This is a genomic window from Paenibacillus sp. PvP094 (assembly GCF_040546835.1).
In the GTDB taxonomy this organism is placed as follows: Bacteria; Bacillota; Bacilli; order Paenibacillales; family Paenibacillaceae; genus Paenibacillus; species Paenibacillus illinoisensis.
Genome location: NZ_JBEPOM010000001.1, coordinates 1,499,460 through 1,557,130 on the forward strand (window position 1 = coordinate 1,499,460; position 57,671 = coordinate 1,557,130).

General features: G+C 48.5%; 46 protein-coding genes and 2 pseudogenes (1 of these 48 only partly in view). 18 read left to right on the forward strand and 30 right to left on the reverse strand.

What is annotated here, in order from left to right:
• Positions 1 to 46: 46 nt before the first annotated feature.
• From ABIC22_RS06960 to ABIC22_RS06990, 7 genes are all read right to left on the reverse strand, one after another.
• Positions 47 to 490: a chemotaxis protein CheW gene (locus ABIC22_RS06960; RefSeq protein WP_354479639.1), complete on the reverse strand. Its 444-nt coding sequence runs from the start codon at positions 488 to 490 to the stop codon at positions 47 to 49.
• A 530-nt stretch (positions 491 to 1,020) separates the two neighbouring features.
• A complete protein-coding gene (locus ABIC22_RS06965; protein ID WP_127539215.1) occupies positions 1,021 to 1,968 on the reverse strand; it encodes an aminopeptidase in 948 nt (315 codons plus the stop codon).
• A 116-nt stretch (positions 1,969 to 2,084) separates the two neighbouring features.
• Positions 2,085 to 4,049: an alpha/beta fold hydrolase gene (locus ABIC22_RS06970; RefSeq protein ID WP_354479643.1), complete on the reverse strand. Its 1,965-nt coding sequence runs from the start codon at positions 4,047 to 4,049 to the stop codon at positions 2,085 to 2,087.
• A 59-nt stretch (positions 4,050 to 4,108) separates the two neighbouring features.
• Entirely contained in the window at positions 4,109 to 4,729 is a 621-nt protein-coding gene (locus ABIC22_RS06975; RefSeq protein ID WP_354479646.1) for a TetR/AcrR family transcriptional regulator, read from the reverse strand.
• A gap of 407 nt (positions 4,730 to 5,136) precedes the next feature.
• The gene (locus ABIC22_RS06980) at positions 5,137 to 6,438 is read right to left on the reverse strand and encodes an extracellular solute-binding protein (protein ID WP_154896601.1); all 1,302 of its coding nucleotides are present in this window, start codon (positions 6,436 to 6,438) and stop codon (positions 5,137 to 5,139) included.
• A gap of 581 nt (positions 6,439 to 7,019) precedes the next feature.
• Positions 7,020 to 7,856: a carbohydrate ABC transporter permease gene (locus ABIC22_RS06985; protein ID WP_095291844.1), complete on the reverse strand. Its 837-nt coding sequence runs from the start codon at positions 7,854 to 7,856 to the stop codon at positions 7,020 to 7,022.
• Positions 7,857 to 8,738 carry a carbohydrate ABC transporter permease gene (locus ABIC22_RS06990; RefSeq protein ID WP_095361509.1) on the reverse strand — a complete coding sequence of 294 codons (882 nt, stop codon included), beginning with the start codon at positions 8,736 to 8,738 and terminating at the stop codon, positions 7,857 to 7,859.
• Between the two features lie 143 nt (positions 8,739 to 8,881).
• On the opposite strand from ABIC22_RS06990, the gene ABIC22_RS06995 reads away from it, so the two are divergent.
• The 3 genes from ABIC22_RS06995 to ABIC22_RS07005 are packed head-to-tail and all read left to right on the forward strand — an operon-like array spanning position 8,882 to position 12,826.
• The gene (locus ABIC22_RS06995; RefSeq protein WP_354479651.1) at positions 8,882 to 10,711 is read left to right on the forward strand and encodes a cache domain-containing sensor histidine kinase; all 1,830 of its coding nucleotides are present in this window, start codon (positions 8,882 to 8,884) and stop codon (positions 10,709 to 10,711) included.
• A 5-nt stretch (positions 10,712 to 10,716) separates the two neighbouring features.
• The gene (locus tag ABIC22_RS07000; protein ID WP_354479654.1) at positions 10,717 to 12,351 is read left to right on the forward strand and encodes a response regulator; all 1,635 of its coding nucleotides are present in this window, start codon (positions 10,717 to 10,719) and stop codon (positions 12,349 to 12,351) included.
• A gap of 4 nt (positions 12,352 to 12,355) precedes the next feature.
• Positions 12,356 to 12,826, forward strand: coding sequence for an AAA family ATPase (locus ABIC22_RS07005; RefSeq protein ID WP_354479656.1), 471 nt, complete (start codon positions 12,356 to 12,358; stop codon positions 12,824 to 12,826).
• A gap of 23 nt (positions 12,827 to 12,849) precedes the next feature.
• Here the strand turns inward: ABIC22_RS07005 and ABIC22_RS07010 are convergent, their stop codons facing one another.
• Positions 12,850 to 13,797 carry an arsenic resistance protein gene (locus tag ABIC22_RS07010; RefSeq protein ID WP_354485883.1) on the reverse strand — a complete coding sequence of 316 codons (948 nt, stop codon included), beginning with the start codon at positions 13,795 to 13,797 and terminating at the stop codon, positions 12,850 to 12,852.
• Between the two features lie 225 nt (positions 13,798 to 14,022).
• Here ABIC22_RS07010 and ABIC22_RS07015 point away from each other — a divergent pair, with 225 nt between their 5' ends.
• On the forward strand, positions 14,023 to 14,781 hold the full coding sequence (locus ABIC22_RS07015) for a tryptophan-rich sensory protein (protein WP_354479659.1): 759 nt from the start codon (positions 14,023 to 14,025) through the stop codon (positions 14,779 to 14,781).
• A gap of 89 nt (positions 14,782 to 14,870) precedes the next feature.
• Here ABIC22_RS07015 and ABIC22_RS07020 read toward each other — a convergent pair.
• The 5 genes from ABIC22_RS07020 to ABIC22_RS07040 form a co-directional block, all read right to left on the reverse strand.
• Positions 14,871 to 16,033, reverse strand: a protein-coding gene (locus ABIC22_RS07020) for an IS3 family transposase (RefSeq protein WP_483312531.1) whose coding sequence is annotated in 2 segments (ribosomal slippage) — positions 14,871 to 15,769 and positions 15,769 to 16,033 — 1,164 coding nt in all. Because the reading frame shifts where the segments join, the coding sequence is not laid out codon by codon here.
• 147 nt (positions 16,034 to 16,180) lie between these two features.
• Positions 16,181 to 16,555, reverse strand: a complete 375-nt coding sequence (locus ABIC22_RS07025) for a RidA family protein (RefSeq protein WP_095291831.1) — start codon at positions 16,553 to 16,555, stop codon at positions 16,181 to 16,183.
• A 72-nt stretch (positions 16,556 to 16,627) separates the two neighbouring features.
• The gene (locus ABIC22_RS07030) at positions 16,628 to 17,308 is read right to left on the reverse strand and encodes an oxidoreductase (protein ID WP_354479662.1); all 681 of its coding nucleotides are present in this window, start codon (positions 17,306 to 17,308) and stop codon (positions 16,628 to 16,630) included.
• Between the two features lie 25 nt (positions 17,309 to 17,333).
• Positions 17,334 to 18,494, reverse strand: coding sequence for an MFS transporter (locus ABIC22_RS07035; protein ID WP_354485885.1), 1,161 nt, complete (start codon positions 18,492 to 18,494; stop codon positions 17,334 to 17,336).
• Between the two features lie 205 nt (positions 18,495 to 18,699).
• Positions 18,700 to 20,115 carry an ATP-binding protein gene (locus ABIC22_RS07040; protein WP_127539204.1) on the reverse strand — a complete coding sequence of 472 codons (1,416 nt, stop codon included), beginning with the start codon at positions 20,113 to 20,115 and terminating at the stop codon, positions 18,700 to 18,702.
• 232 nt (positions 20,116 to 20,347) lie between these two features.
• On the opposite strand from ABIC22_RS07040, the gene ABIC22_RS07045 reads away from it, so the two are divergent.
• Positions 20,348 to 21,001 carry a phosphatase PAP2 family protein gene (locus tag ABIC22_RS07045; protein WP_127539203.1) on the forward strand — a complete coding sequence of 218 codons (654 nt, stop codon included), beginning with the start codon at positions 20,348 to 20,350 and terminating at the stop codon, positions 20,999 to 21,001.
• Here ABIC22_RS07045 and ABIC22_RS07050 read toward each other — a convergent pair.
• From ABIC22_RS07050 to ABIC22_RS07075, 6 genes are all read right to left on the reverse strand, one after another.
• Positions 20,994 to 22,517 carry an HD domain-containing phosphohydrolase gene (locus ABIC22_RS07050; RefSeq protein WP_154896593.1) on the reverse strand — a complete coding sequence of 508 codons (1,524 nt, stop codon included), beginning with the start codon at positions 22,515 to 22,517 and terminating at the stop codon, positions 20,994 to 20,996. The two genes, ABIC22_RS07045 and ABIC22_RS07050, sit on opposite strands and share 8 nt — an antisense overlap.
• Before the next feature lie 231 nt (positions 22,518 to 22,748).
• The gene (locus ABIC22_RS07055; protein ID WP_354479667.1) at positions 22,749 to 23,732 is read right to left on the reverse strand and encodes an anti-sigma factor domain-containing protein; all 984 of its coding nucleotides are present in this window, start codon (positions 23,730 to 23,732) and stop codon (positions 22,749 to 22,751) included.
• On the reverse strand, positions 23,729 to 24,325 hold the full coding sequence (locus ABIC22_RS07060; RefSeq protein ID WP_127539201.1) for an RNA polymerase sigma factor: 597 nt from the start codon (positions 24,323 to 24,325) through the stop codon (positions 23,729 to 23,731). The genes ABIC22_RS07055 and ABIC22_RS07060 overlap by 4 nt, the downstream gene beginning before the upstream one ends.
• 521 nt (positions 24,326 to 24,846) lie before the next feature.
• Positions 24,847 to 25,164 (reverse strand): hypothetical protein, encoded by a 318-nt coding sequence (locus ABIC22_RS07065; RefSeq protein ID WP_246058503.1) that lies wholly within the window; start codon positions 25,162 to 25,164, stop codon positions 24,847 to 24,849.
• Between the two features lie 233 nt (positions 25,165 to 25,397).
• Positions 25,398 to 25,502, reverse strand: a complete 105-nt coding sequence (locus tag ABIC22_RS07070) for a YjcZ family sporulation protein (RefSeq protein WP_212677023.1) — start codon at positions 25,500 to 25,502, stop codon at positions 25,398 to 25,400.
• A gap of 50 nt (positions 25,503 to 25,552) precedes the next feature.
• The gene (locus tag ABIC22_RS07075; protein ID WP_192262833.1) at positions 25,553 to 25,657 is read right to left on the reverse strand and encodes a sporulation protein YjcZ; all 105 of its coding nucleotides are present in this window, start codon (positions 25,655 to 25,657) and stop codon (positions 25,553 to 25,555) included.
• 391 nt (positions 25,658 to 26,048) lie between these two features.
• Here ABIC22_RS07075 and ABIC22_RS07080 point away from each other — a divergent pair, with 391 nt between their 5' ends.
• Positions 26,049 to 26,450, forward strand: a complete 402-nt coding sequence (locus ABIC22_RS07080) for a helix-turn-helix domain-containing protein (protein ID WP_354479672.1) — start codon at positions 26,049 to 26,051, stop codon at positions 26,448 to 26,450.
• Positions 26,451 to 26,497: 47 nt separating this feature from the next.
• Complete coding sequence (locus ABIC22_RS07085) at positions 26,498 to 27,604, forward strand: PsbP-related protein (RefSeq protein ID WP_127539199.1); 1,107 nt, start codon at positions 26,498 to 26,500, stop codon at positions 27,602 to 27,604.
• Positions 27,605 to 27,690: 86 nt separating this feature from the next.
• Here the strand turns inward: ABIC22_RS07085 and ABIC22_RS07090 are convergent, their stop codons facing one another.
• On the reverse strand, positions 27,691 to 28,017 hold the full coding sequence (locus ABIC22_RS07090; RefSeq protein WP_095291795.1) for an MTH1187 family thiamine-binding protein: 327 nt from the start codon (positions 28,015 to 28,017) through the stop codon (positions 27,691 to 27,693).
• A 753-nt stretch (positions 28,018 to 28,770) separates the two neighbouring features.
• Between ABIC22_RS07090 and ABIC22_RS07095 the strand changes: the two genes are divergently transcribed.
• The 4 genes from ABIC22_RS07095 (at position 28,771) to ABIC22_RS07110 (ending at position 34,684) form a co-directional block, all read left to right on the forward strand.
• Entirely contained in the window at positions 28,771 to 31,104 is a 2,334-nt protein-coding gene (locus ABIC22_RS07095; RefSeq protein ID WP_127539198.1) for a ribonucleoside-diphosphate reductase subunit alpha, read from the forward strand.
• 371 nt (positions 31,105 to 31,475) lie between these two features.
• Positions 31,476 to 32,507 (forward strand): ribonucleotide-diphosphate reductase subunit beta, encoded by a 1,032-nt coding sequence (locus ABIC22_RS07100; RefSeq protein ID WP_095361526.1) that lies wholly within the window; start codon positions 31,476 to 31,478, stop codon positions 32,505 to 32,507.
• A gap of 153 nt (positions 32,508 to 32,660) precedes the next feature.
• Positions 32,661 to 33,632: an SMI1/KNR4 family protein gene (locus ABIC22_RS07105; RefSeq protein WP_354479676.1), complete on the forward strand. Its 972-nt coding sequence runs from the start codon at positions 32,661 to 32,663 to the stop codon at positions 33,630 to 33,632.
• Positions 33,633 to 33,649: 17 nt separating this feature from the next.
• A complete protein-coding gene (locus ABIC22_RS07110) occupies positions 33,650 to 34,684 on the forward strand; it encodes an aminoglycoside phosphotransferase family protein (protein WP_354479679.1) in 1,035 nt (344 codons plus the stop codon).
• Between the two features lie 117 nt (positions 34,685 to 34,801).
• Here the strand turns inward: ABIC22_RS07110 and ABIC22_RS07115 are convergent.
• A pseudogene (locus ABIC22_RS07115) lies at positions 34,802 to 36,615 on the reverse strand (S9 family peptidase).
• 136 nt (positions 36,616 to 36,751) lie between these two features.
• Positions 36,752 to 37,171 (reverse strand): metallothiol transferase FosB, encoded by a 420-nt coding sequence (gene fosB / locus ABIC22_RS07120; RefSeq protein WP_127539194.1) that lies wholly within the window; start codon positions 37,169 to 37,171, stop codon positions 36,752 to 36,754.
• A 155-nt stretch (positions 37,172 to 37,326) separates the two neighbouring features.
• On the opposite strand from fosB, the gene ABIC22_RS07125 reads away from it, so the two are divergent.
• The 4 genes and pseudogenes from ABIC22_RS07125 to ABIC22_RS07140 all read left to right on the forward strand — a co-directional run bounded on the left by ABIC22_RS07125 (position 37,327) and on the right by ABIC22_RS07140 (position 43,141).
• Positions 37,327 to 38,226 carry an SDR family oxidoreductase gene (locus ABIC22_RS07125; protein ID WP_154896586.1) on the forward strand — a complete coding sequence of 300 codons (900 nt, stop codon included), beginning with the start codon at positions 37,327 to 37,329 and terminating at the stop codon, positions 38,224 to 38,226.
• A 192-nt stretch (positions 38,227 to 38,418) separates the two neighbouring features.
• Positions 38,419 to 40,030 (forward strand): annotated as a pseudogene (locus ABIC22_RS07130) (gamma-glutamyltransferase family protein).
• A 424-nt stretch (positions 40,031 to 40,454) separates the two neighbouring features.
• The gene (locus tag ABIC22_RS07135) at positions 40,455 to 41,462 is read left to right on the forward strand and encodes a BMP family lipoprotein (RefSeq protein ID WP_354479684.1); all 1,008 of its coding nucleotides are present in this window, start codon (positions 40,455 to 40,457) and stop codon (positions 41,460 to 41,462) included.
• 26 nt (positions 41,463 to 41,488) lie between these two features.
• A complete protein-coding gene (locus ABIC22_RS07140; protein ID WP_354479686.1) occupies positions 41,489 to 43,141 on the forward strand; it encodes a methyl-accepting chemotaxis protein in 1,653 nt (550 codons plus the stop codon).
• Positions 43,142 to 43,286: 145 nt separating this feature from the next.
• Here ABIC22_RS07140 and ABIC22_RS07145 read toward each other — a convergent pair whose 3' ends face one another.
• The 5 genes from ABIC22_RS07145 to ABIC22_RS07165 all read right to left on the reverse strand — a co-directional run bounded on the left by ABIC22_RS07145 (position 43,287) and on the right by ABIC22_RS07165 (position 48,249).
• Complete coding sequence (locus ABIC22_RS07145) at positions 43,287 to 44,960, reverse strand: NAD(P)H-hydrate dehydratase (RefSeq protein WP_354479689.1); 1,674 nt, start codon at positions 44,958 to 44,960, stop codon at positions 43,287 to 43,289.
• A gap of 80 nt (positions 44,961 to 45,040) precedes the next feature.
• Positions 45,041 to 45,673 (reverse strand): NAD(P)-dependent oxidoreductase, encoded by a 633-nt coding sequence (locus ABIC22_RS07150; RefSeq protein WP_095361535.1) that lies wholly within the window; start codon positions 45,671 to 45,673, stop codon positions 45,041 to 45,043.
• A gap of 287 nt (positions 45,674 to 45,960) precedes the next feature.
• On the reverse strand, positions 45,961 to 47,244 hold the full coding sequence (locus ABIC22_RS07155) for an MFS transporter (RefSeq protein ID WP_354479692.1): 1,284 nt from the start codon (positions 47,242 to 47,244) through the stop codon (positions 45,961 to 45,963).
• Positions 47,225 to 47,602 (reverse strand): ribbon-helix-helix domain-containing protein, encoded by a 378-nt coding sequence (locus ABIC22_RS07160; protein ID WP_354479695.1) that lies wholly within the window; start codon positions 47,600 to 47,602, stop codon positions 47,225 to 47,227. The genes ABIC22_RS07155 and ABIC22_RS07160 overlap by 20 nt, the downstream gene beginning before the upstream one ends.
• Before the next feature lie 233 nt (positions 47,603 to 47,835).
• Positions 47,836 to 48,249, reverse strand: a complete 414-nt coding sequence (locus tag ABIC22_RS07165; RefSeq protein WP_354479698.1) for a GNAT family N-acetyltransferase — start codon at positions 48,247 to 48,249, stop codon at positions 47,836 to 47,838.
• Positions 48,250 to 48,360: 111 nt separating this feature from the next.
• Here ABIC22_RS07165 and ABIC22_RS07170 point away from each other — a divergent pair, with 111 nt between their 5' ends.
• Complete coding sequence (locus ABIC22_RS07170; protein ID WP_354479701.1) at positions 48,361 to 49,248, forward strand: hypothetical protein; 888 nt, start codon at positions 48,361 to 48,363, stop codon at positions 49,246 to 49,248.
• Between the two features lie 168 nt (positions 49,249 to 49,416).
• Here the strand turns inward: ABIC22_RS07170 and ABIC22_RS07175 are convergent, their stop codons facing one another.
• Complete coding sequence (locus ABIC22_RS07175) at positions 49,417 to 52,128, reverse strand: S-layer homology domain-containing protein (protein WP_354485887.1); 2,712 nt, start codon at positions 52,126 to 52,128, stop codon at positions 49,417 to 49,419.
• 358 nt (positions 52,129 to 52,486) lie between these two features.
• Between ABIC22_RS07175 and ABIC22_RS07180 the strand changes: the two genes are divergently transcribed.
• Positions 52,487 to 54,796 (forward strand): helix-turn-helix domain-containing protein, encoded by a 2,310-nt coding sequence (locus tag ABIC22_RS07180; RefSeq protein ID WP_354479704.1) that lies wholly within the window; start codon positions 52,487 to 52,489, stop codon positions 54,794 to 54,796.
• A 168-nt stretch (positions 54,797 to 54,964) separates the two neighbouring features.
• Positions 54,965 to 56,497: an extracellular solute-binding protein gene (locus ABIC22_RS07185; RefSeq protein ID WP_354479707.1), complete on the forward strand. Its 1,533-nt coding sequence runs from the start codon at positions 54,965 to 54,967 to the stop codon at positions 56,495 to 56,497.
• A gap of 134 nt (positions 56,498 to 56,631) precedes the next feature.
• On the opposite strand, the gene ABIC22_RS07190 is transcribed toward ABIC22_RS07185, so the two are convergent.
• The gene (locus tag ABIC22_RS07190; protein WP_095291770.1) at positions 56,632 to 56,871 is read right to left on the reverse strand and encodes a YezD family protein; all 240 of its coding nucleotides are present in this window, start codon (positions 56,869 to 56,871) and stop codon (positions 56,632 to 56,634) included.
• Between the two features lie 222 nt (positions 56,872 to 57,093).
• Positions 57,094 to 57,671 carry the 3' portion of a sulfate ABC transporter permease subunit CysW gene (gene cysW / locus ABIC22_RS07195; RefSeq protein WP_354485889.1) on the reverse strand. Its footprint extends 298 nt past the window's final position, so the window shows 578 of its 876 coding nt (coding positions 299-876); its start codon lies beyond the right edge, outside the window; its stop codon occupies positions 57,094 to 57,096.

The following is a 57,671-nucleotide window of genomic DNA, read 5'->3' on the forward strand; positions in this document are numbered from 1 at the left end:
GGATTTTGTGCAGGTACTCACCTGCTAGTCAATGACAACAAACGATTTATTCACCTAAACTTGTCAGCATGCCCAACAATACTTCCAGGTTCAAAATTCCCGCTGTATGATCCGGGGCATGTCCAATCTCTTTGAATACACCTGTCATGAAACGCTTATGCTCTTCTGCAGGTTCTTCAAACCGATCGTAGGTCACCACAGAATCCACCGTGTCCACAATTAGAGGCACATATCCTCCTTTATATGGCACGACAATAATACGCGTAGAAGCATCGTCTTCTTTATCCGGCATGCCCAGCAGAACCCGCAGACTAACGACGGAAACCACCTTGCCGTGCAGAGAGCCAAAGCCTCTGATCTCCGGACTGCCGAACGGAACCGTTGTCACGGGAATCATTCTGATAATCTCATGTACTTCCTCAATGCGAAGCGCGAAAAACTGATCTCCAACTGTAAAATTAATGTATTGAACTTGAGCTTCCTCATTCATAGTTGTCCCCATACCCTCTCACTTTTAAAGGTTACTTGGTGTATCGGCTATTTTCCACGAAATATTTAGAGCTTCACTGATTTTGGCGGCTCTCGCCTATTTCTTTGCTCTTTAAACCATCAAGCCCCTGCTTGCCATGAAAAATAGTGCCCAGTCAGTCGTTTTAATACGGAAGATAAATAAGATCGATATAAAGTAAACTAACGAATGTAAACTACATCAAAAAGACCAGAGATTGGCTATATGCCAAATCTCTGGTCTTTTTTGCACGTGACACTGTGGATAACTATCCATATTGGCTGAAGAGAGTGAAATTCACGCCAAAATGATCAAGTTATACCCTATATGTGGATAAGTTGTGCACATATTGCACACAGTTTGTGGATAAATGAGCATAAGTATGTGGATATACAACAATTTGATGTGGACATGTTGTGTACTTGTTTGTAAATCTCACGTAAAACCTTAAACATCTACTTCATTTATCCCTCATTGTGGACACACTGTGGATTGCAGCTGTCTTTATCTGATTAATTAACCAGTTCGCCTCGTCTCATAATCAACTTGTCATCAATATAGACATCAGGCTTCTGCACTACTGCATCGATATGCACTCCTGCCGCAATCGTCCCTCCGAATGTGTTGTTACTGCCAAAGGCAACGTGGATCGTTCCATACACCTTCTCATCTTCCAGAACGACTCCCGTAATTCGCGCCTTATTGTTGGTGCCAATACCAAATTCGCCGAGATAACGGCCATCCCCTTCGCCCAGCATCGTCAGCAGCTGTTGTCCATCCGGACCCTCCGCCGAAACCAGCCGGCCTTCTTCTACCTTCAAAGTCATCGGTTCACGGACTGCTCCAATTCCCGCAACAGATCCATCTACGACAATGCTGCCTTCACCTATTCCTTCAACCGGTGCAATGTAGGCCTCCCCTGAAGGCAAATTGCCCGATTCACCTGGGTTCAAATACATCCCTGTGCTGGGTACTCCGCTTCGATCCTTGATGGAGAAGGACAGACTATGCCCTTCCTTTTCAATCCGGACCTGGCTGCCCTCAGTTAATAAAGCCGTAACCTTCTCGGTCAGTGCCTTCACCTGTGGATATTCGGCTGTAATGGCACCATTCATGAACATATCCTCTGTCATGCCTGGCATGGTGGCGACACGTGTACCTGATGCAGCGGCCTGTTTCCGGGCCTGTGTATGGGTTAAGGAGTATCTTGTTACGCATACGGCTACATCGGCTTGGATCATAGCTTGTGCAATTGGTGCTGGCGGTTCTTCCCCAGATCTGCTGCGTTCCGCCATAATCATCAGCACGGATTCCGCTCCAAGTGCTTTCCCCGCTTCATAAATGGATTCTGCAAGTTCCCTTTTGGCATCGTCTGCCACAACCACGAGATTCTCTCCCTCACGCAGTCCCAAGCATTCGATTAATACATTTTTACTGATCTCCACACGCTGCTGATTCATTTCACTAATCTCTCCTGTCATTGGTAAAACCCTTTATAGTTCTAGACGCTTGAATGAAGCCTTTGGCAATCTGTAGGGGAATCCTGCACATTCCCACCTCGTACTGAAAGTTGAAATCAATGTTTCGGATCCGCCCATTTGACGAGAATTGCTGCCGTTTCCTGGTATTGAAAGACCGGAAAGTAGTGTCCATAAGGGACGTCGATTCGTTTACACTGTGGATTCAACTCCTCAGGGTAGTGATAGTCCGTATCTTCGCCAGCCCATACCACCAATGTACTATTGGCAATGTCTGCCCGATTCCACGTGCTTCCCCCAGAAGTGAAGGTGCTGCCTTTTATTTTGCCGGAGTAAATCCATCGTAGCAAGTCGGCATGTGCTCCCGCTATTCGGGGGGACTGCAGACTGGACCTGATTCTTCCTGCCAGTGCAGATACCGTAATGCTTCCTTCAGCTTGAGTGCTGTTTGGATTTAACATGTGCCGCCAGCTTTTTTCCGACCTTCGGCTGAGGAGGGTACGCATCATTCCTCTGGGCAAACGGGAGATCCACCGCAGCATGTTTGGATTCGTATTGTGAGCGACAGGCTGAAGCAAACCAAGACGGATATCCATTCGTCCGCTGCGCTGCATCGCCGCAGATGCAATCGCCGCACCTATGGAATGGCCTACCAGCTTCATCGGACCTTCAAACTTGCCAATGGCCGTAACCAGTTCATCCACCTGGCCGTCAAAGGCCTCCTCCCCTTGATGTACAGCCGAACGTCCGAACCCTGCCAGGTCGACAAGCCAAACCGGATTTCCAGTCAGCTGATGGAGCTCTTCTCCCAAAGGAAGCATTTCATCTGCACAATTCAGCATTCCATGCACGATCAGCCACGGCTCACCTTCGCCCTCCCAGCCAAGCGCTGCCAGGTTCCCTATCCGGGTTCGAGTCCAACCGGAAGAGAGATTTTCGTAAGGTTGAAGGCTCAGGCGATAATCCAGATCCGCCGTAACCGATGGAAGCTGCTCCCGGATATCGGGCCATGTTTGACCCATGCGTTTAAATAAATCTTCCGTCTCTTCCACATGCCATATTCTCTCTGTAATAAAGGAAACCGATTCTGCAGGGACACCGCTGATCCGTGCCCCTCCTGATCTCATTGCGAATTGCATCCAGGAAAAGGGCACAGCCCATTTGGGCTTCGGCACGTCCAGCTGCTTCGCAAGAAGATGAAGAAGTTCCTTCATATTGGGACTGGTTTCCTTGCGTGCCAGAAGCGGATAGGTCCCGCCTGTTGGGACTGCCTCTTTGGCCAGGAAGACCAGAGTCCGACCAACCACATCATTCTCCACTAACGGTAACCAATAAGACGAACCTCCGGGTACAACCGGCATAAGTCTTTTTTGCATCGCCTGGATAAGCAGCCCGATACCGCCTGTTTGCTCAGTCTCACCTGTGGGGCGCGGTCCAACGACTGTGCTTGGGTTAACAACAGAAAGTGGATATTGATTTGTTACAGCATGCTCACGGAGGTACAGATCGGCGTGGAACTTCATTTCTTCATATGCACTTTCATTCGGGGCCACCTTGCCAGTGGGGATGTCTTCACCTTTCTCATTACGAAGACCATAGGGACTCATGAATCCAACGATGTGAATGAAATGCCTCAGACCTCTTATCTGCTGAATCTCTTCAGCCAGCCCGGCAACCTCTCGTGCTCCATTCATGAATATCTGTTCCGCTACTTTGCGCCCCAGGGTGACATCCATCGTTCCTCCAGCATGAATAATGACGTCTGCTTCCAGCACGCGCCTACGATCCGCTGCAGTAAGACCGAGTCCCTCCACCGCCAAGTCTCCTTGTACAAACGTAATTCTGCTGAAATCCGATATTCCGTATGAAGTCAGGCCTTGTCTGGCTTTGGATTCTGAACGGACAAGCAGCAGCAATTGCAGATTTTCATCGACCAGCTGCTTCACTGCCTCCTTGCCAATAAATCCGGTGCTGCCTGTCATAAAAATAAGGGATGCAGCCATTGAGTCCTTATGGGTAAGCATCTGGTCAGTTGTTTTTAAGTATGTAGAATTCACGTTCATTTTCTCTCCTCCTAATTAGAACCACGTAGTACTAATTAAATCCAAAAAAAGAGCTTCGCTTAACGAAGCATCTGACAAAATGTACGTACGGATTGTTCTATAATCCCGGTATCCCGCGCCGTCTCAGCCAGAACCAGAGATCCTTCCAGTGCGGCGACAAACAGCGAAGAAACCGCCCCTGCATCCATGCCTTCACGGAATTCTCCACTGTCCACCCCCTGCTGAAACAGCTTCTCGATCATGGGCTGCAATTCCCGGAAGAATCGGGAGATACTGGCCTTCACGTCGGGGGCACTAGCGGGTGTCTGCATATAGAGCGTTATAAAAGGACAGCTGCCTTCGAAATTGCGCCCTTCAATGCCTGCCGATAACGCGGCTATAAACGAGTTAACGCGCTCTTCGACGCTTCTTTCCCGCTGACTGAGCAATATATAGACTTGTGACTCATACTGGGCGATCCAGTATTGTACCACTGCCTGAAGCAGTTCCTCCTTATTTTTAAAATGATAATAAATATTGGACTTGGACACCCCGCTCGCCCGCACAACTTCATCCATGCTGACATAGCTGTATCCCTGACGCAAAAATAACTGCGCTGCCACTTCGACCGCCTTGGTCCGGTTGACCGGATTGGCATTTCTCGGTTTGGCAGAACCTGAGCTTGATGTTTGATTTATCATATTTAGAACTATATAGTACTAAATACTTCATTGCAAGTTTTCTTTTTTTAGAATAGGACACGAGCCATGACTTATACACAGCTCTCATCCATATGTAGACACTTATGCACAAAGGATATCCACATATAGTATCAAGTACTAGGCTAAAGTTTTAGCTTACCTATTTATATTCATTGTTGTTATCCACAATCGAAATACAGATAGCCATTTTATCCTTTCCGGATGGTTCTCAAAATAAAAAAATAGGCCAACCAGAACGATATTCTGGCTGACCTATTGAATGAGTCATGGTAGTGGATTGTCGAACGGAATTAGATGGCCTGTGGATATTGTTTTCTGTGGATAACATTTAGTGATACTGGTCCATCTCCTATCTCCACTTACGTATAAACGTCATTCTGAAATTTTTACTTTTTCAGACTGTCCCAGTTTTGCTGCAAGGCATCAAGCAATCCGGCTTTATCCGATTTGCCTGCCACATATGCCTGGATGGTGCTGCCGTACTCCTGTGGAACACCTTCCGGGAAGCGGTTGAAGTTCCAGCTTAACGTTTTGTTTTCCTGACTGTACTTCATGATCTCTGTCGCCAGATCGCCCAAATCCTCTTCCGAGGCCTGAATGGAGCTAAACGCCGGGATAAATTTGAACTCTTTGGTCATGTACTGTTTCCCGATATCCGATGTTACGAGCCATTCCAGGAATTCCTTCGCTTCTGGCTTCACTTGCGAGTTTTTGTTTACAACCCAATAGTTAGGTACGCCGACAAACAATTTATCATTCGGTTCATTCGTAATTGGCATCGGCAGAATACCGAGATTCAGGTCGGGGTTGATTCCATCAATCTGCACTTGAGTCCAGTTCCCTTGCTGCATCATCGCTGCTTCTCCGCTTGCAAACAGGGTTACCTGTGTATTGTAGTCGGTAGTAAGCGGGTTTTTGTTGCTGTATTTCAGCGTTAAATCGAGCAGGTTCATCCAGTCTGTGAACACTTGGTTGCCCGGAATTTTCTCTGTACCTTCATTTAGGCCTTGAATGAATTTTACCGGATCTGCCTGATTCGCAAATGCAACGTTTACGTTATGATTGCCAAGCACCCACCACTCCTGATATCCGTTCGAAAACGGTGTAATGCCAGCTGCCTGAAGTTTCTGAGCTGCCTGATCCAACTGTTCCAGCGTTGTTGGAATTTCAGTAATGCCTGCCTTTTCAAAAAGGTCTTTGTTATAAATGAATCCGTAGCCTTCGAGTGCCAGCGGCTGTCCATAGAGCTTACCGTCTTTGGTCATTGGCTCTTTGGCCACTTCAAGCACATCCTTAGCCCAAGCTTCACCCGACAGGTCTTCCAGATATTCAAGCCAAGTGTCCAGTTCGCGGTATCCGCCAACGTTGAAAATGTCCGGCTGTTCGCCTGCGGCAAATTTGGCTTTCAGTGCTGCACCGTAGTCACTGCCGCCACCAACTGTCTGAATGTCCAGCTTGATGCCCGGATGCGAGGATTCATACTCTGCCTTAAGGCGGTTAAGCGCTTCCGCAATTTCGACTTTAAATTGAAAGATTTTGATGGTTTTGTCCCCTGCAGCAGCCTCTCCTCCGCCCGTTTGAGCATCCGTATTGACCGGACTGCCGCTCTTGTCCCCGTTGCCACAACCTGCGAGCATTACCGAAAAAGCAATCAGCATGAGCAACGTCAACTTTGTCATTCTTTTCATACATACACTCTCCCTATAGTAGTTTCTGTTTACCAACTTGTTGGTTTGATTCAGCCACATGGGCGCAGGCAGCGTCTAACGAACTGAGCGCATGCTATCTGTCTTTGTTTCTTCAGGTTTGCAGTTTAACGAATTATAGAGACGTTATTTCGGAGATTTTTGGGTTCTGATGCTTGTTGATACCTAAATAACGTTACTGGGGTTCGTTAATCTTTGCATGCCCTGATTACTCACCTTTTAAGATGCGCTAGGTTCTTAAGAACTTGATTCTAGTGTAATCCCTCATTTCTGCCAAAATGAAGCTCCCCTCTTGCCCTTGCTTACCTCTTGGCCTTACTTATTCTAGCTCTACATCTTTTAGCTTTTGGCCTTTTCCTCCAGGAGTCCCGGTCCGAGCTATCCGGGCGCCTTCTCCCCTTCACACCTCCATGCGAGGTGGAGCGGAGGGAGCATGATGCGATGGAGAAGCGAAGCGTTCGCCTTTGATACCCGGTGGCTTCCTTGTCTCAATTCATCCTGGCCACCGGGGAGCAACAGCGATCGAAGGCGCAACATGATCCCGGAGCGACCTACTCTCGCACCTACCCCTTAACTGATCCAGCGGTAATGCCCTGAATAATGTACTTCTGCATCAGCAAGAAGAAGATAATGATTGGCATGATGCCCAGCACCAAGGCAGGCAGTGCCAGATCCCATTGCTTCGTATATTGACCGAACAGCGCAAAGGTCGCAATCGGGATCGTACGCAGGTTGGAACTCTGCAAGATCAGGGATGGCAGCAGATAGTCATTCCAGATCCAGAGGGTGTTTAGGATAATGACCGTGACATACATCGGCTTCATGAGCGGGAAGACAATTCGGAAGAATACCCCGTATACGGAGCTGCCATCCACCCGAGCCGCTTCTTCAATCTCAACCGGGACCGATTTAACGAACCCATGGAACAGGAACACCGACATGGGTGCACCAAATCCGAGATAACAGATAATTAATCCGCCCAGACTGTCGATCAGGCCAAGATTACTGGTTACCGTAACGAGTGGAATCATGATAGACTGGAACGGAATCACCATGGCGGCAATGAACATGCCGAATAAAATCCGGTTGAAGCGGGTATCACTTCGAACCATCCGGTAGGCAGCCATGGAGCTGATCAATACAAGCAGCAGGTTGCTGACCACTGTAACGATAAGCGAGTTCATCAGTGCCGAAGGGAATTTGATTTTCTCCCAGGCGTTTGCATAGTTCCCCCATTGGAAGACTTCCGGCCATGCTGCCGAATTGGTAAGCAGGTCACCAAATGTTTTGACCGAATTGACAAACAGGAAATAGAACGGAACTAGGAACAGAAGTCCAATCAGTACCATGATGATCTCGGTTATGATCGTACTGAAGCGGTAGTTTTTCGTCGTTTCCATCTATGCCTCTACCTCCTTGCTCTTCGTCAGACGGACCTGAATCATCGTAATGATCGCAACGATCACGAAGAAAATGAGTGCTTTTGCCGTACCAATGCCGTAACGGTTGTTCACGAATGCCTCGTTGTAAATGTTGAGTGCAACGGACTCCGTTGATCCAAACGGTCCACCTTTGGTCAGTGACAGATTGAGATCAAACATTTTGAATGACCAGGAGATCGCCAGGAACAGACAGATCGTTACCCCAGGCATAATGAGCGGTAGAATGATGCTCCGCAGTACCTGCCAGCGGCTTGCTCCATCAATTTCAGCGGCTTCCAGCAGATCCGGCGACACATTGGTCAGGGACGAGATGTAGATGACCATCAGATACCCTGCGGTCTGCCAGACAAATACAATGACGATTCCCCAGAAGGCGGTCGGCTCGTCTCCCAGCCAAGGGAGGTTGAAGAAGGACCAGCCGGTCACGTCGCCAACTGCTGAAAACCCTTTCACAAATATGAACTGCCAGATAAAGCCGAGCAATAGTCCACCAATCACGTTAGGCATAAAAAAGATTGTGCGCAGAATGTTTCTCGTCTTAAGCGGTTTGGTCAGGAAGTACGCCAGGAAAAAACCGATGATATTGGTTAATACAACACCGACCACCGTAAAACGTACCGTGAACCAGAACGCTGTTTGGAACTTGGGATCATTCGCAAAAATATGAAGAAAGTTGTCGAACCCTACCCAATTGATATTCTCTGACACCCCGTTCCAATCTGTAAAGGAGTAATACATTCCCAGCAGGAAAGGGACCACGATGATGAGAATAAAGAACACGATGGAGGGACCCACGAACACCAGCTGCTGTAACAGCTGCGAAGATTTGCGATGCTTCATATCGTTCTCCCCTTCTATAGATGGATGGAATTGGTCTCTTTTTCTATTAAACCCCAATATTCCGGTTGGAAACACTGACCCTCGTGAACAGTTGGGTGTAAAATATTGTCCTCTCTTATCCTGCAACCAGAAGGGGTGTCCCAATGTCAAAATACTACAGCATTCGCACCAAATTAATCGCTTTCATGCTCATAGCCACCACACTTCCCCTGCTGGCTTCCATCAGCATGACATTCATCCAGACCAAAACAGCCCTGCGCGAGCAGGCCGTTGCCGAGAACAAACGTCTCATCTATCAGGCATCCACCAACCTCAACAACTATGTGGATAATGTGGCACGAGCATCACTTGCCGTATACAGTGACCCTAATTTCCTACGTAATCTGGCAAAAATACCTGGCGATTATCGCGCAGTAGCAGAGGTGTATACAACGCTGCAGACCATTCGCTCAGCTGTACCGGATGTGTTCCAGCTCTATTTGCACTCGTTTGCAGCCAATCAATCTACCTTAATTATGAGCCCTTTTCCAAAGCGGGAGGAACGCAAACAGGCCTATTCCGATACCCTCCATGGAAAAACAGGTGGTGAGAGCCCGGATATATGGGTAGAATCAGCACATATGAGTCATACTTACGGCTTCAAGGCAGCTTCCGCCGATGATCCTGCACGAACAGTAATTACATTACATCGTGTAATCAAGGATGTTCCGTCAACCGAGCGCCTGGGGGTGCTCGCCATAGACTTGAACATGGATACCATAGCGGCCATCTGCAGCAGGCTGTACGATCCGGAGAAGGAACAAATCTATGTCGTGGATGGTCAGAATCAGATCATATACCAAGGTCGTTCTGAGATCAGTGGAACAGATCAATTAAGGCAGGAAGCATCCAGGGAGCTTGATGCAGCACGGACCGGAACGGGAACAAGCAGCACCGCTGCAGGACATTTTGAACAAGAGCATTCCATGTATGTCTATCAACAAATGGGCAGCACCTTTGCCGACTGGACGATCATCAAACAAATTCCGAATGAGACGCTATATGCCAGGGCTACCACACTGACATGGAATAATGCCATGATTGCCATTGCTGCGCTTCTGCTCGTTATCGTGGCTACCTTGTTTATCTCGATCCGCATAACCGGACCACTCAAGCAATTAATGCGATATATGAATCAGATTCAGGCAGGACGTCTGCATGTAGACATTCGGCTTAAGAGCCAGGATGAGATTGGAGTACTTGCGCGTCATTTCCGGGATATGATGGATACGGTAAATAACCTGATTTTGCGAGAATACCGACTGGAGATTGCCAACAAAACCAACCAGCTCAAAGCATTACAGGCGCAGATCCATCCACATTTTCTATACAATACATTGCAATCCATAGGCACACTTGCCCTCCAGCATCAAGGGCAGCGGGTGTACGTGCTCCTATCTTCCCTCTCCAAAATGCTGCGTTACAGCATGCGGGACCAAACTCGTGTCACCTTGCGAGAGGAAGCCGAGCATGCAAGGTTGTATCTGGAGCTTCAACAGGAGCGGTTTGGCGACCGCCTTGAGGTACAGCTTGATTTTGCCGAAGATACGTTACGCACCGAACTGCCGAGAATGACCCTGCAGCCATTGATTGAAAATTATTTCAAGCATGGGGCGGATGTCCAGCCAGGTAAAGGATTCATTCGAATAAGCAGTCGCAGGACATCTGACCACTGGATTGAAATTCAACTGGAGAATAACGGACCTCCCATACCAGAGGAGAAGTTGTCCGAGATTCAGGGATGGCTGAGTCTGATTCACACCTCTTCCGGACTTGCCGCTCAGGATTCCGACCCATCGGAATCCATCGGCCTACGGAATGTGATGCGCAGGCTCCAACTGAACTCTCCGCCGGAGCATACGGCTATGCTGGAGATCAGCAACCTGGAACCAAACGGTGTCATAATTAAGCTCAACATTTACGCGGGGGAGTGAACAACATGAAAGCACTTATTGTTGATGATGAAAAGCACGTCCGCGACGCAATCAGACTGCTTGGGCATTGGGATGACCTGGGGATAGATACCCTCCTTGAAGCCGCAGACGGTCATGAAGCCGCAGCAGCGATCTCTTCCCACCAACCGGAGATTGTTCTTAGTGACATGCGCATGCCCGGTCAGGATGGCATGGCCCTGCTGGAATGGATATCGGTTCACGCTCCGCAGAGCAAGGTACTGGTTATCAGTGGGTATGACGATTTTGAGCTTGTCCGGCATGCGATTCGCTACGGGGGCATGGATTATCTGCTCAAGCCCGTAGAAGCGGATGAGTTGAATGCCTCCCTATCCAAGGCCGTGAGTGCTTGGCAGGAAGAAGAATCCGCCCGTTTGCAGGCAGCACGCCAGTCCATTGTGGTCAACCGCATGCGTCCCCATTATCATGACAGGCTGCTGACAGAACTTGTCGCCGGACGCGGCAATGGGCATGCTCAGATTCAGCGGCTGCGGGATGAGCTGAATCTCCCGGTTAAGGCTGGAAATTGCAATATTGCTGTCACCAGCCTGTCCCATCTGGATGCAGAATGTCTGGCCAAATACCGCAGCCATCCCGATCTGCTTGTATTCTCCGTTCTGAATATTTGCGCCGAGATGTTATCCACACCTGAGGAAGGCGTAGCATTCCGCCACTTGGATCAGCCTGATGAGATCGTATTATTGCACTGGGGAAGTTGTACCGCTCTTGGCCCCTTGCTTGAGAAGATAAACGCTGGATTGCAGCAAACCATCCAGCGCCGGCTTCACTTTGGTGTCTCCGCGTGCGAATCCTATCCTTCCGGTATTGCGGCTGCCTATCAGGAAGCCAGCCTCCGGTTATGGAGGCGTAATACGCTCCAGAACGGTCAAAGATTCCACGATTCTCTAGAGACTTCCTCAGGGAATACTAAAGGGTTACGTTTAAATGCTTATGAAGAATCCATGCGACTTGCCTCGATTAGTGGGCGTGCTTCCAGTGTAGCCCATGCTGTGGCAGAGTGGATCGAGCCCATAACGCAGCTTCAGATCATCTCCGCCGAACAGGTTCATCAGTGGATGGAAGAAATGGAATGGATCCTTGGGCGGTGGCTTGATGATGCGGCAGACTCTCCGCCAGCAAGCGATGAGGATGCAGTAGAGGAACAGTCTATCCCCTTTGCAGAATTACCACTGGACTCCGAAGGGCTGCTGTCCTTGCCTCTGCTTCGGTCTCTGCTGGAACAGCGACTGCTGGCAGCGGGGAAAGCTCTTACTTTTCACCCTAATACCCATTCTGATCCGATGACCGATATTGCGCGCTACACTGATGCCCATTATCAAGAGGATCTGTCCCTGCAGCAGATCGCTGCACGGTTCTATCTCAGCCGAGAGTATATATCTCGCAAATTCAAACAGCAGTTCGGTTTGAACTGGTCCGAATATCTGGGGAAACTGCGAATCAACAATGCCAAACTGCTCCTGCAGAATCCTTCACTACGAATCGTTAAAATTTCGGAAATGGTTGGATACCAGGACGAGAAGTACTTCAGCAAAGTGTTTAAAAAAATGGAGGGCATCTCACCTGGTGAATACCGTAAAACCTTAACGGAGGCGAATTCCTAGCCATATGAGAAGAGTAATTTTGATTACAGGAATGTCGGGTACCGGTAAGTCAACAGCCTTGGCCGAACTGGCCCGGAAAGGACATCGTGTAGTGGATACCGATTACGGGGAGTGGAGCGAGAACGCAGACGGCACCGGTTGGTTATGGAACGAAGAACGGATCATGGCACTTCTTACGGGGCATACCGAAGGAGCTCTGTTTATTTCGGGTACAGTCTCCAATCAGGGGAAGTTTTATCCCATGTTTGATGCAATTGTCTTATTAAGTGCAACACTTGATGTTATTTTGGAACGAGTATCTTCCCGTCACAACAATCCTTACGGAAAGACTCAGGCTGAACGGGAAGAGATTATTCATTATGTGCATACGGTAGAGCCGCTGCTGCGTGCCGGATCGACGTTTGAGATCGACACCCGCAAATCCATTGAGGAAGTGGCTCGCGAACTTGAAGAGATAGCCACCTCTCCATATTAACGAAGGATATCCTGAATCATACCTCATTTATCTCTTATGAAAAATGAAGGCACCAAACGGATGTAGATTAACTCTCCCGCTAATTCGACAATGGTTTGGGTTACGATGGCTGCAGCAGCTATTGTAGCCCATTCTTCCGGGAGTGCAAGCGCCAGCGGCAGCACGACGAGTGAATTCCGGGTCGCCGAGCTGAAGATCAGCGCACGTCCGGCACCGATGTCCAATCGGAACAGAATTGCCACCAAGCGGGACAGAAATGGCATCAATATCAAAAAAGACACATAAACAGGTATGGCATTCACGACAATAGCAAAGTCTGAGTACACCTTGCCAATCTGCGAGGCAACCACCACAATTAACGCCAGTGCCATCATCGGAACTGGCAGCCAGGCTGCTGTATCCATCAGCTTTTCCCCAGCCGCTCTCCCCTTTGACCACACTTGAGTAAGGATTGCCAGGATTAATGGTATAACAATGAGAACCAGGAATGCTTCTGCAAACGGCCCCACTTTCATCAGCTGGGCTGCCTCTTCCCCGGTCAGTATCCACAAATACAAAGGCAGCAATACCATTTGCACCACGAACAAGATTGGCGTTACAGCCAGCATAAGCTTTTCATTCCCGCGTCCTAGCTGGGTAAAAACAATGACATAATCGATGCATGGGGTTAGCAGCACCAGGTACACGCCGATGAGAACCGCAGGCGATTGCGGGAATATCCACGTTAGCAGCGATACGATCACAGGTACAACGACAAAATTGGCCGTTAGAACAGCACCGATAAACCTGAGATTGGATAACGATTGTTTCAACTGCAAAAAAGGAATCTGTGTAAACATACTGTATAGCAAAATGGCCAGCACGGGTGAAACAGTGTCATGCAAAGCCGATCCCCATTCAGCGTTTCCCAGGCCAATGGCTGCACCAATAAGCAGTGCAACGATATAGAACCAGGTTTGTTGCTTCTCCATGGTCTCTCTTGTAAGCACACTTCATCCTCCTTATTTGGGGCATATTCTTCTTTCATTACGCGTACATTGGACAGAGCATGGATCATGGCGCAGTAGATATGGGTCATCCCATCATGCATCCGGTGAATTTTTTGCGGCCTTATTAGAATGTGGAAGAATTGGGTATATTCATTGTAGACTGACCCGCGGTTCATTTATTCTTTTGTAAACCAAGGAGGATGTACAATGTCTCGTAACAATCCGTACAAATGGTTAAATGCGATTGGCTTTATCGCAGTTATCGTTGTGAATTACCTGTCCAATTCTCTACCCATCGGCGGGAGGACCAACAAGGAAGTATCCGATATGTATCCCGTGCTGCTTACACCTTCAGGGTACGCCTTCTCCATCTGGGGATTGATCTATCTGCTGCTTGCCGGCTTCGTAGTTTATCAGTTTCTTCCTTCGTCGTGGAAAAGGGATTCCATCACCCGTCTAGGTTACTGGTTTCTGGCAAGCTGCGTCTTTAACGTAGCTTGGATCTTCGCTTTTCAAAATCTTCAGACAGGCCTCGCCCTGCTTATTATTGTATTGCTTCTGCTGTGCCTGATCATGCTGTATCTCAAAACGCGTGCCATCACCCTCCCGACAACGGCGGAGATTTGGCTGGTTAAGCTGCCGTTCAGCATCTATCTCGGATGGGTCAGCGTGGCGACCATTATTAACGCGGCTGTTCTACTATACAAAATCGGCTGGGATGGTTTCGGTATCAGCGAACCTACCTGGACAATTATTATGCTAATTGTAGGTCTTGTGCTGGCTGTATTCGTGAGCTTCCCTTATCGGGACAGCATCTACCCGCTTGTGTTTACCTGGGCATATATTGCCATCGCACTTAAGCAGAAAGACGTTTCCTCCGTTTATTATACGGCAATTATCCTTGCAATCGTGCTTGCGATCTATGCCGTATATCTCTTCTTCGCCCGTAACCAAGACCGTGATTAAGCGGAAAGAGTCCATTGTAAATGTCGTTGAAAAAAGCCGATTCCGGTGGTCATAACCCTGTCAAGTAGACAGTACAAAAAAGACAAGATTTAAGCTGCGGCCGTTTCCCGGTATTCTACCGGGGAACGGTCGTTTAGTTTTTTCTGAAACCGGTTTTGGTTGTAAAACAGTATGTATTCACTCACTTGCTGCTCAACCTCTGCTTTGTTTGCCGCCTTATTCAAGTATATTTTCTCGGTCTTTAAATGAGAGAAAAAAGACTCAATGCAAGCATTATCTAAGCAATTTCCACGCCTGGAATGACTGCCTAGTATGCCGAGCTGGTTCAGTTTACGGTTAAAGGGCTTCGACGTATATTGAAATCCTTGATCCGAGTGTAGGATTATGCCACTCAGATCCACGTGCTCACGGAGTCTATCCAGCGTTTCATGAACCAAAGCAAGGTCATTTCGTTCAGAAAGATGCCATGCAACAATTTCGTTATTGTATAAATCCTGAATAACAGAAAGATACACAAAGTGTTCTCCAGCTCGAATATAGGTAATGTCCGTAACCAGCTTCGTTCGTGGCGTATCCGCACGAAATTGGCGATCCAGCCGATTCGGGTTCACCACAGAGGCTTGTTTTCCAAAGAATCGACGTTTTTTTCGAATGACCGAACAGATGCCTAATTGTTTCATTAATCGGTACACCTTTTTATGGTTGACTCGGAGGCCTTCCCGGCGTAAAGCTACGGTCATTCGAAGATAACCAAAGTAGGGATGCACGCGATGGATGGCAAGCAAATGGGATTCTAGTTCATGTTCCTTGTGTCTACGCTCGTTTGCCGCTGCTATGCTTTTTCTCCACTTGTAATAACCCGAGCGGGAAACCGCAGCTAACTTCAAGAGCCAAGCCAGACCATGGCGTGCTCGTAGGTCCTCAATGATTTGAAATCTGGCCGCTTTACTCGTCACTCCTTGTGTAGATTTGGATACTGCTTTTTTAAGTATTCAATCTCCGCCCGCAAGTACGCCATCTCTTCTTCCATACTGGAAAACTTGGTTCTAGGGCGTCCCCGTTTGGACGTAACAGGCTCCAGACTCATTCCCTGTTTTGCTTTTGCTGCCCACACTTGTACCTGAGATTTATTTTGAATATCTAAACGTGTCGCTACTTCACGTATACTCATATGTTCTTCGTTGACCAGCCGGACTGCCTCCAATTTCAAATCCAAAGAGTACCGTCGGAATGTTTGTCCTTTTTTAGCCATGAAAAAATCCCCTTCGTTTACATGATTAAATTCATCTTAACAGATGTCTTTTTTCTCATGTCTACTAAAAGGGGATAATACCACCGGTCAACTCATTCGGAATCGGCTTTTTATGTATTCAGACACTCAGAAAAGGGTGCTCCCGTTCTATTTCAGGGCGATAACTTCGATCTCCACAAGCGCATCCTTCGGCAAACGAGCTACTTCAACCGCACTGCGTGCCGGGTAAGGCTGTTCGAAAAATGTGCTGTATACTTCATTCACAGGAACAAAATCATTCATGTCTTTCAGGAATACCGTCGTTTTTACGACTTTATCCATGCTTGTGCCTGCCGCTTCCAATATTGCTTTTACGTTACTTAAGGACAAGCGGGTCTGTTCCTGAACATCTGCGCCGAACTCTCCCGTTTGGGGATTCAGGCCAAGCTGACCGGATGTGTAGACGAAATCACCTGCAGCAACAGCCTGGCTGTATGGACCGATAGCACCTGGAGCCTGATCTGTAGAAATTGGTTTTTTCATGGGCTGGTTCTCCTTCATGTTCTCAAGTTTTGAAGCTTATTATACCATGATCCTCTCCTGCCAAGAAACATCTCAGGAATTCTCTGTTCCAAGTGCATGAATCACTTCATTGGAGTAGACATGGTTGCCTTTGGCCCTGACAAGCGCAATATTAATCATAGCCCTGGCGATGGTTGAAGCATGTATTGCACGGTACTTGGCAGCTTTCCCCTTCATCCAGCGATCCATGAACGTCATCAGGCGGGCGGCAAGCTGTTCTCCAACACGCTTTTCTCCGCGGTCACCCAAAATCAGAGAGGGTCTAAAGATATGCAAAGAGCGGAAACCAACCGAGGATAGAGCTTCCTCCATCTCCCCTTTGGTTCGACTGTAAAACACTCCCGAGCCCGCATTCGCCCCCATGGAGGAAATCACCAGCATCTGGGACACCCCTTGCTCATTCGCAAGTTTGGCTGCCTCTATCGGATAGTGAAGATCGACCTTGCGGAAATTTTCCTGACTGCCTGCTTTTTTGATCGTCGTGCCCAGACAGCAGTATAAGTCATCCATGGGGTAAAACAAATTCTTGGCGTCTCCCAGTTGATCCCAATCCACCACGTACTGTTCAAGCTTGGGATGATCGAGGTCCAGTCGCTTCCTGACCAAAATACGAACTAATCCATATTCGGGTTGCTGAAGCAAACTATGGACGAGCAGGCTGCCCACCAGACCCGTGGCCCCGATTACAAGGGCCTTTCGCCCGCTAATTTCCATACTCATCCCTCCATTTCATCTGTGATTACGATCTCAGAAGTACCCGGCGTCCCAGCGTAAAAGCAAGAATCAGCATGGTAACACCAATACCTACCTGAAACCCATAGGTAGCCATCCAGGTTAGCGTCTCCGGCCACTCTTCCATTTTCTCATACAACCAACCGCCAATCAGCGGTCCGAGGAACGACGTTACGCCCGTTAAGGCTGAGTAAACAGCGACGAACATCGGTCTCTCACTTTTCGGTGTATCTCCGATCGTAAAGTTGAAGGCCAGCTGGTTAAATCCTCCGACACCGATACCTAGAAAGATATGAGACAAAAAGAGCGCGATCAAAACAGGCATAAACGACATCAAACCCCAGGACAGACAAGAGAGTGCGATGATTGGCAATGTCCAAAACAATAAGGTTTTGTTGCTGAATCGTGCGTTCAGATTACCCCAAATATAGAATCCGGCCATCATGACGATGGTCTGTACCACCGTAATGAGAGAAACCATCTGATAATTAATGTTAAGCAAGTCAAGCATTACATATGAATACAGCGGAACGATCAGAGTCTGAATCCATAACCAAACCGCCAGAAATAGGGCAGCCTTCAGAAAAGACCGATCCTGAAACGGCTTCTTCAGCATCCGCCAGAAAACCGTCTCGGTCGAACGTTCAAAGGGGACATCCGGATAAAAGAAATAGATAACGATATTCGCTATCGCACAGATCCATACTGGAATAAACAGAATCAGGAAGCCCATCTCGCCCGGAAAACGGTCCAAAACGATACCTCCCACAAACAAGCATACGCTTCCAAGTGCATTCAGGATCGTATTCCGAATGCCGAAATAACGTCCCCTCACTTTGGCATGTACGATGTCCCCAATGAGAGAGGTCCAGATCATGCCCCCGATGGTATTGGATATGAACGCAACCGTGTACATTCCAATATAAACGCCTACCCACCACTCTTTCGGGAAGAGAAATGGAATTAATCCAGTGGCGCTCCACAAGATGCGATGTACTCCAACGAATAACAGCAGCATGCGTTTCCGGCTGCGAATACGCTGCATCCAGAAGGCTGCTCCAATCTGGGCGATATTCACAAACGTGGTTATGGCGAGTACAAAACCGATGTGTCTTGACCCGGCCCCAAGGTACAGCAGAAATCCCGTTAAGAATGGTCCACCCAGCAATGTTTGCAATATAATTGCCGGTACACCCTCCCATGTTGCGATCGATAAGTTGATACGTTGTGTCGAACCCTTGCGACGTTTGCCTGCAAACGAGGGAGGGTTAACCTTGACCATCTTCTGTATGGGGATACACTCCTTAGACCGGGCTGTGACTACCGGTCGATGCTAGTTATCACCACAAATTCTACTCCCAGCAAGATGGTTGTCAACTCATTTTTTCATGGCTTAAGGGAAGGTAAAGCCGGAAGGTACTTCCCTCGCCTTCAACACTTTCAAGCCGAATTGATCCGTCCAGCAAACGCGCCAAATCCCGGCTGATGGACAGGCCAAGTCCTGTGCCGCCAAATTTACGGCTGATCGATCCATCGGCTTGTTGGAAAGCTTCGAAAATGGAGTGGTGCTTATCTGCAGGAATGCCGATTCCCGTGTCTTTGACCGAGAAAACCAGCCATTTCCCCGAACGTTCAGGCTCGTCCACTTGTTCGGTGCTTACCGTCAATTGTACGGCTCCCTTATGCGTAAATTTGATGGCATTGGACATCAGATTACGCAGAATTTGCTGCACACGCTGTGGGTCAGACCACATGGTCTCCGGTACGTCAGGCGATTTCTCCATCAGCAGCTGAATTCCTTTTTTCTCAGCCACCAACTGGAAGTGACTCATTACATCTTCAACGAGCTGCGACACACTAAAATCCTCATAAACGATATCAAGCCGCCCAGCCTCGACTTTTGACAAATCCAGAATATCGTTAATCAACGTAAGCAGTTCTTGGCCGGAATGGTCTATCATCGCTGCAAACCGAGCAATATCCTCCTGGTCCATCGTATCGCTGTTTTCACTAATCATCTGGGCAAAGTTAATCACACTGTTGAGCGGTGTTCGCAGCTCATGCGACATGTTGGCGAGAAATTCGGACTTGTACTGCGAAGCCAGCATCAACTGCTTGGCTCGCTCTTCCAGTACAATTTTGGCCCTCTGCAGCTCTTCCTTCTGCTCAGACAATAAGCGGTTGGTACTTTGGATCAGCAGAATCCGATTCTGTTCATTCTGGAAGTCCCGCAGGATAAAAGCAAAAATAAGACTAAGTAAAATACCGGTAGGAAGCGTGTAGGGCATAATATGGGAGAAAAAATACGTTGGAGGAACGACGCCAAGCAGGGCAATATTGATGCTGTTGACGACATTGACGATCACAATAACCAGCACACCCTTGATAATGAGTCTGTAGTCACTGCGTCTCATCCATATATTTAACCCAGCACATACCACACCAAGGATGGTCATGATACCCAGCGCCGCGAGCGTAGCTTCATTAATACCAAAGGTCAATCGGGTCAAGCCGATCCCGACACCAATAATAATTAAACTATAGGACTGCCTGAAAGTCAGAACAGCAATGATTAATGGAACAAACCGGAGGTCAAAAATCACTTCATCGGTTAACTGAAAGCCAAATACCGTACTAATCCAACCTGCGAAAATAAGAACCAGTACAGAGCTCCATTGTTTAAATCTGGAGGATGCACGTATCACAATGTATTTATAGAACACACTAGCCAGATAGGCTATGGTGATGAGCATCCCCATATTTAATACGAACATCTTAGAAAATTGCATTCACTCACTCCTGTTGTCCCGATTTTGTTCGTAGACACACCATTGTCCGTATGTACTTCTATCATATCATGCCCATACAGCCTTCGACATTCTTGGAACATCAAAAAAATACACAAAAATACACAAATCCGGATTCAATTTGTGCTCGAAACATAGTAGAATATAGTGTTGTTTAATTTATCGCTGTGATCCACTTCCTTGACGGATTTGGATTGAAAGGAGAAACGTTGTAGTGCAAACGTTAAAAAGCAAATCCTACTGGCTGTCATTAAGCTTGATGCTTTCTCTGGCTGTCATGGGACTGTTATATGATGTTCTTAACAACCCTGAGCGCGGATTCGCCGTGCTCAACTCACCGATCGATCGGCTCATTCCTTTCGTACCCGGAATGTCCCTTCCTTATTTGGGCTGGTACCCATTTGTGTTCGGTGTATTGGCATACCTCTGTGCCAAAGACAGACTTACCTATTATCGCGTACTGCTGTCCATGAACATCTGTGTCTGGATCTGTTATCTGATTTATTTCAACTTTCAGACCAGTGTTCCTAGACCAGAAATTACAGGTACAGGTCTAGGCGCATCCGTCCTGGGATGGCTCTATAGCCAGGATCGCCCTTATAATTGCTTTCCAAGCATTCATGCACTACATTCCTATCTCGTTATGCGAGCGGTTCTCTCGGTACAGAGCATTCGCCGTTATGTCAAATGGCTGGTAGCCGCTGGCGCAACGCTGATTGTGCTGTCCACCCTGCTGATTAAGCAGCATGTGATCTATGATGCTCTGGGTGCAATCGTCCTTGGTGAGTGCATCTTCACCATTATTACCGGACTGTCCTTACACCGGCGGCGCCGGAAAGGGTCAAAGTGGACCGAGGGGATCAACTGACCCCTCGCTCCGACGAACCGTGGAGATGCTCTTTCCTTCTCCACTCTTCTATAAACAAGCCTGCAAAATAAGGGTCCCATTGGGTCCCTTTTCCTTCTTCCAGGATAGATAGCGCTTTCTCATGACTCATGCCGTTTCGATATGGACGATCCGAGGTCATGGCATCAAAGGCATCCGCAACGGCAATAATCCGCCCGAAGAGTGGAATTTCGAGGCCCGCTTTGCCATCCGGATACCCTTTTCCATCGTAACGTTCATGATGAGACCGCACACCCGGCAAAAAATCAGCCATTGCATCCATCGGTTCGATCTGTAATAAAATGCTCTCGCCCAGTACCGGGTGGGTCTGAATGATTGCGAATTCTTCCTCACTCAGTTTCCCGTCCTTAAGCAAAACCTCATCTGGCACTCCGATTTTACCAATATCATGAAGAAGCGCGGATTTGTACAGCAAATCGGCTTGCTCCTCACTCATACCACTCAGTTTGCCGATCATGAGTGAATACTCGGCCACCCGCATGGAATGTCCGGCCGTATACTTATCCCTCGCATCAAGTGCAGCAGCCAGCGTGGAAAAATAGCTCTGCAGCAGCTGCCGATTACGTTCCTGCCTCATCTCCAGCCGATTAATCATCATATTAAACCCGGAAATAAGAGCCGAAAATTCATCTGCATACAGGTCAGGCGCTCTTCTGCCCAGATCCCCTTCCTGAATTCGGTTCATCTCTTTTGTTAATTCTGCAACTGGATCACGGACATCCCGGATCAGCAGCCAGCTGCCTACCAAGGCAAAGCCAGCCCCCAGCACAACAACGATGATCCCCCACAGGATATACTCTTTCGCAAACTCCTGATCCATATACTGAAGCCTGATAAATGTAGCCAGGAAAAACAGAAATAGCGGAAATAATCCAATGAGGGCCGTGCTCAGCTGAAATTTCCGCTGAATGGATACGAGTACACGTCCTCCCAATGACGGCTCGGTGCCATATTGCTGTTTACCTCGCCGGCGGGCCTCCATCAGAAGCGGTCTAATCGCCCGAACCGTCAGGAAATATTCAATTAACGCATGCATGATGGCAATCAAAATGGCACAAGCCGCTGCCACGGCAACATAGTTTGTCGGAAAGTCCAACCAACCCACTGTAAGCATCCATAGAGTTAACCCTGCAGCTGGCAATGAAAATCCCAGCAGATGGGGCCCCATGACCCTGTAGATGGTCCGCCCCGGAAAACGGTGTATCACCTCATACATTCGGCTCAATTCTGCCCGCTCGTAACGCTCCTGAGCAAAAAACTGCCTGATTGGTCTAAGCTGAATTCGTAAAGCTATACCTTCTGCAACGAACATAAACAGAAGGGAAATAAACACAATCATAATCAAATATACAAGCTCAGTAGTTGGTATTTGCAAGGTAGAGACCATCACCACAGTACCAACAACAAATACGGCTGCGAGTGAGCCTACCAGATAATTGCGCACCAGACGAAAGATAAATGAACGGTATATCTCCACCCAAACCCCTCACTCTCTATGTGCAACCAGTTCTCCCGATTAATGTAAGGGGAGATTCAGGGTATTGCCTTTATTTTTTATCGGTCAAGCCGCGTCAAAAAATTAATGATCTTCACAATCATTCATCTCTGGCATATTACACTATGTGCATATCTCCATTTGTAGTCATGCTCCAAGCTAAAAAAAGACTGTTTCCCGCAGGAAACAGCCTCGTATCATCACTTATTCTACTTATCCTTCAATCTTGGCAGCCAGAATCATCGTCCCCCGAGGCTGGTCACCCATCGCATCCGGTTCCAGAGTAATGGCAACTGTGTCATAGTCATTGACTGAATCCAATGTGTAGTACACCGCACCCGTGCCATCATGGCTAAGGAACGTTCCGGCATTCTGAGGTGTATCCCCCTTGATCAGCCATACCTGGAATGCTTCGTTCCCTTCCAGATCAGGTAAATTCTCTGCCTGCACAACCAGATGTGTACCCTTATCGTCAATGACGATGGTCGCCAGTCCATTCGCCACGATGTCCTGTGCTGCAGGGCTAAGCTTCACGGCTTCGCCCATGCGCACGGAGCGCGATGGCTCCTGCACAGCCGCAAGCTGCTGCTGCAGCTCTTCATTCTGCGCCTTTGCCTGTGCGAGCTGCTCCTGTGCAGCTGATGAGCCGGCCGCTTGCTGCTTGAGTGCATCGATTCGGCTCTGCAGCTGCGCAGCGTAGATGCCGAGCACCAGCGCCGCCGCAGCAAGGCCGGCGCTGGCTACACGCCAGGCGCGGCTGCTGCGTGCACGCGCGCGCCCTTGCTGCTGCCACGGCTGTGCCTGTGCAGCCTCTTCTGCCCGGGCTGCAGGCACCGCCGTGTTCGGCGGCATGCCCTGCCCGGGCTGCGCCGCATCTGCGTGCTGCGGCGCCGGGGTTGCCTGAAGCACCTCGGGTGCTTCAGGCTCCGCAGGAGCAGCCGCCGGCTTCGCCTCGGCGCTCTCCTGCGCGCTGCCGAGCACGTTGCCCAGCACACGTGCCCGCATACCCGGCGGCGGCGCAACTGGTTCCGCCGCGAGTGGCAGGGAGCCGGTGACTTCCTGCAATTCCTTCACTTCCTGGCGGCATGCTTCGCATGTAGCCATATGTGCCTCAAATGCTTCCACTTCCTCGGCTTCCAGTCCGCCCAGCACATACATCGGTGCCAGATCAGACCACTCTTCATGTCGCTCTATCATGGATGTATGCCCTCCCTTCCCGCGTCTGGCTGCAATTCAGCATCGGCTAGCAGCTTCTGAAGCTGCTTCATTGCTAGCCTGACCCGGCTCTTGACCGTACCCAGCGGTATCCCGTATCGGCTGGATACTTCCTGCTGCGTTAATCCCCCGTAATATATGGATTCAATAACCTGCTGCTGATCGCTATTCAATTGAGATAAGGCTTCCCTGATTCGGGTCCCTTCCCACTTCCGTTCCACTTCTTGTTCCGTATTGGTTTGTTCGTCGGCATACGCTGCCAGAGATTCGTTCTCTACCGCCGTTGTGGCGGCACCTTTCGATTTGCGCCTCAGCATATCCACTGCAATGTTTCGCGTTATGGCAAACATCCATGTAGTTAGCTTCCCCTGGGAGGCCTCGTATCGTTCTGCGTTATTCCAGACTCGCAGGAACAGTTCCTGTACAGTTTCTTCTGCCGTCATTGGATCACCTACGATCCGGTAAGCAAACGAATACACTGCCCGCTCATAGCGGTCATATAAAAGCTCCAGTGCAGATGCATCCCTCTCTGCGATCTGTTGCATTAACCTGCTGTCCTCCATTGATTCAGTCATGCGAGGGCCCCTTTCTTGATCTCCCTCAACATTATAACCTACGAAAAAACATTTGAAGAGGATTACCTTATGGAAGAAAAAATCTGAAAACCTTTCATGAATTTTCCTCGCAATACACTTCACCCTTCCTTTATCTTGCAAAAAATTACAGACTGTGGTATACTCTTAAAGTTGGTATTAAACCTCAACTGATTTTCTATCTTCTTTTAACCCCGGAATATTTTCTTCATGCTGCGACCGCAGCGAATATGTACAACCAACCTATGGAGATTGAAGAACCTGAATCACAATAACCCGGTATAACAGAGTTTCACAAGATTTTCCCATTCACACTGGCGCGGTCATCGGAGCCGCAAGGACAAAAGAGAGGTAGGGCTTTTGTTGTTTTGGAAGTCACTTATTCTTGAGAAGATTGAAAACATACACAAACCAAGCACCCGGAATTGGGTTCCGGGTGCTTTTCCATGTCTGATTACATATTTTTAAATTTAATTATCCGAGCTTTGTCGACAAGTTCTTACTTAGATGAACATGGTTTTGGAGATAATGACGAGCAGGATGAACAGCACCAGAATGGTACCCATGGATCCCCAGCTTCCCCCACCGTGACCATAAGAAGTTCCACAGCCTTTGCTGTAACCATAACCGTGCACCATTGGAGCCTGGTTCGCATGGTGTCCGTACCCGTATCCATATCCGTATCCAAGCGGCATTGTTCCGCAGCCGTAACCGTACATTTCGTGACCTGTGTATGGGTAACCCTGCATGTGTTCATGACCTCCCATATGTCCGTATACGTGTCCCTGTCCGTTCGGTGAATTCGGTTTAACTTCGCTCATTGTTCATTCCTCCTTAGCATTTGCCTACACCCCTAAGCTATGTATTTTGCCTACGGCTGGACCGGGCTATGGCCCTCATTAGGATAAAATGGGCACTTTTCGCCTTGGACTGGCGTGGATATTTACTTGTGTTTTTTAATCTGATTTCTGTATGCTTCTTCTATCCCAGCCACCCGTCCAGCTTGTCCACAGCCTAAAAAAACCCTGCCGGGTAACCGGCAGAGTTCGCTATATTACACCCAGAAAGATTTAGTGATGATGACGAGGAGAATGAACAGAACCAAGATGGCTCCAGTCGATGTCCAGCCGCCGTATCCTACGCCTCCGACTTCGCTCATGGAGAACCCCCCTTTACCAGAGAATTCGTGTTTGGGGCTAATAAATGCTATTATACCCAGAAAGATTTAGTGATGATGACCAACAGGATGAAGAGAACCAAAATGGCACCAGTCGATGTCCATGCTCCGCCGTATCCACCTACAACTCCACTCATGTAAAACCCTCCTTTGATTTGAGGTACAGTTCACTATATGCAGAAGTCCTTTCCCAGACCGGGCTCTAGACAAAAATGGGCTGGTGTCCACGACCGTATAAGCATCCTAATTTATTTAACAACTACTTAGATACGGATTCCTGTTCTCTATATTGCATATTTCAACAACCAATAGTTCTTTGGATAGATGCACATGTTTGAACTTAATTATTTATATAGTGGAGCTAACTACATAACTCCATTTAAAATTGATGCACAAATATTACCATAATGGTATTATTTATAGGTTGATCTGTTGATTAATTGTTCCAAAATTACCTTTTTGGTAATTTTATATTCTCTTTTATTTAGTAATGTTATTATTTTACTATTCAAGTGGAAAGGAGTCTTTATGCCTACTTTGGGTGAGCGCATTAAATATCTAAGAGAAATGAAGGGGTATTCACAGAAGGAATTGTCAGAAAAAACTGATCTCACCATAGTCCAATTGTCCCGGTATGAAACCAATCACAGAAAACCTGATCCTGAAGCTTTATGTCGTTTAGTAAAGACTTTGGACACCAGTGCAGATTATCTTATCGGTCTAAGTCCCGAGTCGTCATTAGCACCCCCGATTAGGAATCTAGATCAAGAATTCACTTCATATCTGGATCATCCTGTACATGGGACCTTCTTAAAGAGTTTTCTTAATGCACCTGATCAGCTTAAAAACGAAACCCTGCAATTTTTCAACTTTATTATGAGTAACTACGAGAACTCAACTCTGGAGCACCGTAAACACACGATGACTTAAGAAAAAATCTCATCCGATGAGAAGCACATTAGGGGATATTAGAGATCATGAAAAAACTTATTACGATTCTGGCATTAACTGCATTGCTTAGTGCTTGCGGTAATTCAGAAACAACCAAAACAGCAGACACACCAACTACAGAAACAACAAGTGCAACGGAAACTGTCTCAGCCGAGGCTAAGACTACCAAATACACTACATACAGTGGGGAAAGCTTCTCATTTTCTTATCCAGATCACTGGAAAAGCGTAGATACAAGTCAAATGAATGCAGCAGTCAAAGCTGCATTTTCAGACCAGTCAACATCATCACAATTTGCAGATAACATTAATTTCACCATCGAATCCAGCCCATCGGGTTCAATTAACCCTGAAGAGTTCGCCAATAATGTTGTAGACTATTACACACAAAATGGTGAATCCATTGGCATTTCCAATTATAAGAAGGTTAGTTATACCAATAAACCCTACAAGGAATATAACGCAGGTGTTTTGGAAGGGAACTATACACACACTTCCGGCACCGATATAGTTCTCGTCCAGTACATGATCCCGACTAATAGTGAACTCTACACCATGACGATAACCTCTTCCAAAGATTCTTATAATCAGGATACCGTTAACGAAATCATTAATTCCCTAAGTATCTCTGCTCCTTTGGAACAGACTGCTGGGAGCACGGTTGCTGAAAGCACAGCTGCAAATTTCTTCAATGATCTAACACCTTTTATCACAGATAACACAGCTGTATTAGATCAGGCTTCTTACGATTTCATTGCCGGCAATAGCGACTTGTTCCCTGCAAGTACAGCGGATCTTCGCAAAAAGGCAAAAGGTCTTGTTGACTCCAAAGTTACAACCAGACATCTGAATAAAAACGTGGCTAACTATTATGAGGATTTCGTCAGTGTCAGCGGACAAGTCATTCAGGTTGAAGAGGATAACTCTCTCGGATCAACTTTTTCCATTGTTCTTGTTATGGATGATAACGGTAACTATGTTACAGCACTATACCCAGCAACAACTGGAGATTTACTTGATGGAGATTACGCTACCGTAATCGGTGCACCTATTGCCAACTACTCATTCCAAAATGTCGGAGGCGGTTTTACCAATTCCACGTTGATTGGAGCTTCACTGGTAATCGCTGAATAATTCCTTGCACAAATAAGAACTCAACCTAGAAGGTTGAGTTCTTTCCGTTCAAAAAGTATCAAGTCACTCTAATCCCATCCTAACCCCTAATTCGGACGTACCTCACGGGATGCCAGCTTGTCCTGAACAGATTGCAGCTTCTGTATGCTGGAGGCATCCGGTTTATCCCGCCGATCGTCAATCTTGACGGATGTAGAGACCCGTTGGGCCCCCGATAGAAACGGAGCTTCATGCAGAGCCGCTATGGCTGTGAAGACCTCGTTCAGCGGTCCTTCGATAATAGTGCTCATTGAAGTCAGCTGATATGTAATGCCACGCTGGTTTTCCAATACGGCCTGCATATCGGCCACATAACTGCTTAGACTGGTCGTTCCTGTTCCAATTGGAATTACGGTCACTTCTGCTATTGCCATCCTGCCCCGCCTCCCTTTTTGCTTCGTAGATTACCGTTGTCGCTATATTTAGCGCAATTTTGACTATTTTTATTTTAACAGTTGAAGGCATCACAATTCAAACTGACGTGAAGACGTCATTCCATTTGGACAAAAATTTTTTTTGAATAATCTTCAAATCTTCCAGTCCTTTTCCTTTGCGGATTCATGCCGTAAATGGTATACTCGGAATTACGTTTTAGTGTGCTGAACCTGTTTACAAACACAAGATGTTGGGTTAGAGTAGGATAACAGCAACAAAATGTAGTGACAAAGCGTTTCCCCACTTTTGAAAGTCATCTTCTGCAATCTCGCGAAAAACAGGATGGAATCACCTTCAAAGGCACGTCCCTGTAGGTGAAAATCGATTTCTCGAAACAGAACTGACGCCGAGGTTAACGGGGCTGTTTGGACTGCACCCGGTTGCCTCTATGACAGTCGCAACTAGATATGGACATAACCTTACATAATAGCACCTTGCGGTCGACATACCATTTGCGACTGTCAGGAAGCCAGTGCATTCATGGGCATTTTCAGGCCGTCAGGCGGGGAGTGCTTTTTATATGATCATGTTCTGAAGCTGCTCCTATGTTACGGGGTCTTTGCATGCGCAAACTGTCACCACCGCAGTCCACCCTGATGTATCTATTTTTTCTCACCGTAAGAAGACACTCAATTCTTTATATAAGAATTTCTCCAATTTATCTCTTAATCATGCGAAAGCGAGGAATATTCATGCCACAAGTTGTGATCAAGCCGAACAACCGCCAGCTTGCCTTTGACGATATGCGTATCTCGGTATATGCCGACCGTATCCTGGAAGGACTGGACATGCTGGACAAGGAACGTTTGGTACGCGGGGTTAACAGCAAACTTCGTCGTGACGAAGTAACCGGAGACGAGATCAGTAACGCTTTTATGATGAGCGCACTGGAACTGGTAACCAAAGAGGAGCCGAACTGGAAATTCGCTGCGGCACGCTCGCTGCTTACTTCCCTTTACAAAAAAGCGGCTACCAACCGTAGATATAAATCTTATCCGGACGAGCCTTACGGTGCATTCCATCCTCTCCTTGTAGACCTTGTGAAAAAAGGCATCTACCGTGAAGAACTACTGGAATGCTACACCAAAGAACAAATTGATGAACTGGCGGAATGTATTGATTACCGCAACGATTTGCTCTTTGACTACATTGGCTTGCTTACACTGGCAGAACGCTATCTCGCACACGACTTTGACGGCAAAGTAATGGAGCTGCCTCAAGAGCGCTACATGGTTATCGCCATGTACCTGATGCACCAGGAGCCTGCAGAGAACCGCATGCATCTGGTTAAGGAAGCTTATTGGGCGATGAGCAACATGTATATGACGGCTGCCACGCCGACCATGTCCAATGCAGGTAAAAAGGTGGCCGGACAACTCTCCAGCTGCTTCATCGATACAGTGGATGACTCCCTTGAAGGCATCTTCGATTCCAATACGGATGTAGCTAGACTTAGCAAAATGGGCGGCGGTATCGGTGTTTACCTCGGTAAAGTCAGAGCCCGTGGTTCGGACATCCGTGGTCACAAAAACACAAGCTCCGGCGTAATCCCATGGATTCGCCAATTGAATAATACAGCAGTTAGCGTAGATCAGCTGGGAACACGCAAAGGGGCAATTGCCGTTTACCTGGACGTCTTCCATAAAGACATTCTGGCGTTCCTGGATCTGAAGCTGAACAACGGTGACGAGCGGATGCGTGCGCATGACGTATTCCACGGCGTATGTCTGCCTGACCTGTTCATGGAACGTGTAGCCAGCCGCGGTGAGTGGAGCCTGTTCTGCCCACATGAAACGAAAAAGATCATGGGCTGGAAAGACGAAAACGGCCGTGCACTCGGCTTGGAAGATTTCTATGACGAATCCTTCGGCGAAGGAACATTCCGCGAAAAGTATGAAGAAGCGGTAAACCACCCACTGTTGTCCCGTATTACGGTACAAGCCATCGATATTATGAAACGTGTCATGAAATCACAGCTCGAAACAGGTACTCCTTATATGTTCTATCGCGATACGGTTAACCGTTCCAACCCGAACAGTGCCCATGGCATGGTATACTCTTCCAACCTCTGTACCGAAATCATGCAGAACCAATCTGCAACGGTAGTAGAAAAAGAAGAGCTTGTAACCAAGGATGGTCAAACACGCATCGTGATTTCCAAAGTGCCTGGCGACTTCGTGGTCTGCAACCTGAACTCCATTCACTTGGCACGTGCCGTGCCTCATAACGTACTGGAGCGTCTGGTACCGATTCAGGTTCGCATGCTGGATAACGTCATTGACATTAACAACATTGAAGTACTGCAAGCCCAATATACTAACAGCCAATACCGTGCCGTAGGTTTGGGTACATTCGGACTTCACCACCTGCTTGCTCTTGAGGGCATCCGTTGGGAATCCGATGAGGCTGTAACCTACAACGATAACCTGTACGAAAAAATCAACTACCTGCTCGTCAAAGCCAGCATGGAACTGTCCAAGGAAAAAGGACACTATCCGAAATTCAAAGGTTCCGACTGGGAGAGCGGCAAATACTTCGAGCAGCGTGATTACACAACGGGTGAGCGCGTAGGCGAATTCGTAACGACCGAACAATGGAAAGAGCTGCAGGCTGAAGTTCAGCAAAACGGTGTACGTAACGCATGGTTGTTCGCGATCGCACCTAATGGTTCAACATCCATCATTGCCGGATCTACTGCCAGTATCGACCCGCTCTATGAGCTGTTGTCCTATGAAGAGAAAACAACGTACAAGATTGCCAACCCGGCACCAGACCTGTCCGACAAAACCATCTGGTACTATAAAACGGCCTTCCTGGTGGATCAGCATGCTTCCATCAACATGGCTTCTGCCCGTCAACGTCACGTCGATCAGGGACAAAGCTTCAACCTGTATGTCCGCCCTGATATCAAAGCAACGGAGTTCCTTGAACTGCACCTGCATGCCTGGAGAGCGGGTCTGAAATCGACCTATTATGTTCGCAGCCGTGCATTGACGATTGAAGAATGTGACTCCTGCGCAAGCTGATCGATAGATTATTAGATTCACGATGACCACCAGGGCATCCTGTTTTGATTGCAAAATGGCGCTGCCCTGGTACTTTTTTGCCCAAATTACGATCACAGCATCCCAGCGATGTTGATATAGATGCCACATATAGAACCCTGATGTATAAATGAACTAAATATTACACCATAACGAAGAGGACAGAACAAAGCTGGAGAAGCGAAGCGCTCGCCTAAAAGCTTTCTGAAAGAAAGCTACTTCGGAAGCATACGCTATCGCGGGATTTTACCCTTTGAAAGAGGGAATCAGAAAATCAGGGGATAACAGCGATCGGAAGGTTGTTCTGTCATTGTAGTTATACAGTGTAAATTCATTCAAGGAGTGAACGGATTATGCAAGTACAGAAAATTTTCAATACAGAAGCACCTAACCAATCGACTCGAATTATTGAAGGTGAATGCTCCGGGATTCTGAACTGGAACGACATTCGTATGCCTCATATGTACAAGCTGTACAAAGTACTGCTGCTCAACCACTGGATCGCTGACGAAATTCCAATGTCCAAGGATGCATCCCAATTCGCCCAACTGGATCCGGAAGAACAGCGTACATTCAAAATCAACATTTCCCTGCTGGCTGTTCTCGATTCCATGCAAACGATGTTTGTAGGTGACGTTAAACGCTACTTCACTGATTCTTCGCTCGAAGCGATCTCGGCCATTATCGGACAACAGGAAGTCGTTCACAACCAATCGTATTCTTACGTGCTGTCCTCCATCGTGTCTGATCGGGAGCAAAAAGAGATTTTTGAATATTGGAAACATGATCCCGTTCTGCTCGACCGTAACCGGTTTATCGCCGATATCTATCAAAGCTTCCGGGACGAGCCGTCTCCACAGACATTCTTCCAAGCCATGGTAGCCGACTTAGTACTTGAAGGTATTTTCTTCTACAGTACATTTGCCTTCTTCTACAACCTGGCTCGTGACCAGAAGATGATGGCAACCAGCCAGATGATCTCTTATATTCAGCGTGATGAGAATCAGCACTGCTACTTCTTCGCTGAAGTGTTCAAACAGCTGCTTGTTGATTTCCCTGAACTGAACACGCCTGAGAACATGGACTATGTCTATAAAACAATCAACCGTGCTGTCGAGCTGGAAACCAACTGGGCACACTACACGCTCAGCAATGTTCGTGGAATTGACCTGAACGAGTTGGAAGATTACATCAAATACATCGCCAACAAACGTCTGCGTCTCATGGGCATGGATAAAGCTTACGAAGGCGTGGATGTAAACTGCATGCCTTGGATCAAGCCTTTCTCTGATGAAGCACTCAATGCCACAAAAACAGACTTCTTCGAGGCGAAATCCCGTAACTATGGTAAAGTCGGCGACGACAACGGATTCGACGATTTGTAAGTTCAGATATAACATACAGAAGACACAGTATATCCATAAAACACTCCCTCTATGGGAGTGTTTTTGTTACGTTTTGTACCCTTCTCCCCATGGATGAAAATTCTGGGATATAATGGAGAAGGTTTGAATCTCCTATTGAAATGAGGCTAAAGGATGGAACGAGAACTGCTTGATCAATTGAATACCTGGCACGAACAGGACCTGTTTGGTCTCATTATCAAACGCATTGAACAGATCCCTGTACCCGATCGGAATTATGACCTGACAGGTCATCTAGCGAGAGCATATAACAATAGCGCACAATACCGTGAAGCCATTCATCAGCTTAAGTCCGTTGAAGAGCAAGGCAAATGGGATCCACTCTGGCAATTCCGTCTGGGTTATGCCTATTACCATATGGCCTTATATGATCAGGCATTGCAAGCATTTGAACAGGCTGACCGGCTTCAGCCCTATGATGATTCGACACTCGAATTTCTGAATTCAACCCGTTCCAAAGTTGTAAAAATGCAGCGGGACCGGCAGCGTCATCTAGAGAAGCTGGCTGAATGGGAACTAAGCGGGATCCAGAACCATCTTAGAGCGGCCTCAGGCTCCTATGATCCCTCCACATTTTGGGAGCAGAGCGACTATGCACAGAGCAGCTATGTTTCTTCTCCTTTTGATGAAAGCCAAATCATCTCTACCGAGCAGGAACTGGGCTACAAACTGCCTGCTTCCTATATTCAATTAATGAACACTCAAAACGGTGGAGTTCCTGCACGTACTGTTTTCCCTACAGAAGAAGCCACATCCTGGGCGGAAGATCATATCGCCATTTCCAGCATCATGGGCATTGGGCATACCAAGTCCTATTCCCTTACCGGAGAATTGGGAAGTCGCTTCATGATTGAGGACTGGGGATACCCTGATCTGGGCATTGTGATCTGCGACTGTCCATCTGCCGGTCATGATGTCGTGATGCTGGATTATCGTTTCTGCGGTCCGCAAGGTGAGCCCTGCGTTGTACATGTAGACCAGGAAGATGACTATGAAATCACTTACCTGGCACCGAGCTTTGAAGCATTTGTTCGTGGACTGGTGGATGAGGAAACGTTCGATCTGGACGAAGAGGACGAGGACTAAACCGGCAGGAGGCCCTTATGACAACCCGAATTTATTTTGCTACCCACAAAATTGGCGATGTTGCATTCTCTTCACTTCAAGAAGCACTCCATGAATTCAACCTGGGAATCCTTGAAGAATACAAACAAACCGAAAAGGGAGTCATGGGCCAGACACTGCTCGTCCGTACCTCTCAAGGGGAGTATATTTTGAAAGGCAACCCGTTGTATGTTGGACAGCTGCAGGAAGAACAGTTTTTCGCCCAGCAGTTAGCTGAGCACACGGCCATTCCTGTGCCCGTCCCCTACCTGCTGCAAAAAAACACGGACTTACTGGGCTGGAGTTACGCGATCATGCCTCGTTTACCGGGAAAACACCTGTATGATTCTTCGCTCCAGGCCGCACTCGGACAGGATGACCAAGAAGAGATTGCCTCCATGCTCGCACATAGCCTGATCGAACTGCATCGATGGAAAGTACCGGATGCAGGCGAGTATGACCCCATAGCTGAACGAATCGTTCCCTTTGCGGGGACTTATCTCGACTGGCTGTATGGAACCATCCGTCACTGGCTGCTGGATGCGCAGAAGTACTCTGTCATTACGGATGCAGATATAGCTTGGGTGGACGAACAGCTTAGGCTTGCAGAGGCTGCATTTGAGGCCATGCCCGTTCCGGGATTTGTCATGGGCGATTTCAAGGTGGAGAACTTTGTCATCCAGAAGGTTGGCAGCCATGCTTCCGACTGGCGCATTAGTGGCCTGTTTGATTTTACCACCTCCTATTTCGGGGACGGTACGGCAGATCTGACCAAAATGACAGCCATGTATATACATAAAAATCAGCCCGAGCTTGCCAAGCGCTTTCTGTACACTTACCGGGAACTTGTCTGCGCTGATGACGAAGAGCGATGCAAACACTTTGCCGTTCGCTTAGGGATTCATCTGCTGTATCAGCGTATTCTCGTATGGGGTGAAGCCAAAGCAACCAATCGGGTCACATGGGATGCAGATCTGCCTTTTGCAGTCTGGGCGCAGCACTATATCGATTCTGTGCTTAGATTGATTGATTAGAGCAACCGATCTGATGCAACGAATAAGAATAAACCAAAAAAACGGCCGAAATCAGGGACTGCCCCTGCTTCGGTCGTTTTTTATCCTGTCTTGCTAACTAAATTGTTAAACGATAAGTTAAGCTTGGGCCTGCGTTACAGGCGCTTCCTGATGCTTCTGCAGAAACTCCAGCATCCGTCGATACACAAGGATCTCATTCGTCTTTCGGGAGAAGCCATGACCCTCATCGTCCAATACGATATACTCCACGTCTACGCCCTTATCCTGGAGAGCCGCCACGATCTGATCCGATTCGGCCTTCACAACCCTTGGATCATTCGCGCCTTGAATGACCAGCATCGGGTTTACCATCTGGTCAAGGTAAGTGATAGGCGAGTCCTTCGTTAACCGCTCACGGTCGCGAACGGGGTCACCGAGCCAGTTATCCATCATCGGTTTCCAATCCTCAGGGACGGATTCCAGGAACGTAAACAGGTTGCTTGGTCCAAAGATATCGACTGCTGCCCGGAACAGCTCGGGATGGCGGCCAGCAAGCAGCAGCGTCATGTACCCACCATAACTGCCTCCAACCACAAACAGGCGATCCGGTGAGGAGATGCCTTGGTCAAACAGCCAATTTATGCCGGCAACACAGTCAAGCCTTGGCCCCTCGCCCCAGTCCCTCTCTACCATCTTCACAAACTCGGCACCATACCCGGTGCTTCCACGGAAGTTTGGCGCAAAAATATGATAGCCCTGTGCCAGCATCAGCTGGAACATCGGCCGAAAAAACTTGGCTTCCGAGGCCTGTGGTCCACCATGCGGCCAGAACACCGAATAACCGTTGGCCTGCTCCGGCTTGGCTTTAAAAGTGCCTCAATCTCCAGCCCATCATAGGAGTTGTACCGAACCAGGTCAGGATAGACCAGATCATCCGGATCAAGTCCTGTCACCCGGTTGGCCGTTAGTGATTCCCAAGAATCACTCCCCGCAGGCAAACGGTAGATATTATGCGGCTGAATCGCACCCCGGCCAAGAATGTACACATTGCCCGCTTTGGTTACGCGCGTCTGTTCTACCGTATCCAAAGGCATGTCGAGGCGACGCGGCTGCTCAGCATCTTTGCCCAGGATGTACATTCGGTTTTCTGTACCTGTAAGCGTCCAGAAGTACAATGTCTCCGATGCCTTATGCCAGCGAATCATCTCCACGTCCTCCCCTTCAATTTTGCACAAAGGTCGGAACTCGCGGGTATCCAGTCTAAATTCAGCCACATAAGAATATTCTTCCTTATCATTGGTGACGAGCAAAAGGCGATGGTCATCTGCAAATAGAATTTCGGATACCTGGCTCTGTCTCTCCGAATCGGGCAGAATGGATATAATCTCCCCTTCCAAGTGCAGGTGCGCTGTCTGATACGTATTGGAATACATTTTCACAATGACGAAGCTCTTCTCGTCGGGACTTATCGCAACCAAATAGCTCGTCGCCTCTTCCCCGCTGTACAACAGCACATCCTCGCCTGTCTTCAGGTCGCGTCGACGTGAATTGAGATAATTCGGGTTTCCCGCACTCGTCACGTAATACAGTCGCTGTCCATCCTCGGACAACTCCGAGAAATAACAGCGGTCATTCGGCTCAGCAGGCACAATGGGCAGCGGCACGCCACCCTCCGGTTTAAGCGCATATAGATGATAGTTCTCATCGCCGTCCCGATCAAACCCCGTGAGAATATGGCGTCCAAGCGGATCAGGCTTGATAAACTGACTGCTCTGGTTCAAATACGTCAAGGGATACGGGTAGCCACCCGGCAGATCCATCGCCCAAATATTCGGCTCACCGTTTAGATTGCTGTCAAAAAACAAACGTTTCTCGTCAGCCGATACGGCAAAGTGCGAAATGCGATACGTCTGGAAATACTGCTCTACATCCGGTTTGGGAAACTGAAGCATGACAAACCTCCTTGGGAATAAACAAAAGTATTTAACGGTGGTAAATTAAGGTATATTTGTCCATATTACAGGAAATTCCATTGTTTACACAATACTCATGTAAGTTATTCCTCTGCATGGATTCTCTGATCCATTTTTACGTATAAAAAGTCATATGTGGTTTATCTTCACGATAATAATCCAGTCTTTGTTTCATGGTGCCTGTGTGCAGTTCGAACAGATGACCATCAGGATCGGTAAAATAAACAGACCTTGCATCTCTGGGATCGCGCGCTCTGCCAGGAAGAATATCAGCCCCTGCTGCCTTTAGCTCTTGCACAGACTTATCAAACTCCTCTTCTTTCACAGTGAAGGCAATATGTGTATAGGTTCGTTCCGTATAATTGCGAATAACATCCTCCTGATTCAAAGCGATCCAGAGACCAGCCAGGTCAAAATAGGCCAGCTTGTTGCCCTTCACTTGAATTCGGGCACCGAGAGCCTGCTCATAAAAGGTAATGGATCGTTCCAGATTGGATACGGAAAAGCACAGATGATTAATTCCCTGTATATTCACTCGCTCCTGACACCTCCACTATTTTGATTACTACATCCTTATTATGGTATATTTCTCCTTCAAAAAACAAATGACTTCTTCTCTCACCGCACCTTCTTCTGGGCGAACGCATAGCTTAGGCATATCAATGAAAGCTCGAGGAGGATGCAAAGCGAATGAATCCTGTCTACCCTTTTTATGGTGAGAAGACGGTCTGCAAAGAGCAAAAATTGGCATTTCCACCCCAGCACCAAGACCGGCAGCCAGGTCTGGAAACACTCATGGTACCTGAGCCCATTAGCGAGGATCCGGCATATATCGGCAGCTGCAAACTGGATGGCAAAGTGGCCATCATTACGGGTGGGGACAGTGGAATCGGCAGAGCCGCAGCCATTGCTTATGCCAAGGAAGGTGCAGATATTGTCATTGCTTACCTGTATGAACGGACGGATGCCGAGTGGACTCGGGATCGTATTGTAGAGCTGGGCCAGCGCTGTCTGCTCATTGAGATCGACCTTCGGCTGAAGAAAAACTGTGATGCTGTCATTCGTTCTACAATGGAAACCTTCGGGAAAATAGACATTCTGGTCAACAATCACGCGGTGCAGTATGTGCAGCCGAGCATTGTCGACATTACGGAGGAACAGCTCTACCACACATTTCAAACCAATGTGTTCTCCTATTTTTTTCTGATTCAGGCCGCCCTCCCGCACATGTGCAAAGGGGCTTCCATCATCAACACCGCTTCCATTACAGCCTATAAAGGCAATGTGCAGTTGATTGATTACTCCTCCACCAAAGGGGCTGTTGTCTCTCTGACACGCGTACTCGCCAAATCGCTGGCTTCTCAGGGAATTCGGGTCAATTGTGTGGCTCCAGGTCCAATCTGGACCCCTCTCATTCCCTCCAGCTTCTCTGCTGAAGATGTGCAGGTATTTGGAACTGAAACGCCGATGGGTCGTGCTGGCCAGCCATATGAACTGGCAGCGGCCTATGTCTATCTCGCATCGCGTGATTCTTCGTACGTAACCGGTGAGTGCATCCATATCAACGGCGGCGATATGGTGACCACCTAAGGTCAAGTGTTAGTGAAAACCAATAGGTATTAAGCAAAGATATGGTGTACTTACTTAACCGATTTATCGTCCATGTCAGGTTGAATTTGTCAATTCAGCAGGAGAATCATAATCTTGTTCCGAAGTGGGTTAGGAGTTAAGCATCCGGTATACCGGAACCTGACAAGTTGGAACAAGGAGCTGAACCGTCTGATGAACTATGATCCACTCTATCAACCGTACCCCTCTTTTCGTGTGCCCGTCTATGCCAACAAAGGCATCGTCGCCACTTCGCAGCCTCTTGCAGCACAAGCAGGTCTGGATGTGTTAAAAAAAAGGCGGCAACGCCATTGATGCCGCGATCGCAACGGCTGCTGCGCTCACCGTGCTGGAGCCAACGTCCAATGGCATTGGGGGCGATGCCTTTGCCCTCGTCTGGACCGAGGGCAAGCTGCACGGCCTGAATGCCAGCGGTCCTGCGCCTCAGGGCATATCCATTGAGGCGCTCAAGGCGGCAGGCCATTCGGAGATGCCGAAGCTTGGGGTCATCCCGGTGACGGTGCCTGGCGCACCGGCAGGCTGGGCTGAGCTGAGCCGCCGCTTCGGGCGGCTCACGCTGGCGGAAGCGTTGGAACCGGCTATCCGCTACGCGGAGGAAGGTTACCCGCTTGCGCCTGGGCTGGCCCGCCACTGGGCACGGGCAGCGGACATTTATGCACGCCAGGGCGATGCGGCTGCGGGGCGTGCCTGGTTTGAGACATTCGCTCCAGGCGGGCGTGTTCCGGCCGCGGGCGAGATGTGGCGTTCGCCGGATCACGCGGCTACACTTCGCCGAATCGGCGAGAGCAACGCACGTGACTTTTACGAAGGAGAACTGGCGGAGCGCATTCATTCGTTTATGGCAGAGCATGGCGGCTACCTGACCAAAGACGACCTGGCGGCCTTTCAGCCTGAATGGGTCGATCCCATCTCGGTTTCCTATCGTGGCTACGATGTCTGGGAGATCCCGCCAAACGGTCAGGGACTGATTGCCCTCTCAGCGCTCAATCTGCTCAAAGGGTTCGATTTTGAAGAAAAAGAATCCGTGCTCGGGTACCACAGACAGCTAGAAGCGATGAAACTTGCATTCGCCGATGGAGAGAAATATATTACCGAGGAGCGAAAGATGGGCGTGACGGTGAAGGAGCTCCTATCCGAAGCGTATGCGGAAGAGCGGCGCAAACTCATTGGGGACGTGGCACGCATGCCTGAAGCAGGCGATCCAAAAGGAAGCGGTACGGTATACCTCGCTGCGGCTGATGGGGAAGGCAACATGGTTTCCTTCATTCAGAGCAATTATATGGGCTTCGGCTCCGGGCTGGTCGTACCGGGAACAGGTATCGCCCTGCAGAATCGGGGTCATAACTTCTCACTCGATCCGGATCATGCCAACGCACTGGAGCCAGGCAAACGTACGTATCATACGATCATTCCAGGGTTCCTTACGCGCGGCGATGAAGCAGTTGGCCCATTCGGGGTCATGGGCGGTTTCATGCAGCCTCAGGGCCACGTGCAGGTTGTCATGAACACGGTCGACTTCCACTTGAATCCGCAGGCAGCCCTGGATTCTCCAAGGTGGCAGTGGACAAAAGGCAAAACGATATTGGTGGAGACCGGCTTTCCGCAGCATATTGCACAAGCACTTGCCCGTAAAGGGCATGATATTCAGGTTGCTCTCGACCCTTCCATGTTTGGACGCGGCCAGATTATATGGCGTGACCCAGGCAGCGGGGTACTATGCGCTGGCACCGAAAGCCGGACAGACGGATCGGTGGCTGCATGGTAATACAGCTCAGCTTAAAACAGAATTTTTGGTGAGCAGTATCGTAGGCAGAAGCAACCGTAAGCTGACCATTTGCTTCGGCGGCAGGAGAAACCGTTGATATATAGAGGTTCTTCATCGATAAGATGATGATTATTCATGAATACCTATCATCCTCAAGTCACAAGATTTAAGATCAAAAAGGCAAAGAAGAGATCATTCGCTGATCTTTTCTTTGCCTTTTTGGGTTAGATGATCGGCATGGAGATACGGTATGTTAATCAACCCTGCCAGATTTTGTAACAGGAATGAATAAATCATGAAATCGTTTAAGATTTTCGTAAATTTTCATCGTTAACCATAATCCTCATCCTCCTCCTGGCCGATATACATATAGGGCAAAAGACTCACCTCTCACATCACACATCTATAGAAACGAGGGTATAACATGAAAACAAAAAGGGTCACCCAGGCTTTATGGAGCATGATTTTGATTGTCATGGTTTTGATGCTGGGGGCATGTTCTTCCACAGAAAATGAAACGGCAGCGGACGAGCGGACCAAAGTAGGTATTGTCCTTACTGAAGTCGGCCTTGGCGATCGTTCATTCAATGATGCTGCTTTTGAAGGACTGGTTCAGGCCAGAAATGAAAACACGATTCAGTTTGATTATAAGGAGCCTGGAAAAGATCTAACGGCAGAAACAGCATTTGAGCAATTCGCTCAGGATGGTGTGGACTTGATTATCGGACTTAGTGACACCCTTCTGCCCGATCTGGAAAAGGTCGCTCAAAAATATCCGGAGCAGCCGTTTCTTATTGTCGACGGACACTCCGAATTGCCAAACGTGACCTCCATGTCATTCCGCAGTGAAGAAGGCAGTTATCTTGCCGGCATGATCGCTGGCTTCGCGACAACCGAGAATCACGTAGGCTTTTTGGGCGGAATGGAGATTCCTCTTCTCCGCGATTTTCAACAGGGTTTCGAACAAGGGGTGCAGGCCGTTAATCCTGATGCTACAGTTCAGGTCGTTTATGCAGGAGACTTCGGTAATTCGAAGCTTGGCGAGGAGCTGGCAGCGAAAATGATCCAGGAGCAAGACGTCGATGTTATTTATGTCGCAGCAGGCCTCACCGGCGTAGGCTCACTAACCGAGATTCAGAAGTTGGGGAAATACGCCATCGGTGTGGATACGGATCAATTCTTTCTGGCGGAAAAGGCTGTTCTCACCTCCATGCTGAAAAATGTCAATGTCTCCATCTACAACGCTGTTAACACGTTTACGAAAAACAATCACTCCTTCCCCGAGCAGAACATGGTTGAGGGGCTGGCAGAAGATGCCGTAGGCCTGACCGCATTACATAACATCACACTCAGTGCGGAACAGCAGCAAACCTTCGAAGATCGGAAAGCTGAAATCATATCCGGCAAAACCAAAATTATGCTTGAACCCTAAATCGACGGATTAGAGGAGATACGCTTATGAAATTGCAAGGCAAACTGATTATTAATGCGTTAATTTCATTACTTTTATGTCTTGTGTTGGTAGCCTATATCATTTTTCAGTTACTGGGCATCAACGCCAAAAATCAAAACCTGGTGCCTGCCATGCTCAAGGTCAGTGAGCTTAAAGCCAATCAGATTCAGACACAGCAGGCGCTGGATGTGTTCTCTTTCTCGATGACAGCCGGCAATCAGAATGCCGTACGCAGCTTGTTGGACGAAGGTAAAACGATGATTCAAGAACTTACCGAAGGATTACTGGAAACCGATGAACAGCTTCGACTCATGGGGTCCATTCAGACGAAACTGACTGCACTGGATCAGGGGGCAACTGAAGCCATGCAAGCCTTGGACAGCTCGGAAGCCAAACGGTACAGCACACGTGTGCAGGGCATTCAAAATGATATCTACATGCTCGATGAAATAACTAAGGAACGGTATGATCAATACACGATTAATCTGGAACAGGACATTCAGCAGACTTGGCAAATTGCATTGGGCGGCGCTGTCCTCCTGCTCGTCGCTGCCATGCTGTTCAACATGTATACTTCCCGGAAGCTAGCCAAACGTATTGGAGTGCTGAAGAACGCTGCAGGACAGATTGCAGCTGGCGACCTTACCCAGCAGCTGCCTGAAACCCGGGGCAAGGATGAACTGGATGAGCTGAATCGCTCCTTCCGTCTCATGACAGAAAACATTCGCAATATTATCCAATCGATTGATACCGCCGGGAAACGGGTGGATGGCATGGCTCAGGACATTGACCGCGGCAACGACACCATGCAGGCCATTGTGCAGCAGGTCTCTCGTACGACGGAAGAGCTGTCCATCGGCAGCCAGAAGATTGCGGAGGATCTGAGTGAAACGGTGATGGTCGTGGACAAGATGCAGCACACGTTCGGCAGCAACCTTCATGCCACTTCCCAATCGGCGATCCATGGCAACGAGGTGATGAGCACGGTTGAGGAAGGACACACCGCCATTGAGGAGCAGCTTCGCCTCGCTGAAATGAACCGGATCGCCATGGCTGAGGTTGAACAAACTGTGCAGGAGCTGGAAGAAAGCGCAGCGCGCATTACCACGATGACAGGCTATGTGTCCGAGATCGCCAAGCAGACCACGCTGCTCTCCCTGAACGCTTCCATAGAAGCGGCTCGTGCCGGCGAAGCCGGTCGCGGTTTTGCCGTGGTTGCAGGGGAAGTCAACAAGCTCGCAGAGCAGTCTGCACAATCTGTGCAGCATATCTATGCGGCTGTGGGTGAAATCACAAGCGCCATGGACAAGGTGAAAGGTTCTGTGATGCAGAGTATACAGCTCTTCGCTGAACAGGAAAAGGCGACCGGACAAACCCGGGATTCCTTCTCCGCTATTCGTGACAGCGTAGAACAGATCAGTACGGGCATTAACCAGCTAGCCGAAGATATGCAGCTATCCAGTCAGCTAAGTACACAGGTGCAGCAGGCCATTGAAAACATCAGTGCGATTACGCAGCAATCAGCAGCCAGCAGTGAAGAGATTACGGCCTCGACGACTGAACAGCAGCGCTCGTTTGAAGAAGCCAGCATCAAGGTCAAATCGCTGCGTGACATCAGTGAGGAAATGCATCAGGAGCTGCAGCGTTTCCGCTTGTAATGGAATGCCTCAGCCTCAATAGTCTAAACAAGAAACCTCCACTTCTCTTGGTATGAGAGAAGTGGAGGTTTTTAATGAGCGTGCGAATACACAGATTATTATTCAGGTCACCCGTAGAGATTAAGGCTCTCTCAAGAAGATCGCGTCACAGGGCGTCAATGATGTCTCCTGCCAGCAGAGACGCCGGGTCGCCGCGCCGCTGCGCAGCCTGCTCGGCGGCCTGGCCGTGCAGGTATACACCAAAAGCGGCGGCCTGCTCCGCACTGAGTCCTTGAGCGAGCAGACCGGCGATGATGCCGGTCAATACGTCCCCGGCGCCGCCCGTTGCCATGCCGGCGTGCCCGGTGGTGTTAATGTACGCCTCGCCGGAAGGCGTTGCGATGACCGTTCGTGCTCCTTTGAGCACCAGGGTCACGCCCTGCTCGCGGGCGTACCGTGCAGCGTGACCAATTCGGTCACGCTGCACTTCGGGGGTCGGCATGCCCAGCAGGCGGCCCATCTCTCCGGGGTGCGGCGTCAGAATGGTCGCCGCACTTCGCCGGCCCCAGTCGCGAGGCCCGGTTGGGCCCGCGTCTGCAAGCATGTTGAGAGCGTCCGCGTCGATGACGAGCGGGCGATCCGTCTGCTGCCACAGGCGGCGCAGCCAGCCGGTGTCGCCCTCGAAGCGGCCGAGGCCTGGCCCGGTTGCAATCACGTCGCGGGTCTCCGCAAGACGAAGCACGGCTTCGGCGGAAGCCGCGTTCCACTCGCCGCTGTCGCCATCTGCGGCGGCTGCGAGCATGAGCTCAGGCACACTGCCGATGACATGCGGCAGCAGTGCCGCCGGCAGCGCCCATGTGGCGAGTCCGCAGCCAGCGCGCAGCGCAGCCTTGGCCGAGAGCAGACCTGCGCCGCTCATCGGCAGACTGCCTGCGGCCAGCAGTACGTGGCCGTAGGTACCCTTGTGCCCGTCAGGTGCCCGCAGACGATCCGTGTCCACCTTCAGGGCACCGCGCATCACTTCCTCCGTCAACAGACGAACGGAAGGACCGTGCTCCGGCGCAAGTCGTGCCGGAATGCCGATGGCGCGCACCACGATGCGCCCTGCGGCCGTCGCGCCCGGATACTGTACAAGTCCGCGCTTCAGCAGCGCGAGGCATACAGTCACCCGGGCTTGAATGCAAGGCTCGTATACCTCCCCGGTGTCGGCATTCAGCCCGCTTGGCACATCGGCGGACACGACCGGCTTGCCGCTGTCGTTCGCCGCCTCAATCAGCGCCGCGTAAGCTCCCCGCGGCGCCCCTTGCGAGCCGGTGCCCAGCAGTGCATCCACGATGCCTGTGCACCGGCTGAAGTCCACGGCTTCACGGCCGTGGACAAGGGCAGGGATGCCGAGCTGCGCAGCGGCATCCCGCTGCACTGCGGCTTCGCCCCGCAGTGACTCGGGCGCATCGGCGTAGATCAAGGTCACGCCGAGCCCCGCTTCAAGCAGATGGCGGGCCGCAACCAGCCCGTCCCCGCCATTATTGCCCTTACCGATCAGCATGTACCAGTGCTGATCAGCGGGGTGCGCCATCACCAGCGCCGGATCGGCGATGATGTCGCCCCCGGAACCTTGGCGATCACCGGGCCCGGTATGTGACCGCTGTGCCTCTCCCTGCTCCCGGTGCCTTTTGTGCTCAACAACCCTACTGCCCGCAACCTCTTCCCGGCACAAGGCGATAACTTCCTCCGCAATGGCTCTGCCCGCGTTCTCCATCAGACTCGCAGCAGGAATGCCCAGCTTGTGGATGGTGTGCTCATCTACAGCTCGCATCTGTTCAGCGGTGACGATAAACAAGGTTCATCCCTCCCCGGTGAGTAACTTCTCATTCTGCGTTTGGCATCATTCAATTCTACTAGCTCCCGGCACACTTTCCCTTAATAAGCTACCGTAAAACGGGAACCAATAAACTGCGGATCATCAAGCTCATCCACCAATGCCGCAGCAAAGTCGCCAACCGAGATCGTGCTCTCTCCCAGATCATCGGTGACCAAACGATTCATCCCGATCCGGAAATGGCCTGTCCGCGGTCCGGATGTAATTGTTGCCGCTGGGCTCATATACGTCCAGTGGATATCCGATTCCTCGATTAAGCCATAAGCATCCACATGTGCCTTAGCCAGGGTTCTAACTTCCTCCGGAAATCCAGGGGTATCCATCAGCATCTCACCGGAATCGGTCAGCAAGCTGCCAGCTCCGCCAACGACAACCAGACGGCTGGCTTTGCCGCGGCGAACACCCTCAATCAGTGAACGTGTAACTTCCAGCAGCTCCTCTTCTTCTCCGAATTTCGGACCATAGGCACTTACGACAGCTTCCTGGCCTGCTGTAAAATCGGCTACCTGATCCGGGTTCAACAAATCTCCCTTTTCCACACGCAGACGTTCATGAACCATTTCCACTTTGGACGGATCACGCACAATCGCAGTCACTTCATGACCACGGTCCATAAGCTCCCACAGTATTGTCTTTCCAATCGTTCCAGTCGCTCCAAAAATCGCAACTTTCATATCTTATCCCTCTTTTCATTAGATATCATCTAGTCAACATACCGTTATATTGTAATACTTAATCCTATTGTTATATACCTTAAACGGCTCACGCCATCTTAAACCGTCTGTACTCACTTGTAAACCACGAGTCTGGCTCAACAGCCCATTCCCCTGTACATGCTGTATTCAAATAAGTAATCACAACTCCTTTTCCGTTCAGTAAAAGAAACGCGAACCACCCAAAAAACCGCATACGCAGCTTTAGCAGCTTACTTCTTTTTTGACTTGACCCACCTTGGCAAAGGTCATAAATCGACCGCTTTCTGTGTCCTGCTATGTGTACCCTGCTCCTCTCGAAAAGGATGTATGAACAGGCTGGTTAAGCCCATAATCACTACAAATACACCGATCCCCATGTACACCCAGGATGGATTATACGTTTCAATGAACCACCCTCCAAGCAATAAACCGAGTGGATTGCTGAGTCCGCTCATTAAGACCCCCATGCTGTTCATGACACGCCCTCTCTTTTCCTCCGGTGTGGATAGAAGAATCGAGGTAACCAAAGGTACATTAACGAGGGTAAGCCCCAGCATTAACAGGAACGAACAGGCAATAGCGATGTACAGATTAGGAAACATGGGCATAAGTAACAAGCTTGCTCCCGAGATCAGATAACTGATCAGAAACCATTGGGCGAGCGAAAGCCGTTTGGCATACTTCCCACTGAGCAGAGAGCCTGCAATACCGCCGGCAGCAAAAGCGGATTGGAGAAGACCGTACCCTTGGGGTCCGGCATGAAGCACCATGTTGGCAAAGATCGGAGTAAAGATGTGCAGAGGCGCGCCAGCGAAGTTGATAATAGCACCAAAAATGATGCAGCAGGCCAGAATTTTACGCGAAAACAAAAAGATAATCCCTTGCATGCTGTCCCTCATAAAGCCAGAGATTCCTTTTTGCTTCACTACTTTGGTCACCGGGATATGAATAAAGACAATGGAGAGAGAAGAGACCAGAAAGGTGAGCGCGTAGATGAACAGGATCGACTGAACAGAGATGAACGCTACGAGTATGCCACCTATAGCATATCCAAGCAATTCAATCGTTTTGGAAGATGAGTTAAGGAGTGCATTGGCTGGTGCCAGCTGTTTCGATGGGTTGGGCAGAATGGCGGGGATGACGGTCTGGGTTGCCGGATTGAACAAAAATCCAAGAATGGCAATGAGCAAATTGGCAGCATAGATATGCCACGGTACCATCTGACCACTCATGAATAAAAGCGCCAATATGCAAGCCACGCAGGCTCTCAGTATATCTGTCCAGATCAAGAGCTGCTTCTTGGGCAGCCGATCACTGATCGTTGCTAGAGGTATACCCAGGAAAGCATAGATAAAGTAAGGTAACATAGGAATCAGCGCTGCTGCGAGTGCAGACTCGGTCAGCTGAAGAATATACCACATCGTAGCCATAGAAAATAAAATCTGGCCTGCACCGGATATCAGTCTGCCTACAAGAAGTACACAAAAGGATGGAATGCGCAGAATGGATCCGTAACTGTCGTTATGGATTTCATTTTTCGTTTGTTTCATCCGTTCCCTCTCTTTTCCCCTTCATCTCGCTTCCCGTTTCACTTTGCAGACGTGTCAACAACCCTGAATTACGAATGGACTGTTGCATTTTGGCCTTTACCCGCTCAAGCTCTGCGGTATATTCCTGAATCTCGCTCAATAACGATTGATGTGCCCGAATTCCTTCCCTGATTAACATCGCCGTTGCATCTGAACGGTTTTTGGCCAGTTCAAGGAAGACAAGCTGATCAATAATATCAATTTCTTCCTGACTTAATCTCACGGAGACAACCCCTTTAGTTCCCGAAAGATTTTTGCTCGCTTGCTCCATGGATCGTTCTACCATTGGATTAAATTGAGTCCGCTGGTCTTTGTCCAACTTCGTCTCCTCCATTCTGTTGCTAATATTTAGATTATTGTAATTTGTAAATTGTAAATCGTAAATTGTATTTACATCATATTATACCTGTAAATTAATGGATGTAAAGCAAAAAAACAACCTTTGAGAGACCAAAGGTTGAAGAGTTAAATAGTAGATGGAGTTTGGTGAGGTTATTTCACATACCCAAGACTTGCTCTATTTAAATAGGTTTGACCCAGATTTCTTACCTTCTATTCTCCCTGCCTCCACCACATGCCTTCCGATTTCGGGCTGGTATAGGTGAAACCAAATTGGGAGTACAGGCGATCTGCAGGTACATCCGCAAGAAGACTCACCAAGCCTCGAGCAGGCACATGTTCACGCAAGTATTTCATGATCTCGCTCATAATCAACTTGCCATATCCCCTGCCTTGAACATCCGGGTGAACCGCAATATCCACCACCTGAAAGAAACAACCGCCATCCCCAATAACCCTGCCCATGCCTACGAGTGCCTCTCCATTGCGTAAACATACGGCAAAAAGACTGTTCGGCAGTCCCATTTCTGCTCCCTCCTTGCTCATCGCACTGAGACCTGCAATTTGTCGCAAGGCAAGATACTCTGCTGCTGTCGGTGGAATGTGTTCAATGCTGATCTGGTCCATGAATTGTGCCCCTTTCTGCTTGAATTCATCTACTTCCTGTGTAATAGTGAGAGAAAGCTTACGTGAAGCGTGTTTCAAGATACGTCAAGTTTATGCAAAGGAGGAAAACGTGTGTTTCAACCCTGGATCGAAGAGCTACTATCGCGCCCCGGCGCTGAGGCTGTGCTGTTTGGAGTCATAGCTCTGCTGCTCTGGATATATATATGGTCTGCCACTGAAGTTCGCCGCAGCCACGAAAGGCGAATGCGAAGGATACAAGATACATTATACATAAGCACAAACCTATTGGGAAAACTCACCATTCTGGAACATAAAAAGTATTCGTTCTCTGAAAATGAACAACAGGATCTGTTCATGGCCATGCTGGCCTGCAAATCGGCATCTGACCTCTCCTCTACGTTACAGGATCAGATCCGCGATTGCATCAAGGAACATGATCCTGCCAGACTCGCGCTCATGCACAGAGCATTGGAACGAGAATGCACTGCATTATCAGATGAACTCGGTCAAGATAACCGAACAGATCATTGGGGCGAGGCCATCTGGACAATCTTTCGGCCTCTGGCCGAACCGGCTGCACTGGCAGCTACCCTGTATCTGGTTGCTGATCTTGTGTTCCGCCAGCGACTGTTGGACGTTTCCGTAGATTCATGGGAGAGCGTCCTCCCGTGGTTGCGTGCAGTTTCCTTAATGATTGCCATCATGTATGGTTATCTGCTCTGGGCCAGCCTGCGCCGTGAACCATCAGGTACAGTGAACAAAATACTCTTCTTGCTGATCGTGCTATGCTCGCTGCTCCATCTGATTGGGCCTGCTGCTGCTCCTTATGCCTTGGGATTACAGCTGATCCTGTTCGTTTCAGGTTTCGGGTTTACTGGAACTCGCCCACGTAGTGATCGCCCTTATGTAGGTCATACCGAGCTGGAGCCAACGAATGAGCCACCTACTGAAATCGAAGTGAGTGCAGCACGTAAAGCTGGTGCCTACACGGGCGAATAGTGAGGACCATTCCCTTTTTTTCATGTAATCTATGATAATCAAATGGGTAAACCAGAACTCTCACGACTGAATCCTGCGTGTTGCTCGAGATGAAAAAAGGACTGAACTACAACGTAGTTCAGTCCTTTTCCATATAAGAATAGTATTGCTTTGGTAAAATGCGTTAGCTTATTTCGCTACAACATGTGCAATGATGCGATCCTTTTCGTAAGTAACCTGAACGTCATAACCATCCGCTGTGACTTGGTCGAATTCACCTTTAATTACGCCAGCCGTAATTAAAGTAATATCTCTGGAACCTTCGATCTTATAATTGGACAAGTCCAGATTGAGGTTTCCTCCATCCAGATACAGCTTTTTACCAACATTAACCTGACTGTTATCATCGTCCATAACCAATTCCAACGTTCCATTGTCCATGGTAAAGTTTCTATTTAATTTTAATGCTCCATCCGCATGAACGATGACTTTTCCATTCTCCACATACAGATCACCGAGACCAAAGGAAGTTGCAGATTCAGCCACCAGCGTTCCTGCCTGCAGCAGCGTTCCGCCTGTGTAACTGTTATTGCCTGTCATGGTAAGTGTACCTGTTCCCTTTTTCGTCAGCATCCCACTGCCGGAGATATCATTTCTCCACCAATCCTCTGCATTGAAACGCCCTTTGGAAGCATCCATATCCACGGTTACGTTGTTCAAGAATGCACCGTAGCCATCCGCAGCTGTCACCAAATCCAATCTGCCCCAACCCTTTGATTCGTCCAGTACCGGATAACCGGAATCAATGGATGTCGTATACAATACTTCTCTACGCTGCTCATCCGTCAAATAAGGCTGACGTGTCTTTAATAGAGCTTCTGCACCTTGCGGCACTTCGGGAGCCAAACCTTTGATTCCTGTTTGTGGCAGACCATACGTGAGTTTTTCTCTGTAGAAGGCTTTGTTAGCGTCATGATCTTCCCATTTCTTTTCATCATAAGCACTTTTGAAGGTATAGTCCTCTGTTACCGTGTGTGCATATTCGTACAAACTCATATTTTCTTTTTCTGCCAATGCTCCAAATACTTCTCCTGTATTGTTATATGCCTTTTCCATCAATTCCTGGTTCTCTTCCTTGTTGAATGCATATGCTGCCATGGCTGTCGCTTGAATCCTTGCACCAATAACATCAAGCGGCGAGTGCATCCCGGTCACAATGCGGTTTTCACCCATTTGAGCAGCTCTTGTTAAAAATTCAGAGAATCGTTCTGGCGTGGCGTAGGCAAAAGGAAGAACAGACAGATACGAAGCACTGGTATGACCGCTCGGGAATGCTCCATCCTTACCTCGTCCATCTTCCGCTATTCTTCTTACATAGCTCAATGCAGGAATGATTTCCACGTTGCTTTCGTATTGTTGGAAATGCTTTTCTCCCGTTGTTTTGGTTCCTCCTGAAGCCAAAGGTTCTTCTGTCACTTCACCTTTACCCAAGGTTTCCCACACGGCCAAACCATTCTCATCGACAACCTCTTTCACTTCTCCGTTCGAATTCATTCTCCATGGTCTTGGGGAAGAGTAGAAGTATTTCGAAGGGTTGGAGGATGAAGGAATTTTGAATCGAACCAGATCCACCAGGGCTACCATGTCTGCAAGCTCCGTCTTAGCCCATTCACTTCCCATTCCCTGGCTTTGGTCTTCTGCCGTTTCTTCTGTCAAGACAACATCCATATCGCTGATCTCTCTTTCGACGCTTGTCGTTGGCTTAACGATGTCTACATACGTGTTAGCCAGTGGCCCAAAAGCTTCCATCATACTGTAGATCTTATCTCTCTGGTCATCGTAATAGGCGGCTAACGCCTCTTCATCGGTACGATTTTGCGTCACATCTTCTACATATTTGATGTTAGCAACCCAAGTCGCTTGATTTCGAATTTCTTCGTTCGCAAATGTTTTTTGGTCTGCGACTGCTGTCTTTTGATCATTTTTAAAGCCATCATAATAGGGGGTCGGTCCATCGCCATACTTTGCAACCTCTCCCTTAACTCCCGGTTTGGTCGCTGCTGTTCCATCTCTCCAATCCGATTGGTTCATGGACCAGACTTGTTCGAAACCGTCCAAAATATCAATAAATGGATTCGTTGCCGCAATATTTTTCAACGTGTCGTCGTCCGCATTGGCTCCATGTTCGACTGCAGACAGACGAGCTTCTTCGGCAGGGGGTTCCACATTCAGCACATTAGCCGTGCCCTTTGGCTTGAATGGTTTAGCATCTGCGCTCGAGTCTATTTCCAAGGCATTAAAAAGTGCACTTACCGCTTCTGCCCGAGTGATCGATTGCAGTGGTTTGAAGCTTCCATCTGAATATCCGGATATAATTTTGGCTGCCGCAGTTCCACCTACAGCTCCTTTGCTCCAATCCGCTATGGACGAAGCATCGCTAAATGCATTCGCTACTCCCTCATTCAGGTCCAGATTCAGAATGCCAGCGATGATTTTGGCCGCTTCCTGACGTGTGATCGGATGTTGAGGTTTCATCGTTTGATCCGCATAACCATCCATATATCCAGCCGCACTAGCTGTAGAAACGGCCTGATAATACCATGCATCTTCAGAAACATCATTAAAGTTAATGGCAGCTTGTCCTGCATATCCAAAAGCACCATTCACCAGATTCATAAATTCTGCTCTCGTAATCTCGTTGTTTGGTTTGAATGAACGATCCAGATAGCCCCGAATCAGTCCTTCATCACCCCATGCTTGAATGCTCGCTTCCGCCCAGTGTCCCTTAATATCAGAGAACTGAATCTTCTGATCGGCTGCAAAGCTCCGATCTGCAAACGTTGGGCTTACCATAGACAACATTAGAAGTAATGCCAGTGATTTTTTTAGTGGTTTTCTCATGGCCTGCAAATACACGCTCCCATAATCGTAATTTTTCCATTTCATCAGCGAATGTGTAGGATCGTCTCCATTCATTCCGTGTCTGATCTGGGGTTACTTTAGCACTCGGGGGAGCCTGGCATCTATAGAACAAATTCCGTTTTATATCAAATTCGTACGTTTTGGCCTGTGTATTCTCCAAAAAATAGAGTGAATAATAGAATCGTCATCTAGCGTGCAGTTGTTTGTAAATTTAGATTAACGGAACGTAAATTGTTCTGGGGGTGTTTGTTAAATTTCGATCAACATGATTTCTAGTGCCGGGGCTATTATATAATGATGAAGTTGTCTAGAAACCCGTTATGAAGGAGGAAAAAGAATGCGCAAGCTCTTCCAGTCGGTGAGATCCAGGATGATTTTTTCCTATCTTGCTGTCGTCCTTGTTATTGCGCTTCTTTTTGGCTCTATCTTATATCTCTTCTTCTCCCATCAATACAGCAAAGAGATTCGGATCAACAAACAATTGCAGCTGCAAAGTACCGTCAATTATATTGAGACCTCCGTTATCGAAAAGGTGAACCAGGTCTATCTTTCTCTTACCCTGGGCAGCCCCGTCAGCATTCAGCTCGATAGCCTGCAAGGAAACCACAGCAAAATTCTGGACATCGAGCAGCTGCTCAAAAGTCAGGTACAAAATTATTCCGACCTGATTCAGGCCATTCATGTGTACGATACAGAGAATCATTTCATGATCTCTTCCGTATATGGGCTGCAGCTCCATGAAGTCACTCCTTCGAGCGTAGATACTGCCTACGATTGGATTGAAGCGATGAAAAAGAGTGACAAAAGCTCCTTATGGATGCAGACACGTATGGTTCCTGAGGATACTTATATCGAATCACCCGAACAGAGCAGCACGATTCCTCTGATCTCTTACGTTCACAGTTATCCGTTTCAGTCCTCTGGACAAGACAGTAAGGTCATGGTTGCGATTGATATCAAAGAATCGACGATCAGTCAGCTGATTCGTAATATGATTCCTGCCGACTATGAAAATACATACATCGTGGATCAGCGTGGAGTCGTCATATCTGCCGCTGATAAATCGATGTTAGGCAGCTCCACGAACGAGAATCTGCTTCAGTCGCTGCTCTCCAGTCCTTCTTCCGGCGAGAGCTTCACGCAAAACTTTAATCATGATGCTTATGTTGTTTCCCATGAGCAATTTGAAGAAAATGGATGGAGAATTTACACAACCACCCCGAATAAAAGCTTCTATTATAAGCTGGATAGCTTAAAGGAGGTCTCTGCGCTTCTGGGTTTGATCGCTGTAGCGGTTGGGATAGCCATGTCGTTCGGCTTCACCGTTGCCAATTACAGTCCTCTTAAGCGGATCCTGAATAATATCAAGACCAGGGTAGATAGCCCCGGCAGCCTGAAGCAGAATGAATATCGATTCATCGATTCGGCTATCAGCAGCCTTTCCATCAAAGTCGATAGTCTGGAAGAAACGCTGCAGGCCAATCACAAAATGATTAGGCACAGTATCATGCTGAATATGTTAAATAACCGATTTACGCCCGAGGAACTTACGGAACAGCTGCAATCTGTTCAGGTGTCGGTGGCCTATTCCCGCTATCGCTGTATCGTCATTGACCCCGTCAGCGAGAAGTGGAAGGAATTGCAGCCACGACAGCTGCAGCATACGTTGTACACAATGATTCAGCAGCTGGAGACAGCAGAAATGGCTGAAACCAAGCTGCTTGCGGAGGAATTGCAGGATCACAAAATAGCCGTGATCATCTGTACGAACCAACGCGAAGAGCCTGTTTCGGATCACATTGTTAACTTTATTCATTCTGAGGCGAGAAGCCGGTTCGATCTTGATTTTGCAGTGTCCTTAGGCGGCTGGGTAGAGCATTTCACGAAGATTCACACAAGCTATCATGAGGCGAAAGCCTTGATTCAATACAGCTATTTCTTCCCCGCTCTGTCTGCCATTCAAGACCTTGATCTTCTGCAAAGGGAAACCAGCAGTTTGGAGCTTCCGGACGCGTTCCTCATGAATTATGAGAAGAAATTGCAATCTCGTGATATGGACGGTACGGTACAGGCCATTCAGGATGTGGTATCGACCATCAAGGAAGGCCTCTATTCAGCCGAATACAGCCGCATTATTTTATTAAAAATGGTTTCCATATACGCTGACTGCATCAGTCAAGTGCGCTGGCAGCCCGCCGAGGTGAGCTCCATGAATTTGTACAAGCAGTATTCCTCGTTCTACAATATCAACCGGTATTCGGAATGGATGACTCATCTGGTAACCGAATTTATCACACATATGGAGAAACGAAGCGAGGTCAGGAGCCCGGATACCATTTCAGCTGTCAAAGCCTACGTTCGCGAGCATATTTCGGGCGATCTCACGCTGGATCATGTCGCGGAACAAGTGTATATCAGTCCCAAGTATCTTAGTAAGATTTTTAAGGAAGAGACCGGCATGGCCTATTCGGAGTATGTCACGAATCAGAGAATGGAACGCGCACGCGAACTCATCGCACAACAGGAACTTACTATTGAGCAGGTTGCGAGCACGGTCGGATACCGTACCTCTGCTTACTTCATTAAGAAGTTCAAAGAAATTCACGGCTGTACACCGAAAAACTTCATGCGCAGTCTGATGAATTGATTGGCCGAAGGGTTGCCCCTAACCTTGGACATTGATCCAGATATCAAATCATGAGAAGGAGCTGCTATGAACCTCAACCTTTCAAGAGCTCTGTGTCTATTGATCACAACCGTTATCCTTGTCATATGCATGAGTGGCTGCACCGTCTTAGGGGAACAACGCGCTCAAATGCAGCCGCATAATCCTGCTGATGAGTCTGAGAAGGATACAGAGCCGCCATATACGATTTCCTGGACCATGCATCAGAATACCCCTGTGCCTGAGGATGCCGAGATGATTACCTATATCGAGGATCTTTTTGATGTGAATCTGGAGGTGTGGAACCTGGAGAACAGACGCTACGAGGACCTGCTGGACTTGAAGCTCGCTCAAGGGAACATACCGGATCTTCTTCGGATCAGGCAGCCACATGATCTGCTTAAATATCAGATGCAGGGGGTGTTAGCAGAAATTCCCGAGGACGTATTAGAAAAACATGCGCCTCATATTGTGAAGCGAATCCGTGATTATGATTCACGTTACCTGGAGTACGGAAAAATAAATGGCGCCTTATATGGAATCCCGGTCATCAATCAGACGAACATCTACCGGACCCCTGTCGTATATCGGGAAGACTGGCTGGAGAAACTCGGTCTCGATGTTCCGCGGACATTAGAGGAGTTTGAGAAGGTTATGTATGCATTCGCCAAAGGTGACCCTGACGGAAATGGGAAACAAGATACATACGGGTTATCCAAAGAGGGCATGAATGTCGTTTTTGGTGCTTTTGGGCAGTCCGTTTTTACCGAGCAGCTGTACTTTAACCAAAAAAATGACCGACTTGTGATCGGCGCATTGGAACCTGAGATGAAGAAAGCCTTGGCTTATCTGCAGAAGTGGTATCAGGATGGGATTATCGATCCTGAATTCATAACTGGAGAAAATAAAGGTGGCTACAAGCATTTGTCGCATGCGTTTATTAATAGCAGAATTGGGATGACCTCCATGGGCAATTATTATCATTGGACTCAAGACGGAGATTATAGCATTCTTAATGAAAAGGACGAGGAAATTCCCGTAGGAGCCATGTTCAATGTCCGTGAACTCCTGCAGAAGAATGCATCCGCAGGCGTCAAATTCGGTCCTCCTGTTACAGGTCCTGATGGACTTAGTGGCTCCAAAGGCTACAATCTGCTGATGAGTTTCATTACAATCGGGGCCGATACAGTCAACGAGCCTGGTAAACTGGAAAAAATCCTTGAAATCCTCGATTATGTCAGTGCAAACTCCGATCCGGGAGAGCAGATCAAAATGGAATATGGCCTTCCAGGAAAGCACTGGAACTGGAGCTCTTCATCTTCAGGGGAATTTCACATTCTGCCCCCATATAACCGTATGGAGAATTACACCAATATGATCGGCTCCAGCATTGGCATGACCGTTCCAGGTGCAACCTCTGGCAAACGGGAGCAGTGGGCTGCATCTGAGGGATTGACGGAGAACGGTATTTATAATCATCTGGAGGTGGCTACCCCTGCCCTGATTCAATATTCATCTGAGTTGATCCATATGAGGGACAGAGCATACATCTCCATCATCACCGGGGATCAGCCTGTTGAAAGCTTTGATACCTTCGTGGAGGAATTTATGGAAGCAGGCGGGCAGCAGGTACTGACTGAAGCTAATGAATGGTATAACGGGCAAATGGGTTCCAAGAAATAGTTTGGCCACATTATCCCTTTAAAAACATGAATTACCCACGAGTTTCCGAAAGAATACGTGTTCTTTGGAAAACTTATGGGTAACTCACACTAAGACTATGCTTCAATTAGTACTCCCTGATGCCGCCTCAGTCTCTACCCCTTCGCACTTGCGTTCGATCCGCGCAATGAGCGGGGGGAGCTGCTTCGTGCAGTGCTGCCGGATTTGGAGGTGCTGCCTGAGGGCGTGTTCTCAAATCGTTTGCGTTCAGTCCGCTCCATCTGCACAATCTGGCCTTCATGTACAACGATGTGAAGCGAGCCAAACTCCATGTCATTCAGCTGTCCGGCAATTCGATCCATCCATACCTCATCCACTTTTAACGGCTTAGCCATAGAGCCGCCTCCTCTTCCCGGGCTGCTGCCCGCTATATGATTGAAACGTGATCATCCGTCCGACTTATAATTCATTCTTATCCAACCCATATACTTGGTTTATACATTATCAGGGCTTCCATTAGCTGTCAATCTGTATTTTCAAGAAACATAAATGAATTATATTGAACTCGTGAGAACTTCCAAAAAGGCTGGAAAGAGGGCCGAAATTCGGACCCTCAACTACTTCTCTGAAACGGTTCTGTGTCCCAGCCAGCTCTTGAGCAGCAGCGTTGCCAGAGCCAGGATCAGTAATAAGGAAGCGACAGCGAACGATGCCGAGAACTGGTACTCGTTGTACAAAATCTCGACATGCAGCGGCAGTGTATTCGTCTCTCCGCGAATATGTCCAGACACCACCGATACAGCTCCGAACTCGCCCATCGCACGGGCATTACATAGAATGATGCCGTACAACAGCCCCCACTTAATGTTGGGCAGCGTGACATTCCAGAAGATGCGCCATCCCGAAGCGCCGAGCGTAACTGCCGCCTCCTCTTCCCTCGTACCCTGATCCTCCATTAATGGAATGAGCTCTCTCGCCACAAAAGGAAAGGTAATAAACAAAGTTGCGATTACGATACCAGGCAAGGCAAAAATAATTTTGATATCATGCTCTGCCAGCCACGGACCAAACCAGCCATTGGAGCCAAATACCAGTACAAAGATCAACCCGCCCACAACTGGCGAGATGGAGAAGGGGAGATCAATTAACGTGATCATGATTCCCTTTCCCCTGAACTGGAACTTGGTGATGACCC

Bases quoted from the DNA above. Each gene is read 5' to 3' on its own strand.
- ABIC22_RS06960 (WP_354479639.1), bottom strand. From the start codon at position 490: ATGAATGAGGAAGCTCAAGTTCAATACATTAATTTTACAGTTGGAGAT.
- ABIC22_RS06965 (WP_127539215.1), bottom strand. From the start codon at position 1,968: ATGAATCAGCAGCGTGTGGAGATCAGTAAAAATGTATTAATCGAATGC.
- ABIC22_RS06970 (WP_354479643.1), bottom strand. From the start codon at position 4,049: ATGAACGTGAATTCTACATACTTAAAAACAACTGACCAGATGCTTACC.
- ABIC22_RS06975 (WP_354479646.1), bottom strand. From the start codon at position 4,729: ATGATAAATCAAACATCAAGCTCAGGTTCTGCCAAACCGAGAAATGCC.
- ABIC22_RS06980 (WP_154896601.1), bottom strand. From the start codon at position 6,438: ATGAAAAGAATGACAAAGTTGACGTTGCTCATGCTGATTGCTTTTTCG.
- ABIC22_RS06985 (WP_095291844.1), bottom strand. From the start codon at position 7,856: ATGGAAACGACGAAAAACTACCGCTTCAGTACGATCATAACCGAGATC.
- ABIC22_RS06990 (WP_095361509.1), bottom strand. From the start codon at position 8,738: ATGAAGCATCGCAAATCTTCGCAGCTGTTACAGCAGCTGGTGTTCGTG.
- ABIC22_RS06995 (WP_354479651.1), top strand. From the start codon at position 8,882: ATGTCAAAATACTACAGCATTCGCACCAAATTAATCGCTTTCATGCTC.
- ABIC22_RS07000 (WP_354479654.1), top strand. From the start codon at position 10,717: ATGAAAGCACTTATTGTTGATGATGAAAAGCACGTCCGCGACGCAATC.
- ABIC22_RS07005 (WP_354479656.1), top strand. From the start codon at position 12,356: ATGAGAAGAGTAATTTTGATTACAGGAATGTCGGGTACCGGTAAGTCA.
- ABIC22_RS07010 (WP_354485883.1), bottom strand. From the start codon at position 13,797: ATGGAGAAGCAACAAACCTGGTTCTATATCGTTGCACTGCTTATTGGT.
- ABIC22_RS07015 (WP_354479659.1), top strand. From the start codon at position 14,023: ATGTCTCGTAACAATCCGTACAAATGGTTAAATGCGATTGGCTTTATC.
- ABIC22_RS07025 (WP_095291831.1), bottom strand. From the start codon at position 16,555: ATGAAAAAACCAATTTCTACAGATCAGGCTCCAGGTGCTATCGGTCCA.
- ABIC22_RS07030 (WP_354479662.1), bottom strand. From the start codon at position 17,308: ATGGAAATTAGCGGGCGAAAGGCCCTTGTAATCGGGGCCACGGGTCTG.
- ABIC22_RS07040 (WP_127539204.1), bottom strand. From the start codon at position 20,115: ATGCAATTTTCTAAGATGTTCGTATTAAATATGGGGATGCTCATCACC.
- ABIC22_RS07055 (WP_354479667.1), bottom strand. From the start codon at position 23,732: ATGATAGAGCGACATGAAGAGTGGTCTGATCTGGCACCGATGTATGTG.
- ABIC22_RS07060 (WP_127539201.1), bottom strand. From the start codon at position 24,325: ATGACTGAATCAATGGAGGACAGCAGGTTAATGCAACAGATCGCAGAG.
- ABIC22_RS07065 (WP_246058503.1), bottom strand. From the start codon at position 25,164: ATGAGCGAAGTTAAACCGAATTCACCGAACGGACAGGGACACGTATAC.
- ABIC22_RS07070 (WP_212677023.1), bottom strand. From the start codon at position 25,502: ATGAGCGAAGTCGGAGGCGTAGGATACGGCGGCTGGACATCGACTGGA.
- ABIC22_RS07075 (WP_192262833.1), bottom strand. From the start codon at position 25,657: ATGAGTGGAGTTGTAGGTGGATACGGCGGAGCATGGACATCGACTGGT.
- ABIC22_RS07080 (WP_354479672.1), top strand. From the start codon at position 26,049: ATGCCTACTTTGGGTGAGCGCATTAAATATCTAAGAGAAATGAAGGGG.
- ABIC22_RS07085 (WP_127539199.1), top strand. From the start codon at position 26,498: ATGAAAAAACTTATTACGATTCTGGCATTAACTGCATTGCTTAGTGCT.
- ABIC22_RS07090 (WP_095291795.1), bottom strand. From the start codon at position 28,017: ATGGCAATAGCAGAAGTGACCGTAATTCCAATTGGAACAGGAACGACC.
- ABIC22_RS07095 (WP_127539198.1), top strand. From the start codon at position 28,771: ATGCCACAAGTTGTGATCAAGCCGAACAACCGCCAGCTTGCCTTTGAC.
- ABIC22_RS07100 (WP_095361526.1), top strand. From the start codon at position 31,476: ATGCAAGTACAGAAAATTTTCAATACAGAAGCACCTAACCAATCGACT.
- ABIC22_RS07105 (WP_354479676.1), top strand. From the start codon at position 32,661: ATGGAACGAGAACTGCTTGATCAATTGAATACCTGGCACGAACAGGAC.
- ABIC22_RS07110 (WP_354479679.1), top strand. From the start codon at position 33,650: ATGACAACCCGAATTTATTTTGCTACCCACAAAATTGGCGATGTTGCA.
- ABIC22_RS07125 (WP_154896586.1), top strand. From the start codon at position 37,327: ATGAATCCTGTCTACCCTTTTTATGGTGAGAAGACGGTCTGCAAAGAG.
- ABIC22_RS07135 (WP_354479684.1), top strand. From the start codon at position 40,455: ATGAAAACAAAAAGGGTCACCCAGGCTTTATGGAGCATGATTTTGATT.
- ABIC22_RS07140 (WP_354479686.1), top strand. From the start codon at position 41,489: ATGAAATTGCAAGGCAAACTGATTATTAATGCGTTAATTTCATTACTT.
- ABIC22_RS07150 (WP_095361535.1), bottom strand. From the start codon at position 45,673: ATGAAAGTTGCGATTTTTGGAGCGACTGGAACGATTGGAAAGACAATA.
- ABIC22_RS07155 (WP_354479692.1), bottom strand. From the start codon at position 47,244: ATGAAACAAACGAAAAATGAAATCCATAACGACAGTTACGGATCCATT.
- ABIC22_RS07165 (WP_354479698.1), bottom strand. From the start codon at position 48,249: ATGGACCAGATCAGCATTGAACACATTCCACCGACAGCAGCAGAGTAT.
- ABIC22_RS07175 (WP_354485887.1), bottom strand. From the start codon at position 52,128: ATGAGAAAACCACTAAAAAAATCACTGGCATTACTTCTAATGTTGTCT.
- ABIC22_RS07180 (WP_354479704.1), top strand. From the start codon at position 52,487: ATGCGCAAGCTCTTCCAGTCGGTGAGATCCAGGATGATTTTTTCCTAT.
- ABIC22_RS07185 (WP_354479707.1), top strand. From the start codon at position 54,965: ATGCAGCCGCATAATCCTGCTGATGAGTCTGAGAAGGATACAGAGCCG.
- ABIC22_RS07190 (WP_095291770.1), bottom strand. From the start codon at position 56,871: ATGGCTAAGCCGTTAAAAGTGGATGAGGTATGGATGGATCGAATTGCC.